Here is a 57671-nt window from a genome sequence, read left to right as displayed (position 1 = left end):
CAACCCGCCGACCCATGGCGCCAGCATCGTCGCCGCCGTGCTCAACAGCCCCGAGCTGCGCCAGATGTGGGAAACCGAGCTGGCCGAGATGCGCGAGCGCATCCACGGCATGCGCAAGCAGATGGTCGAGCTGCTGGCCGAATACGGCGCCAAGCGCGACTTCAGCTTCGTCGGTCGCCAGTGCGGCATGTTCTCCTACTCGGGCCTGACCGTGGAGCAAGTGGCGCGCCTGAAGAACGAGTTCGGCATCTATGCCCTGGACACCGGTCGCATCGCGGTCGCCGCGCTCAACCAGAGCAACATCCACGTGGTGACCAAGGCCATCGTCGAGGTGCTGTAACTGTTTGATTGTCTTGGGGGAAGCTTGACTTCCCCCAAGCAGGCGCTAAGATACGCGCAGATTCCGCGATAGCTCAGTCGGTAGAGCAAATGACTGTTAATCATTGGGTCCCTGGTTCGAGTCCAGGTCGCGGAGCCAGACACTGAAAACCTCCAGATGCGCAAGCACTGGAGGTTTTTTCTTGCCTGCGATTCAGGGTTGGGACAAGGGCTCGGTCACTGGCTTGCCCTCGTCCACCAGGCTCCAGACCAGCAGTTTGGCAGGCGCGCTCTTGCTGGCATTGCGCGACACGCTGTGCACGGTGCCCGGTGCTTCGTACCAGAACTCGCCGGCCTTGTAGGTCTTTTCCGGCTCGTCGTTGAGCTTGGAGGTCACCGCGCCTTCCAGCACATAGGCCATGACCGCACCGGGGTGCTGATGGGCGGGTGACGCCTGACCGGGGCCGTAGCTGACCGTGAGCATCACGGCTTTCTTGCCGGGGGCGTTGCTGGGGAGTTGTTCCTGGAGGACCTTGACCTGGTCGGGCTTCTCGCCGTGGGCCCAGGAGGGCGACAACGGGGCGAGCAGGCCTAACGTCAACAGGGCAATGGGCAGACGGATGGATCGCATGGGGCTTCTCCTGAGGGGTAATCTACCTGCAGGTTAAGCTCAGGGTTGTGGAGGGAAAACGGCCAATTTGCGGAAAAAACGGGAGGCCTATTGCCGAACTATCGCGTTTAGCCGTTGCCGTTGCCGTTGCCGTTGCCGTTGCCGTTGCCGTTGCCGTTGCCGTTGCCGTTGCCGTTGCCGATCAAGAGTCTAGCCCCATAGCCTGCTAGCGACAGCTGCGTCAGCCCAGGCGCCGCCCGTAACTTCGCGACTTCAGGAGGCCGAACGCAGGCCTTGCGGAGGGAGGTGACGGGCATGGATGCCCGTCAAGCGCTGGGGCCCAGGATGGGCCCTGCAGCGCGGTCCTCCCGGGAGCAAGGCCGGAGTGAGGGGACCCGGAGCGAAGCGTAGGGCCGGATGAATGGAGCGCAGCGTTTTTTGGTTACTTTTTGTCGCGTTTGACAAAAAGTGACCCGCCGTAGGGCGGAAAGGTGACTATGCGTCGCCATCGCAAATGAATGCGTTTACAACTGTAGAAACCCACGCCGATCGCATTTGACTTTGACTTTGACTTTTAAAGAGTCTGTATTGAAAGTTATATGCGCATTCATTTGCGATGGTGACGCATAGTCACCCTTCCGCCCTTACGGCGGGTCACTTTTTGTCAAACGCGACAAAAAGTAACCAAAAAACGCTGCGCTCCATCATCCGGCCCCTACGCTTCGCTCCGGGGTTCCCTCGCTCCGTTCTTGCTCCCGGGAGGACCGCGCTGAACGCCCCATCCTGGGGCGCAGCGCTTGACGGGCATCCATGCCCGTCACCTCCCTTCGCAAGAACTCCGCTCGGCCTCCTGAAGTCGCAATTGGCGGCGCCTGAACTATCGCGCACTTAGAAGCAAGATCAAGTTCAAGTTCAAGTTCAAGTTCAAGTTCAAGAGACATGAGTTTAATATCGGACGAGCATGTAAGTATTGATACGCAGGCTCAGAGAACAACTATCAAACACTACGCCCAATCGGATAAAACTCACCTCGACTCCAGACCCCAAGCCAAACATCCCCATCGATCTTGCGCGCCACCGCCAGCTCCACCAGTTGATAGAACACATTACGATGAATCAACGCCTCAAGATTGCCGCGCATAAGCACATAAGGGGAAGGCTCCTGGGTAACCGGATCAAGTTCGATCCGCAGCGGATGATCCACCCCAGCCTCGACCTGGTCGTCGACATTGCTGGTAAACCGCAGCACCTGCTGCTCCCCCTTGCCCTCTACGTCCAGCAACACGGCAACGAACGGCGCATCGTCGACCCGAATACCGACCTTCTCCACCGGCGTGACCAGGAAGTAGTCGTCTCCGTCACGCCGAATGATGGTGGAGAACAACCGCACCATCGGCTTGCGCCCGATCGGCGTCCCCAGGTAGTACCAGGTCCCGTCCCGGGCGATTCGCATGTCGATGTCGCCGCAGAAATCCGGATTCCACAAGTGCACCGGGGGCAGCCCCTTGTGCGCTGGAATCTGCGCCAGAAGATCGCTGGCCTTGCCCGAATCAGTCATCTCGCTCTCGCTCAGCGGCTCATGCCCAGAAGACTACGAGCGTACTCGCGCATCGGCGCTGCGAGCAAATCCTGTGGCGTGTTGTCGTGGAACGTCAACAAACCGCCACGGCTCTTGATGCGAGCGGTATCGATCAGGTAACGGGTGCTGGTCTCGATCAGCATCATCTGCACCACACCGCTGTCCCAGCCCAGGCGATCCACAGCCTGTTCGTCATACCACTCGTCACCGTTGCCGATGCGATCGTCGGTACGCGCGAAACGGGTGTACAGCACGTAATCGGCCCCTACCGAGCGCGCCTCGGCGATGGCATCCTCCAACCCCAGCGGGCCCTGGGCGCGACGCACCAGCGGGAAGTACTCGACGAAGCTCTTGAAAGCCTCCTCCGCCACCGCGTTCTGCCGCGGCACCGGCCCCTTGCCTGGCGGTACGAACGCCCCCTGGCCGATGAAGATGAACGAGTCCGGCTGCAGTCGGACCGACAGGGTACGGGTGGTGTCGCTGTGGTCCAGCAGGCCCGCATCACTCATGTGGTAACGGACGCCTTCGCCCATATCGCTGACATTCATGCAGCCGCCCAACGCCATCAGCGCCAGCAGCAAGACCAGGCTACGCATCTTTCCTCCAAAGACCGGTGACGAAAAACCGGCGAATAGCCGCCAGATGCAGCTTTTGCGCCAGAGTCAGCCGCCGATCACCTTCATCACCATCACATCGCCGGAGAACGCCAGGTCCTGCTTGTCGGCCAACGCCTTCACCAGCAACCGCTGCAAGGCGGGGAGCGCCTCGTGACGCGGCTTGTCCAGCAGCTCGCCGACAAAGTGCCGGTTGCTCGATGACAGACAGCCATGCAACCAGCCGGTGGACGACAATCGCAGCCGCGAGCAGGCACGACAGAACGGGACGCTTTCATTGGCGATCACCCCGAAGTAGCCCAGGCCGGGGATCCGATAACGCAAGGCGGTGGCATCCAGCGGACGGGGCGCCTGCTCATAGGCATGCGCCTGGCCAATCACTGCCAGCAATTGTTCGAGGCTCACGAACTGCTGCAGGAAGGCATTGCGGTCACGTGCCAGGTGGCCCATACGCATCAGCTCGATGAAGCGCAGCTCGTAGCCGTGCGCCAGGCAGTAATCGAGCAGTGGCAGCACCTGGTCCAGGTTCTGCCCACGCATGGGCACCATGTTGACCTTGATCGCCATGCCCGCCGCACTGGCCTGCGCCATCCCGGCGAGCACACTGGCCAGGTCCCCGCCCCGGGCGATCCGGCGAAATGCCAGAGGATCCAAGGTGTCGAGAGAGACATTGAGCCGGCGAATACCAGCATCACGCAGCTGCGGCAACTTGCGCGAGAGCAACTGACCATTGGTAGTGAGGCTGACCTCCTCCAACTTCAGTTCGGCTACCGCTCCGAGGAAGGCATCCAGGCGTGGACTGACCAGCGGCTCACCACCGGTGATGCGCAGCCGTTCGATGCCGGCCGCCTCGACCAGATACGCCACACCACGCGCCAATGCGTCAGCCGAAAGCTCATCCTGCGCCGCCACCAGGCGTTTGCCGTCCGGCACACAGTAGGTGCAGGCATAGTTGCAGGCAGCAGTCAGGCTGACGCGCAGGTTGCGAAAGCGCCTGCCTTGACGATCGACGATCATGGATGACTCCGGCATGGAAGATTCTGGCGGCAAAACCTGACTCATAAATCAGGTTTTTGCAAGCCTTCCCGTCGAAGCCTGAAGCAAGAGTGCCCGCCGATGATCCGGCAGGCACGCATTGAGCAGCTTTAGCTCGCGGCTTCCGGATCGCGCTTGCGCTTGTTGCCCATGCGCACGCCGATATCCATGAGGAACTGGAAGAAACCTTCCTGATCCTCGAGCACATTGCTCCAGAATGGCGAGTGATAGAGCGCGACCGCGCCATGCACCAAGGCCCACGCCGCGCAATAATGGAAATACGGCGGCACGTCCTCGAGCTTGCCTTCGCTGATCCGCCCCTTGATCAGTTGGGTCAGGCGGTCGAAGTTGGATGCACGGATGCTGTGCAGTTGCTCGACCATTTCCGGCACCTGGTTGCCCTTGACCACCTTTTCCTCAAGACGGTCGAACAACCGGTAGCGCTGCGGATCGCGCATGCGGAATTCGAAATAGGCACGTGACAAAGCCTCCTTGTCACGGTCGACGTCAGCCGAATGCAACAGTTCGTTCAAGTCGCGCTCGTAGTCGAGCATCAGGCGCAGATAAATCTCCGCCTTGGACTTGAAGTGCTTGTAGATCGTGCCTTTGCCGATGCCCACGGCGTCGGCGATCATCTCGACGGTGACACTGTCTTCACCCTGTTCGAGAAACAGCTTGAGCGCCGTGTCGAGGATTTCCTGCTCGCGACGACGAAACTCACGGACCTTACGAGGTTCTTTCTGCATAAGAAGGACTGGGATGACAATCGAAGCGGATTATTATGCCTAACTGGCGGCAAATTGCACGGATCTTCCAACCATGTCTATGTTTCATGATGAGTTCGAGCTGGCGCCGGGCCTGTGCTACCTCAACCACGCCGCTATCGCCCCTTGGCCCCGTCGGACCCACGACGCGGTGGCCCGCTTCGCCAGCGACAACATGCGCCTGGGTGCCAGCGAGTATCCGGCCTGGCTGGCTACTGAACGACGTCTGCGCGAGCGCCTGGCACGCCTGATCAATGCCCCGAGCAGCGGCGATGTCGCGCTGGTTGGCAGCACCTCCCAGGCCCTGTCTCTGGTGGCGTTCGGGCTCGACTGGCGGCCTGGGGACCAGATAGTCATCAGCGCCGAGGAGTTCCCTTCCAACCGCGTGGTATGGCAGGCCCTGGCCGACCAGGGCGTCGAAGTGCTCGAGGCGAGTCTCGCTGGCAGCGACCCGGAGGCTGCGCTGCTCGCCACCTGCGGCCCCCGCACGCGCTTGCTGTCGGTCAGCGCCGTGCAGTACGCCACTGGCCTGCGCCTTGACCTTGCGCGCCTGGGCCGGGCCTGCCGCGCGCATGGCGTGCTGTTTTGCGTGGACGCGATCCAGCAGATTGGCGCCCTGCCCTTCGACGTCCAGGCATACCCATGCGATTTCGCCATGGCCGACGGCCATAAATGGATGCTGGGCCCCGAGGGCCTGGGCCTGTTCTATTGCCGCAGCGACCTGCGCCGGCAACTGAAGCTGCACGCCTACGGCTGGCACATGCTGGACAACCTGGGCGACTTCGACCGCCGTCAGTGGCAGCCGGCGCGCAGCGCACGGCGCTTCGAATGCGGCAGCCCGAACATGCTCGGCGCCTGCGCGCTGGAGGCCAGCCTGTCGCTGCTGGAGGAAGTCGGCATGGTAACGGTCGCAGAGCGGCTGGCAGAGCGAGTCAGGCTGCTGCATGAGGGGCTGGCGAGCATTCCCGGCGTGCGCCTGCATAGTCCGGCCGACCCCGAGCGGCGTGCCGGCATCGTTAATTTCAGCCTCGACGGGCATGCCAATGCCGACATTTATCGATCACTCACCGAAAATGGCGTGATCTGTGCCCTGCGCGGCCCAGGAGTACGCTTTTCCCCGCACTTTCATACCGATGACCACCTGATTGCCGAAGCTCTGCGACAGGTCCGACAAATCGCCATGCATTGAATGCGCAATGGACTGCGGGCGTATTCCAAATTTGTTTAAAAAACGATCAACGATCACTGGCGACTCGTCAAACCTGACCAATACTTGAAGTGTTGGCGTGGCGCATCCCCCCCAAGTGACGCGCCGATAAAGGTGCCCACGGACCGTGTACCTTTGTTTTACTCCTAATGGTCTTAACCCGGATTCCTCCCCCAGAACCCGGGTTTTTTTTGGCCGGATCGGCGCCCGCCCACGCGACAACCTTTCCCGGGCGGCTCAGGCCACCCGTGCCAACGGGAACAGGCGCTTGAAGTTGCCGGTGGTCTGCTCGGCCAGTTGCTCGTAGCTGACACCGCGCAGCGAGGCCACGTACTCGGCGACCTCGCGCACATATTGCGGCAGGTTCGGCTTGCCACGATGCGGGATCGGCGCCAGGTACGGCGAGTCGGTCTCCACCAGCAGGCGATCGACCGGTACTTGGCGGGCTACCTCGCGCAAGGCGTCGGCGTTGCGGAAGGTGACGATGCCCGACAACGAGATGTAGTAGCCCAGGTCCAGCGCCGCCCTGGCCATCGGCCAGTCCTCGGTAAAGCAGTGCAAGACCCCGGCCTGGGGCAGGCTGGCCTCGCGCAGCAACGCCAGGGTGTCTTCACGCGCCGCACGGGTATGCACGATCACCGGCTTGCCGGTCTGGCGCGATGCTTCCAGGTGAAGACGGAACGATGCCTGCTGCAACTCGGCGGCCTCCGGCTCGTAGTGGTAATCCAGCCCGGTCTCGCCAATGGCCACCACATGCGGATGAGCCAGTTCGCGCAGCAGCCATTCCAATGCCGGCGTCTCGCCCGGCGCCAGGTCGAGCGGATGCACACCTACCGAACAGTCGACATCCGCGTAGCGCTCGCTGAGCGCCTTGACCGCGCCTGCGTTGTCCGCGCTCACGCCGATGCATAGGAAATGCCCGATCCCACGCTCACGCGCCGCCTGCAGGGCGGCATCGAGGGAGCCCTGGTGGGCGCTCAGGTCTAGACGATCGAGATGGCAATGGGAATCTACGAGCATGGGAACACGACACACATGAATGAACGATGGAAGTTAGCGCTGACCCGGCAGTTGCACCCAGTGGGCGAGCAAGGCTTCGAGCAGCAACACACGGTTGAGATTGGCCTTGCCCAGCACCTTTTGACGCTGCTCCAGAATCCACGCCTGGATCTCCAGCACCTTGGCCGGGCGGCTTTTCTGCGCCAGATACTGCAGCACCTTGCGCATGTCGGCCAAGCCTAGCCCTTCGTCGTCCTGGGTCAACTGATAGCGCAGGATCAGGTGCGACCAGTCGCAGAACCAATCGAACAGCAGCAGCAACGGCACCGTGTTCCAGGCTTCGGCCAGCTGGCTGGGCGACTGCTGCTGCTTGAGCAGTTTCTTCACCCCTTCGGTGACCAGCGCCCGCTGCTCACGCACCCCTTGGGCCTGCAGGCTGGCCGCCATCAAGGGCGATCCCGCGGCCAGGGTCAGCAGCTCTTCGCGCTCGTCCTCATCGCTGTCCGCCAGCGCTCCGGCCAGCCACTCCCGGCTCTGGGCCAGGCTGGGTTGCGGGCAGGCGATCTGCTGGCAGCGGCTCTTGATGGTCGGCAGCAGGCGACTGGGCTGATGGCTGACCAGCAGCAGCACGGTATCGCCTGAGGGCTCCTCGAGGCTTTTGAGCAAGGCGTTGGAGGCGTTGATGTTCATCGCTTCGACCGGCTCGATCAGCACCACCTTGCGCCCCCCTTGCTGGGCGGTCTGCACCACGAACGACACCAGATCGCGCACCTGGTCGATCTTGATCGGCTTGTCGGCTTCCTCCGGCTCCAGCACGAAGTTGTCCGGATGGCTCCCAGCCTTGAGCAGCAAGCAGGACTTGCACTGCCCACAGGCATCCAGGCCATGCGGCTGCTGGCACAACAGCCGCGCCATGAGGCGCTCGGCCAGGGCGCGCTTGCCGATGCCCTGCGGCCCATGCAGCAGATAAGCGTGCGCATGCTGGCCGCGACCGGCCAACTGCTGCCACAACGCCTGCTGCCAAGGGTAGGCTTCAGCCACGGCAACGCTCCAGGATGCCCGGCAGCAACGCGTCTATCGCACGCTGCACCGTCTCCAGCGGCTGCGCGGCGTCCAGCAGGCTGTAGCGCTGCGGCTGCTGTCCTGCGCGCCGCAGGTAAGCTTGGCGCACGGCCTCGAAGAAGTCCTGGCCTTCCTGCTCGAAACGGTCCAGGCGGCCTCGGGCGGCGGCACGGGCCAAGCCAACCTCCACCGGCAGGTCGAAGACCAGGGTCAGGTCCGGGCGCAGGTCGCCCTGGACGAACGCTTCGAGAATGGCGATGCGTTCCACCGACAACCCCCGGCCACCGCCCTGATAGGCATAAGTCGCGTCGGTAAAGCGGTCGCACAGCACCACGGCGCCACGCGCCAGTGCCGGGCGAATGACCTCGGCCAGATGCTGCGCGCGCGCGGCGAACATCAGCAGCAGCTCGGTATCGACGGCCATGGCCTCCTCGCTCGGCGCCAACAACAGCTCGCGGATGCGCTCGGCCAATGGCGTGCCACCGGGCTCGCGAGTCATGACCACATCGATGCCCTGTTCGCGCAAACGCGCCGCCAGGTACTCGCGATTGGTACTCTTGCCCGCGCCTTCGGGGCCTTCCAGGGTGATAAACAAACCGCTCACGAGTGGTCCTTGTTCTCTTCTGGCACCGGCACGTCGGCCGGTGCGGATTCATCGATGGGCGCCGGCCTGTCGTCTTCTGGCGCAAGCGGCTCGTCGGGCGCCGACTCTGCGGATGGCGCCGGCTGCGCCTGCGGAGCAGGGCTCGAGCGGTAGTCCGAGCGGCGCTTGAGCTGAAACTCGCGCACGGCGCTGTTGTGGTCGTCCAGATCGTCGGAGAACACGTGGCTGCCATCGCCACGGGCGACGAAATACAGGCTGGAACCATCGCTGGGGTTCAGCGCCGCATGGATCGCCTCGCGACCGACCATGGCGATCGGCGTCGGCGGCAGGCCAGTCATGGTGTAGGTGTTGTAGGGCGTGGGCTCGCGCAGGTCGGCGCGGGTGATCTTGCCGTTGTAGCGCTCGCCCATGCCATAGATAACGGTAGGGTCGGTCTGCAACATCATGCCCAGGCGCATGCGGCGCACGAACACACCGGCGATCTGCCTGCGCTCCTGGGGAATACCGGTTTCCTTTTCCACCAGCGAGGCCATGATCAGCGCCTGGTAAGGATCGCGGTACGGCAGATCGGTGCTGCGCTCGGCCCACTCCCTGGCCAGCACTTCATCCAGGCGCATGTACGCCTGTTGCAGCAACTCGACATCGCTCATGCCGCGCACGAAGCGGTAGGTATCGGGGAAGAAGCGGCCTTCGGGGAACACGCCGGTATGGCCGAGCTTGTCCATCACCTCGGAATCGGACAGACCATCGAGGGTGTGCTTGAGCTTTTCGTGCTTGGCCACCGCGGCACGCACCTGGCGGAAGGTCCAGCCCTCGACCAGGGTGAGGTTGTACTGCACCACGTCGCCGCGCTTCCAGGCGTCGAACAGCTGCCCCACGGTCATGCCGGGGGTAACGCGGTACTCGCCGGTGTGCAACGGCGTACCCGCCATGTTGAAGCGCCAGTAAAGACGCAACCACAGCGGATCGTCGAGCAAGCCTTCGCTCTGCATGCGATAGAACATGCGGTTGGGCGTCGTGCCATTGGGCACGTCGAGCAAGCGCTCCTGCGCCACTTGCAGGGGCTGCTCCAGGACCGAGTTGACCTTCCAGGCCGCCCAACCCAATGCCAGGCCGGCGATGATCAACCCCGTTTCCAGCAGCAGCAGGAATTTGCGTCTCACGAATCAAGTATCCAGTAACGTACGGGCAACGGCCTGCAGTTTACGGGTGAGCGGCCCCGCCGGCCAGTTCAGCGCGGCGAATTCACGCACAGGCCAGATACCGTAGACACTGTTGCAGACGAACACCTCGTCGGCCTGCTCCAGCGCCTCCAGCGGCAAGTCCCGCACTTGAGTGGGAATGCCCAGCAACGCCGCCTGCTCCAGCAGCGCCGCGCGCATCACCCCGGCCACGCCGCAACGGCTCAGCTCGGCGGTCAGCAGCACGCCACCGCGCACCAGGAACAGGTTGCTGTACACCCCTTCGATCACCCGCCCTTGGCCATCACGCATCAAGCCTTCGGCAAACGCGCTGTCCTGCCATTCGGCGCGGGCCAGCACCTGCTCGAGGCGGTTGAGGTGTTTGAGCCCGGCCAGTAGCGGTTGTTCCGCCAAGCGTGTCTGGCAGGCGTACAAGCGCACGCCCTGTTCGGCGTGTTCGGCGGGATAGGCGGGCAAGGGGCTGCCCTGGAGGATGCGCCGCGCCTGGGCGCCAGCCGCCGGGGCGTAACCGCGCTGGCTGTCGCCGCGGGTCAGGATCAGCTTGGCGACGCCTTCGCCCAGCAATTGGGCGAATTGCAACAATTCATTGCGAACAAGCGTCAGGTCGACTTCGATCGCCAGGCGCTGGCAACCCAGCGCCAGGCGGTCGAGGTGCAGGGCCAGCAGGCTGGGCCTGCCGCCGCGCACGGCAATGGTCTCGAACAGGCCATCGCCGTAGGCCAGGCCGCGGTTCTGCAGGTTGACCGCAGCCGCGTCCTGGCCATCGATCCAGCTGTGCATCAGTCGGCGAACCGACGGAATACCAGCGAGCCGTTGGTGCCACCGAAGCCGAACGAGTTGGACAGCACCACGTCGATCGGCATGCTGCGCGCCTGGTGCGGCACGAAGTCCAGGTCGCAGCCTTCGTCAGGCTCGTCCAGGTTGATGGTCGGCGGCGCCATCTGGCTGTTGATCGCCAGGACGCTGAAGATCGCCTCTACCGCACCGGCGGCGCCAAGCAAGTGGCCGGTCATCGACTTGGTCGAGCTCACCGCCAGCTTGTAGGCGTGCTCACCGAACACGCGTTTGATCGCGGCCACTTCGGCCACGTCGCCGGCCGGCGTCGAGGTGCCGTGGGCGTTGATATAGCTGACGTCCTCAGGCTGGATGCCGGCATCGCGCAGGGCGTTGGCCATGCAGCGGGCGGCGCCTTCGCCGGAATCGGGTGGCGAGGTCATGTGGTAGGCGTCGCCGCTCATGCCGAAACCGACCAGCTCGGCATAGATGGTGGCGCCACGGGCCTTGGCGTGCTCCAGCTCTTCGAGCACCAGGGCACCGGCACCGTCGGACAGCACGAAGCCATCACGACCCTTGTCCCACGGACGGCTGGCACGGGCCGGCTCGTCGTTGCGGGTCGACAGTGCGCGCGACGCGCCGAAGCCGCCCATGCCCAGGCCGCAGGCCGCCATTTCAGCGCCGCCGGCGATCATCACGTCGGCTTCGCCATAGGCGATGTTGCGCGCGGCCATGCCGATGCAATGGGTGCCGGTGGTGCAGGCGGTGGCGATCGCGTAGTTCGGCCCTTGCAGACCCAGGTGGATCGACAGGAAGCCGGAGATCATGTTGATGATCGAGCCCGGCACGAAGAACGGCGAGATCCGGCGCGGCCCCTGCTCGTGCAGGGTCTTGCTGGTCTCTTCGATGTTGGTCAGGCCACCGATGCCCGAGCCCATGGCCACGCCGATGCGCTCGCGGTTGGCGTCGGTGATTTCCAGACCGGCGTTGCGCACCGCCTGGAAGCCGGCCGCCAGGCCGTACTGGATGAACAGGTCGAGCTTGCGGGCCTCTTTGGCCGACAGGTACTGCTCGACTTCGAAGCCCTTTACCGAGCCGCCAAAACGGGTGGAGTAGGCAGACAGATCCGTATGCTCGATCGGACCAATGCCACTGCGGCCAGCCAGAATGCCCTGCCAGGTGCTCGGTACATCGGTACCCAGTGGCGACAGCATACCCATACCAGTGACCACGACGCGTCTACGCGACACAGTACTCTCCTCATTTCCAAATTACAGAGTCTCTTGCCAGTGCACTGATGCAGCCAATGGCCTGGCAACAGACTCCGCTGATTGCAGGGCTTGCAAAGAAAAAACCGCACGCCGGCGACGGCAGTGCGGTTTTTCCCGACAAGAAGCGTCGACTGAAACGTCTTAGGCCTGGTGGCTGTTGACGTAGTCGATGGCAGCTTGAACGGTAGTGATCTTCTCGGCTTCTTCGTCAGGGATTTCGGTCTCGAATTCCTCTTCCAGAGCCATCACCAGCTCAACGGTGTCAAGCGAGTCGGCACCCAGGTCATCGACGAAGGAAGATTCGTTCTTCACTTCCTCTTCCTTGACGCCCAGTTGCTCGGCGACGATTTTCTTGACGCGTTCTTCGATGGTGCTCATACCTAGTTTTCACTCCTAATGGACATATGTCAGGCAGCTGGCCGGTGACCAAGTTTATAGGAAGACGCCTGCTTTTCAAGCGTAACGCGCCTTCCACCAGGCCACCGGGCCCTCTGCCCGGAATCTGGTTGCAGCTTTATAACGGATTTTAGGTTCGCAGTATGACTCTTTTTTGAAGCAATCCGTCACATTGAGTTGCGGTTTTTACATGTACATCCCGCCGTTCACCGGCACGGTGGCGCCGGTGACATAGGCCGCGCCGTCGGACGCCAGGAAGGATACCACCTTCGCGATTTCCTCGGCCTGGCCCAGGCGGCCCAGCGGAATTTCCTTCTGCAGGGCCTCGCGCTGCGCTTCTGGCAGCTCGCGAGTCATGTCGGTATCGATGAAGCCTGGAGTCACCGAATTGACGGTGATGCCACGCGAGCCCACTTCACGGGCCAGGGCACGGCTGAAGCCTTCCAGGCCGGCCTTGGCGGCGGCGTAGTTGGCCTGGCCGGCGTTGCCCATGGCACCTACCACCGAGCCGATGCTGATGATACGACCCCAACGGGCCTTGGTCATGCCGCGCAGCACGCCCTTGGACAGACGGTAAAGGCTGTTGAGGTTGGTGTCGATCACGTCGAACCACTCGTCGTCCTTCATCCGCAGCATCAGGTTGTCGCGGGTGATGCCGGCGTTGTTGACCAGGATGGCCGGTGCGCCGAACTGCTCGCCGATGGCGCCCAGCACCGCGTCCACGGACTCGGCGCTGGTGACGTTCAGCTCAAGGCCGGTACCGTTGATGCCGTGCTCTTTCAGGGTGGCGGCAATGCGCTCGGCGCCGGAGGCGGTGGTGGCGGTACCGATCACGGTCGCGCCCTGGCGGCCCAGCTCGAGGGCGATAGCCTGGCCGATGCCACGGCTGGCGCCGGTGACCAGTGCAACTTTACCTTGCAGGCTCATGCAAGCTTCTCCGAATTCAGGCCAGCGCCGCGCGGGTGGCGGCGACGGCGTCTGGGGTGTTGAGGTTGTAGGTGGTCACGCCATCGGCGCAACGCTTGTTCAGGCCAGCCAGGACCTTGCCCGGGCCGCATTCGACCAGGTTCACCGCGCCGCGCTCGGCCAGGGCCTGCACGCACTCGACCCAGCGCACCGGCTGGTACAGCTGCGCCAGCAGGTCCTGCTTGAGGGCGTCGAGGTCGGCGGCGATGGCGGCGGTGACGTTCTGCACCACCGGGATCTGCGGGGACTTCCATTCGATGGCATTGACCGACTCGGCGAAACGCTCGGCGGCCGGTTTCATCAGGGCGCAGTGCGACGGCACGCTGACCGCCAGCGGCAGGGCGCGCTTGGCACCGGCCTCTTTGCACAGCTCGATGGCGCGATCCACCGCCGCCTTGTTGCCGGCGATCACCACCTGGCCCGGCGAGTTGAAGTTCACCGCGCTGACCACTTCGTCTTCGGCGGCCTTGGCGCAGATCTCGACCACGACCGCGTCGTCCAGGCCGAGGATCGCGGCCATGGCGCCATGACCGGCCGGCACGGCCTCCTGCATCAGCTGGCCACGGCGCTCGACCAGGCGCACGGCGTCTTTCAGCGAAAGGCTGCCAGCGGCGACCAGGGCGCTGTATTCACCCAGGCTGTGACCAGAGACGTACGCAGGCTGCGCGCCACCCTCTTCCAGCCACAGGCGCCACAGGGCGATCGAGGCGGTCAGGATGGCCGGCTGGGTCTTGTCGGTTTGATTGAGTTGCTCTTCCGGGCCTTCCTGGACCAGCTTCCACAGGTCATAGCCCAGGGCCTCGGACGCTTCCTTGAAGGTCTCGACGATTACCGGCTTCTCAGCGCCCAGCTCTTTGAGCATGCCCAGCGACTGGGAACCTTGACCAGGAAAGACGAATGCGAGGGATGCAGACATTGAACAAGCCCTTATGATCTTGTCGTCGGATAGGGTGCGCCGGGCCGTGGGCCGGGCGCGCAATCTGAAAGCTTGGATGGAGCGGCGGACCAAGCGGTCACATTTAAGCACTTCATGGGCGACATGCCCAAAGGCTTTGTATTTCCAGTCATGGGCTCATCGCGGGGCAAGCCCGCTCCCACGGCACTCAGGGCAACAGGTCTTCGAGGCGCCCGTGCAGGCGCTGTGGCAGGTTCTCCTGGATCTCGATCAGCGCACGCTGGATCGCGCTCTGCAAGCCCTGCACGCCTGCCGAGCCATGGCTCTTGATGACGATGCCCTGCAACCCTAGGAAGCTTGCGCCATTGTGTCGCGCCGGTGCCAGGTCGGCCTGCAGGCGCTTGAGCAACGGCATGGCCATCGCCCCCGCCGCCCGCGAGAGCAGCCCACCACGGAACAACGCCTCGATGCGCGCACCGATCATGGTCGCCAGGCCTTCGCTGGACTTGAGCAGGATATTGCCGACGAAACCGTCGCACACCACCACGTCCGCCTCGCCACGATACAGCCCGTCGCCCTCGACGAAGCCGATGTAGTTCAGGCCCCGGGCGCTCTGCAACAGGCTGGCGGCCAGCTTGACCTGCTGATTGCCCTTGATGTCCTCGGTGCCGATGTTGAGCAGCGCCACCCGCGGCCGATGCACGCCCAAGGCCTGGGCGGCCACCGAGCCCATCACGGCGAACTGGTAGAGGTTTTCCGCGCTGCAATCGACATTGGCCCCGAGGTCGAGCAACTGACAATAGCCGGCCTGGGTCGGAATCGCCGCCACCATCGCCGGGCGATCGATCCCGGGCAAGGTCTTGAGCACCAGGCGCGACAGAGCCATGAGCGCACCGGTATTGCCGGCGCTCACGCAGGCCTGGGCCTTGCCATCACGCACCAGTTCGAGGGCGACGCGCATCGACGAGTCCGGCTTGCCCCGCAACGCCTGCGATGGCCGCTCGTCCATGCCGATCACTTCGCTGGCCGCGACAATCTGCAGGCGCGCGCGATCCGCAGCCGCAAGGCCACTGACGAGATCTTCTAGGAGGGAGGGTTGACCGACGAGGGTCAGGTGCAGCGAGGGAGTAGCCGAAAGGCAGGCAATGCTAGCCTGAACAATGTTGCGGGGACCGAAGTCCCCGCCCATTGCGTCGATCGCGATGATCTGAGCGGACAAGGATTACTCGTCGGCGCCCTTGTCGATCACTTTGCGACCACGGTATACGCCTTCTGGCGAAACGTGGTGACGCAGGTGTACTTCGCCGGTGCTCTTCTCTACGGACAGGGCGTTTTCCGACAGGGCGTCGTGCGAACGGCGCATGTCACGGGCAGAGCGGGATTTTTTGTTCTGCTGAACAGCCATAATTGATTAACTCCTAAACGTTTGGGTCACGCTTTAACTGCGCCAATACACTGAACGGGTTGGACCGCGATACCTCGTCCTTGCTCGGCTCGGGCTCATCGAGTCCCGCCGGCTGCTGGCATTCTTCCGGATGATGAGCAGGCACGATCGGCAGGGCGAGCAACAGCTCTTCCTCGACCAACGCCTGCAGATCCAAAGGATCTTCGCCCAGTTCCAGCACGTCATAGCCTTTCGGCAACGACTGGGTATTCGCACCCTCCTTCACCACGGCGTATGTGCATTCGCTGTGGATCGGCAGGGTGACCAGCTCAAGACAACGCTGGCAAACCATCTTGACTTCGACGTCCAGCTCGCTGTGGATAACCACCACGTGCTGTTCATCTCGTTCAAAATCGAACTTCGCCTGCACCGTACCGACGTTGTCGGAAAGCGGGTCGCAGAGTCTTTCCAAATCAGCGAGTTGCAGCGAACCTTCGAGGGTTACGCCACGATCAGCCAATTTGCGCGGGTCAACGTGAGGTGGAATCGGGTCATTCAACATAGGCGCAGCATTCTAGGGATGCACCCCCTCCCTGTCAAAGGAAATTAGGTGTCATCTCGCATGTTAGAATTCGGGGCAATTGCCCAGGAGTCTACCATGCTTCCCTTGTTACTGGCTTCCAGCTCTGCGTACCGCCGCGAACTGCTCACCCGCCTGCGCCTGCCCTTCACCTGGGCGAGCCCCGACCTAGACGAACGACGCCTCGATGGCGAGCCTGCCGTCGAGCTGGTCCGCCGCCTGGCCCGACAGAAGGCCGAGGCCCTGGCCGCCAGCCACCCCAACCACCTGATCATCGGCTCCGACCAGGTGGCGGTGCTGGGCGAGCAGATTCTTGGCAAGCCCCACACCTTCGAACGCGCCTGCGAACAATTGCTGGAGGCCAGCGGACAGCAGGTCACCTTTCTCACCGGGCTGGCGCTGCTGAACAGCGCCACTGGCCACTGCCAGGTCGATTGCGTGCCGTTTACCGTGACGATGCGCGAGCTGGATCGCGAGCGCGTGGAGCGCTACGTGGCGACCGAACAGCCACTGGACTGCGCCGGCAGCTTCAAGGCGGAGGGATTGGGGGTCAGCCTGTTCCAGAGCATCCATGGCTGTGATGCCACGAGCCTGATCGGGCTGCCGCTGATTAGACTGGTGGACATGCTGCACAAGGAAGGCGTGCAGGTGCCTTGAGCATCAACCCTTTCAAGGTCTCTGGGCGCGGGAGCTATAGACTGGCGAGGGCCACCAAGTGTCCGACGCAACCCTTGCAGCGCCTATCAGATCGAGCGCCGCCCGCGCGGCGCATCGCGACGCAAGGCCGCTCCTACATTTGTTTCGGGCCAGTCAATCCTGTGCCATTACCTGGTCCGCCTTGTTTGCACGACGCGGTTTCAGCGTGAGCACCACTGCCGCCTCGCCTGCCTCAAGACAGGCACCAAGGCGGGCAACCATGGCCTGACAGGCTTGGTACGTTGCAACAAATGTAGGAGCGGCCTTGCGTCGCGATGCGCCGCGCGGGCGGCGCTCGATCTCACAGGCACTACAAATCCAACGCCAAGCACCTTGAGCAACAATGACTCAGCTCAACGCAGCGAAGGCCCCTGGAACCCCATGTACAGCGCCAGGCGCTCGGCCACGCTGGCACCGATGCGCTTGGAGAAGCGATCGAACGGCGACTCCTGCACAGTGAAGTCCACCAGCTCCTTCTCCCCCACGATGTCGCGGGCGACATAGCTGGCACTGCCCAGCCCATCCACCAGCCCCAGCGCCTTGGCCTGCTCGCCAGACCAGATCAGCCCGCTGAACAGCTCCGGATGCTCCTTGTCCTTCAACCGCTCGCCCCGCCCCTGCTTGACCATGGCGATGAACTGGCGATGCGTGGTGTCCAGCACGCCCTGCCAGAACGCGGTCTCCTCGGGCTTCTGCGGCGAGAACGGATCGAGGAACGCCTTGTGCTCACCGGCCGTGTAGGTGCGACGCTCCACCCCCAGCTTGTCCATGGTCCCGACGAAGCCGTAACCGGCCGCGGTGACACCGATGGAGCCGACCAGACTGGCCTTGTCGGCATAGATCTCGTCGGCGGCGCTGGCGATGTAGTAGGCCCCGGACGCGCCCAGGTCGGCGATCACCGCATACAGCTTGATGGCCGGGTACTCGGCGCGCAGGCGACGGATCTCGTCATACACGTAGCCCGCCTGCACCGGGCTGCCGCCCGGGCTGTTGATGCGCATGACCACGGCCTTGGTCTTCGGATCCTTGAACGCCTCGCGCAGGCTCTTGACGACATTGTCGGCACTGGCCGGCTCCTGGTCGGCGATCACCCCGCGCACCTCGACCAGCGCGGTATGGTTGCCGCCACGCGAGGCCGCCTTGTCCACATCCATCAACGGCGTGAACAGGAACAGGATGCCGAACAGGTAAACAAAGGTCAGCAGCTTGAAAAAGATCCCCCAGCGCCGCGCCCGGCGCTGCTCCTGGACACCGGCCAGCAAGGTCTTCTCCAGCAGTTTCCAGCTTTTGCGCTCTTCGTTGTCCTCGGACTCGGGGGCTTTCCACTCGTCAGCCATGCTTACCTACCTTGGAATTTGCACCACGCGAATTCAACCATTCGCGCAATTGAGAGAAATGATCGATGCACACCTGCGGCCCGAACTCCGCCAAGGCCTGGAGCGGCATGGCGCCATAGCCGACCGCCACCGAGTGCATGCCGGCGTTGCTGGCCATCTGCAAGTCGAACGCCGAATCTCCGACCATCAGCGCCCGCCCGGGTTCGATCCGGCAATGAGCGAGAATTTCTTCGAGCATCAGCGGATGCGGCTTGCCACGGGTTTCGTCGGCAGCCCGGGTGATGTCGAAATAGCTTTCCCAGCCATTGGCCTTGAGCACCCGATCCAGACCGCGCCGCGCCTTGCCGGTGGCCACCGCCAGACGATACCCCTCGGCACGGAACGCTTCCAGCGACTCGACCACGCCATCGAACAACGGCGACGGCTGCTGGTCCAGCGCCATGTAGACGTCGGCGTAGTGCTGACGGAAGGCCTCGACCTGCGCTGCATCGAGGTGCGGATACAGGGTGGCGATCGCCTCCCCCAGCGCCAGGCCGATGATGCCCTTGATCGCCTCGTCGCCACTGGCGGCCTCGCCGGCACGCCCGGCGGCCACGTTCATAGCCTCGACGATGCGCCCGATGGAATCGGCCAGGGTGCCGTCCCAGTCGAAGATCAGCAGGTCATAACTTTTATTCATGGCTCAGGACGCCAGTCGCTCGATGGTCTTGGCCCACATCTCGTCCACCGGCGCCTCGAGCTTGAGCTCGCCACCATCGGGCAGCGGCACGGTCAGCTGGTAGGCATGCAGGAACAGACGCTTGCCACCCAGCTCGCGAATCTCGCGAGTGAAGTCTTCATCGCCGTACTTGCTGTCGCCGGCGATCATGTGCCCGGCATGCAGGGTATGCACGCGGATCTGGTGGGTACGCCCGGTGATCGGCCGCGCCTCGACGATGGTGGCGAACTCGCCGAAGCGGCGCAGCACGCGAAACATCGTCAGCGCCTCCTTGCCCTCGTCGTTGACTTCGACCATACGCTCGCCGGAACGCAGGTTGCTCTTCTGCAACGGCGCGTTGACCTGCTTCTTCGCGGTCGGCCAGTGGCCGCGCACCAGCGCCATGTAGCGCTTGTCCACGCCATCGCCACGCAGCGCGGCATGCAGGTGGCGCAGCATGCTGCGCTTCTTGGCGATCATCAGCAGGCCCGAGGTGTCGCGATCCAGGCGATGCACCAGCTCCAGCTCCTTGGCGTCCGGGCGCAACTGGCGCAGCGCCTCGATCACGCCAAAGCTCAGGCCGCTGCCGCCATGCACGGCGATGCCGGCCGGCTTGTTCATCACGATCAGCGCCTTGTCCTCGTAGACAATGGCCGCTTCAAGGCGCTGCAGCAGCCCCTGGGCCACCGGCGCCGGCTCGTCGCGCTCGGGCAGGCGCACCGGCGGCACGCGCACGATATCGCCGGCCTGCAGCTTGTATTCGGGCTTGATCCGCCCCTTGTTGACCCGTACCTCACCCTTGCGCAGGATGCGGTAGACCAAGGTCTTGGGCACGCCCTTGAGGGCCGTGATGAGGAAATTGTCGATGCGCTGGCCGGCAAGCTCCGGCGGGACTTCGATCAGCTGAACGCCGGAAGTCGGGGGGGTATTGGTCGTCATGGCGGGATCATAACAATTTTTTATGGAATTGAAGCACTTAATCATTGCTGCTATAGTCGCGAACGCCGCCAAAAGCGGCAGGCCAGCGGCACCAGGCTCTACGCCGGCCCTGACCATCGCAATTCCCGAGGACGCGAGGCCGTCCTACGGAGCGTTCGCCAGTTTAACTAAATGCCTGGAATCGCCACCAGCGCTGTGTAGAGAAGACCGAAAAAAAACGACAAGTGCGGTGTTTCACCTGCTTACCCGCTTCTTTTCGCCGTACCTCTGCCCGCCACCGTCGTTTCCGCGCATTCGGGCGAATGCTTCGGAAATACCTGCCTTGGATATGTTATGGCGCCAGCCCGGTACTGGGCTGGCGAAAAATGCAACCCGTTGCGGATTCAGCGCGCGGCAGCACCGAATTTTCAAGGGATACGTGCAGGGTGGAGATGTACAGCCCTCGGACCGTGTGGCACCGAACCCGCCCCAGCGCCCCACTCAACGGGCGATGAGCGGACAAGGTCCTGAACAGACGCCCTCGTGGCGTCCACGGACGACCGGTTGATTCCTCCTCCTGACTGAGTGCACCAGGCCCGCTCGATTGATTCGGATAACCTTCGAAAAGCTCGACAGGTCTTTTGGCACCGCAAAACAGGACGCGTCGTCGCGACAACGGCAGGCTGGGCAACCGGCTGGTGCCGAACGTCGCCAGACACGGGGGTGGCCCGCCACCCTTTGCGCACCTTGGCACCGACCATGAGAAGTCGTGTGTGCCGCACGCCGTTTCCGGCAGCCCGGAAACCGACGGTACAACATGAAAAGAATGCTGATTAACGCAACTCAGCCCGAAGAGTTGCGTGTAGCCCTGGTGGACGGCCAACGTCTCTACGACCTGGACATCGAGTCCGGCGCCCGTGAGCAGAAAAAGGCCAACATCTACAAAGGCAAGATCACCCGGATCGAGCCCAGCCTCGAGGCCGCCTTCGTCGACTTCGGCTCTGAACGTCACGGCTTCCTGCCGCTGAAGGAAATCTCCCGCGAGTACTTCAAGAAAGCCCCTGAAGGCCGGGTCAACATCAAGGAAGTCCTGAGCGAAGGCCAGGAAGTCATCGTCCAGGTCGAGAAGGAAGAGCGCGGCAACAAAGGCGCCGCCCTGACCACCTTCATCAGCCTGGCCGGCCGCTACCTGGTGCTGATGCCCAACAACCCACGCGCCGGTGGCATCTCGCGCCGCATCGAAGGCGAAGAGCGCAACGAACTGCGCGAAGCGCTGAACGGCCTGACCGTTCCGGGCGACATGGGCCTGATCGTGCGCACCGCGGGCCTGGGCCGCAGCAGCGAAGAAATGCAGTGGGACCTCGACTACCTGCTGCAGCTGTGGACCGCCATCAAGGAAGCCTCGCAAGACCGCGCCGCGCCGTTCCTGATCTACCAGGAAAGCAACGTCATCATCCGCGCCATCCGCGATTACCTGCGCCAGGACATCGGCGAAGTGCTGATCGACAGCATCGACGCCCAGGAAGAAGCCCTGACCTTCATCCGCCAGGTGATGCCGCAGTACGCCAGCAAGGTCAAGCTGTACGAAGACAGCGTGCCGCTGTTCAACCGCTTCCAGATCGAAAGCCAGATCGAGACCGCCTTCCAGCGCGTGGTCGACCTGCCATCCGGCGGCTCGATCGTCATCGACCCGACTGAAGCCCTGGTGTCCATCGACATCAACTCGGCGCGCGCCACCAAAGGCAGCGACATCGAAGAGACCGCCCTGCAGACCAACCTGGAAGCGGCCGAAGAGATCGCCCGCCAGCTGCGCCTGCGTGATATCGGCGGCCTGATCGTCATCGACTTCATCGACATGACCCCGGCCAAGAACCAGCGCGCCGTCGAAGAACGCGTGCGTGAATGCCTCGAGGCCGACCGTGCCCGCGTGCAGGTGGGCCGCATCTCGCGCTTCGGCCTGCTGGAAATGTCCCGTCAGCGCCTGCGCCCCTCGCTGGGCGAAAGCAGCGGCATCGTCTGCCCGCGCTGCTCCGGCACCGGCATCATCCGTGACGTCGAGTCGCTGTCGCTGGCGATCCTGCGCCTGATCGAGGAAGAAGCACTGAAGGACCGCACCGCCGAAGTGCGCGCCCAGGTGCCAATCCCGGTGGCCGCCTTCCTGCTCAACGAGAAACGCAACTCGATCACCAAGATCGAACTGCGTACTCGCGCACGCATCATCATTCTGCCGAACGATCACCTGGAAACCCCGCACTTCGAAGTCCAGCGCCTGCGCGACGACAACCCGGACGTGCTGAACAACCAGTCCAGCTACGAGATCGCCTCGACCGAGACCGAAGAAGCGCCGCAGCCGACCGCCACCCGCACCCTGGTGCGCCAGGAAGCCGCGGTCAAGACCGCGCCGGCCCGCGCCAACGCCCCGGTACCGGCCACCGCTGAAGAGCAGCCGGCCCCTGTCGCGCCGGTCGCCGCCCCTGCCGCCGCCGAGCCAAGCCTGTTCAAGGGCCTGGTCAAATCGCTGGTCAGCCTGTTCGCCGGCAAGGAAGAGCCTGCCGCCGCACCGGCCGCAACCACCGAGAAGCCAGCCACCGAGCGCTCGCCACGCAACGAAGAGCGCCGTAACGGTCGCCAGCAGAGCCGCAACCGCAACGGTCGTCGCGAAGAAGACCGCAAGCCACGCGAAGAGCGCGGCGAGCGCGCCCCGCGCGAAGAGCGTCAGCCTCGCGAAGAGCGTGCCCCGCGTGAAGAGCGCGCGCCACGTGAAGAGCGTCAACCGCGCCAGCCGCGTGAAGATCGCCGCGGCAACCGCGAAGAGCGCGTGCGCGAACTGCGCGAGCCGCTGGACGCCGCACCGGCCGCCCGCGAAGAACGCGCCCCGCGTGAAGAGCGTGCGCCACGTGAAGAACGTGTAGCCCGCGAAGAGCGCGCCCCACGTGAAGAGCGTGCACCGCGTGAAGAACGTGCTCCGCGCGAAGAACGTGCTCCGCGCGAAGAACGTGCTCCGCGCGAAGAACGTGCTCCGCGCGAAGAACGCGCACCGCGTGAGGAACGAGCACCTCGCGAAGAGCGTGCACCACGTGAAGAGCGTGCCCCTCGCGAAGAACGTGCCCCGCGTGAAGAACGCGCCCCTCGCGAAGAGCGCCAGCTGCGCCCTGAAGTGCAGGCCGCCGAACAGGCCGTGGAGCTCGCCGAGGAGCAACTGCCGAACGAAGAGCTGCTGCAGGACGAGCAGGAAGGCGCCGATGGCGAGCGTCCACGCCGCCGCTCCCGTGGCCAGCGTCGTCGCAGCAACCGTCGTGAGCGCCAGCGCAACGCCAATGGCGAGCTGATCGAAGGCGGCGACGAAGACGCCGGTGAAGAGCAGCCACAACAGCACCAGGCCACCGAGCTGGGTGCCGAATTGGCCGCCGGCACTGCCGTCATCGCCGCCGTTGCCACCAGCAACATCAGCGTCAGCGCCGAAGTCGAAGCCAACCAGCAGGCCGAACGCGCCAGCGCGGCTGTCGCCGAGACCCAGGTGGAAATCACCGAAGTCGTGGCCGAGCAGGTCGCCATTGCCCCAGTGGTCGAGCAGCCTGTCAGCGAGCCTGTGGTCGCCGCCGAGCCGAGCATCGAGCCTGTCGTCGAAGTGGCGCCGCAGCCTGTGGTTGAAGAAGCCGCCACCCAGCAGCCGGCCGCCGTTGTCGAGGCAGCTGTCGAGCCTGTAGCTGTCGTGGAAGCCCCTGCGGTGGAAGCGGGCGAGATCGACAAGGCGCCGGTTGCCGAAGCGGTCGAAGTCGAGGCGCCAGTCGCCGAGCAGCCTGCTCCGGTGGTCGAAGCCGTCGAAGCCCAGCCTGAAGTGGTCGAAGCCCCGGTGGCCGAGCCTGCGCCAGCCGTGGTTGCCGAAGAAACGCCGGTCGAGCCGTCCACCATCATGCTGCCGAACGGCCGTGCGCCGAACGACCCGCGTGAAGTGCGTCGCCGCAAGCGTGAAGCCGAAGCAGCCGCCGCTGCCCTGGCCGCCGCCCAGGCTGCCCCGGCCGAAGCCCTGGAAACCGCTGACGAGCACAAGCCTCATCACGGTTGATAGCCTTGGCTGAATGAAAAAGCCCCGCCAGTGCGAACTGGCGGGGCTTTTTCTTTGCCGGTGTGGATGGCACCGGCTCTGCCGGTGATCGCGGGGCAAGCCCGCTCCCACGCAGTCCCTCTCAGCCGCGGGACGGTGGCGTGGGAGCGGGCTTGCCCCGCGATAGGGCCGGCCCAGGCCACCCCATCAGTACAGGTTCGGCTCCATCTCCAGCTCCACCCCGAAGCGCTCGAGGATATCCGCCCGGATCCGCCGAGCCAGTGCATGCAACTGCGCCCCGCTCGCCTGGCCGTAGTTCACCAGCACCAGCGACTGCAAGCGGTGCACCCCGGCATCGCCATCGCGATAGCCTTTCCACCCCGCCTGCTCGATCAGCCAGCCCGCCGCCAGTTTCACCCGGCCATCGGCCTGGGGATAGGCCACCACACCAGGATGCTCGGCACGGATACGCTCGGCCAATTCAGCGGACACCACAGGGTTCTTGAAGAAGCTCCCGGCGTTACCCAGCTCAGCCGGATCCGGCAGTTTCTCCCGACGGATACTGCAGATCGCGTCGCTGATCGCCTGCGCGGTCGGCTGCTCGACGCCCTGCTCCGCCAGGCGCTGACGCACCGGGCCGTAGTCCAGGTGTGCCTGCAAGGTGCGGCTCAAGGCAAAGCGCACGCGCAGGATCAGCCAGCGCCCGGGGTTGCGCTTGAACAGGCTGTCGCGATAGCCGAACGCGCACTCTTCCAGCGAGAAATCCCGCAGCTCGCCGGTCTCGCGGTCCAGCGCGGTCAAGCCGGCGAACACATCCTTGATCTCCACGCCGTAGGCACCGACGTTCTGCATCGGCGCGGCGCCCACGGTGCCGGGGATCAGGCTGAGGTTTTCCAACCCGCACAGTCCCTGCCCAAGGCTCCACTGCACGAACGGATGCCAGGGCTCGCCGGCCTCGGCCTCCACCACCACCCGCTCACCATCATCGCTGAGCAGGCGGCGGCCACGGCTGGCCATGTGCAGCACCAGGGCGTCGACATCGCGGGACAGCAGCAGGTTGCTGCCGCCGCCGATCACCAGCACCGGCACCTGCCGCTCGGCGGCCAGGGCCAGGGCCTGGCGGGCTTCGTCGTCGTCATGCACCTGGGTGAAGTAGCGGGCACTGACATCGATACCGAAGGTGTTGTAGGGCTTGAGCGACACGCGCTCCTGCCAATGCGCCGTCATAACCGCCCCTTGATTTCCACGACCAGCTCGCGACAGGCCGCCTCGATCAGGTCCAAAACCTGCTCGAAGCCCTCGGCACCGCCGTAGTAAGGGTCCGGCACTTCGTCCAGGGCCGCGCCATAGCGGCGCAGGAACAGGTCGAGCTCGCCCTTGGCGTTGTGCGGGCGCAAGGCCTGCAGGTTGCCCAGGTTGCTCTTGTCCATGGCCAGGACCAGGTCGTACTCGGCGAAGTGCGCCGCCTTGACCTGCTGGGCGCGCTGGCGCGACAGGTCGTAGCCACGGGCCAGGGCGGCCTTGCAGGTACGGCTGTCGGGCGCCTTGCCCACATGCCAGTCACCCGTGCCGGCGGAGGCCACCTGCACCACATCACCCAGGCCTGCGGCCTCCAGCTGGTGGCGCAGCACGCCTTCGGCGGTCGGCGAGCGGCAGATATTGCCGAGGCAGACGAACAGGACGCGCATCAGGCCTCCAGCAAGCGCCGTACGCGCTCCAGGTCTTCAGGGGTATCCACGCCCACCGCCGGGGCCTCGATGGCGTCGGCGACATGGATGCGCACGCCGTGCCACAGGGCACGCAGCTGCTCCAGCGATTCGGTCTGCTCCAGCCAGCACGGGCCCCAGGCGACGAAGTCCTGGAGGAAGCCCACGCGGTAGGCGTACATGCCGATATGGCGGCGATAAGGCACGCCCTCCGGCAACGGGTCGCGGCTCTTGGCGAAGGCGTCGCGGGCCCAGGGCAGCGGCGCGCGGCTGAAGGTCAGGGCCAGGCCGTGCTTGTCGCTGACCACCTTGACCGCGTTGGGGTTGAAGATGGTTTCCGGGGCGTGGATCGGCTCGGCCAGGGTGGCGATGCCGGCTTCCGGGTGCGCGGCCAGGTTGGCCGCCACCTGGTCGATGATCACCGGCGGAATCAGCGGCTCGTCGCCCTGCACGTTGACCACGATGGCATCGGCGGCCAGGCCCAGTTGGGCGGCCACCTCGGCCAGGCGATCGGTGCCCGACTCATGGTCGGCGCGGGTCAGCAGCACCTCGGCGCCAAACGCCCGGCAGGCCTCGACGATGCTGGCATCGTCGGTGGCGATGACTACGCGGCTGGCACCGCTCTTGCGCGCCTGCTCCCACACATGCTGGACCATCGGCTTGCCGGCGATCGGCAGCAATGGCTTGCCCGGCAGACGCGTGGAGCGCAGCCGGGCGGGAATCACCACGGTGAAATCCAGGCTCATTTGTCCAGGCGCTCTTCGTCGGTCAGGGTGCGCGCCTCGCTCTCCAGCATCACCGGGATGCCGTCGCGGATAGGATAGGCCAGGCCCGCGCCCTTGCTGATCAGCTCGGTCTTGTCGGCGCTGAGCTTGAGCGGGCCCTTGGTGATCGGGCAGGCCAGGATATCGAGCAGTTTGGTGTCCATGGAGGTGTCCTTGCGACGGAAAATGAAAAAGGCTCAGGGGCGGCCGGGCAGCAGGCGATCGAGCTGGGCGTCGAACCAGGCGCTGAACGCGGGCGTCGGCACGGCGTCGACCGCCAGGTACCACCAGTCATCGGCGGCGAAGGGCCGGCATTTCACCGCATCCTTCTCGGTCATCACCAGCGGCAGCGGCGGGCTGAACGACAGCACCTCGCGGCTGTAGGGCGCATGGTCGGCGAAGGGGTGCGGCACCGGCTGCCAGTGTAGCCCCAGCAGGGTGTTGAAGAAACGTTGCGGATTGCCGATGCCGGCCACGGCATGCAGGGCCTGGCCAGGCGGGAACAGGTCGAGATCGCGACGCTCGCCGCTGCGCAGGTTGATCAGCGCCGAGGGTTGCAGGCGGAAGGCGAAGCCATCGTCGCGGTCGGCCTCAGCGCCGTTGAACAGCACCGCGTCGGCCTCCTGCAGGCGCTCGGCCGGCTCGCGCAAAGGGCCGGCCGGCAGGCAGCGGCGGTTGCCCAGGCCCCGAGCGGCGTCGATCAGCACCAGCTCCAGGTCGCGGGCCAGGCGGTAGTGCTGCATGCCGTCGTCGCACAGGATCAGGTCCGGCGCGTCGCTGGCCAGCAGGGCCTGCACCGCGCGGGAACGGTCGGGGTCGATCACCAGCGGCACGCCGGTGCGCTGGACGATCAGCAAGGGTTCGTCGCCGGCCTGCTCGGCGCTCTGGTCGGCATTGACACGCCAGGGGTACCGCGGCGGCTTGGCGCCATAGCCACGGCTGACCACGCCGACGGAGAGCCCCTGCCGACGGCAGTGCTCGATCAGCCAGAGGATCATCGGCGTCTTGCCGGTGCCGCCGACGGTGATGTTGCCCACCACGATCACCGGTACCGGGGCGCGGTAGCTGGGGCTTTCGCCGCTGAGGAAGCGCGCGCGCTTGCGCGTCACCACGCGGCGGTACAGCGCCTCCAGCGGACGCAGCAGGGCCAGTGCCGGGTGCCCGGCGTACCAGGCGGCGAGCAGACGGTCGGCGAAGGCCATCAAGGTTTGCCCTGCGCGGCCTCGACGGTGGTCATGCGCAACTTGCTGAAGCCGAGCTTGCCGGCTGCGTCCATTGCGGTGATCACGGCCTGGTGCGGGGTCTTGCCGTCGGCGCTGATGGCCAGCGGCAGGGTGATGTCGCCAGCGGATTCCTTCTCGATCGCCTCGCTCAGGGTGGCCAGGTCGCTCTTGGGCAGCAGGTGATTGTTCACCGAGTACACGCCATCGGCGCTGATGGTGACCTCGATCAGCTTGCCGTCATCGGGCTGCGCCGGCGCGGCGCTGCTGGCCTCGGGCAGCTCGACGCGCAGCTGGGTCTCGCGGGTGAAGGTGGTAGTGACCACGAAGAACAGCAGCAGCACGAACACCACGTCGATCAGCGACGCCAGGTTGATGTCGACGCTCTCGCGCTGGCGGTTGCGCCGAAACTTCACGCCTTGCCTCCGGCCACTTCCACTTCGCGGTCGCCCTGCAGCACTTCCACCAGTTTGATCGCTTCCTGTTCCATGCCCACCACCAGTTCATCGATGCGGCGCAGCAGGAAGCGGTGGAAGAACACCGCCGGGATGCCGACCATCAGGCCGGCCGCGGTGGTGACCAGGGCCTTGGAGATGCCACCGGCCAGCACGGCAGCGTTGGCGGTCATCTGCGAGCCCATGAAGGCGCTGAAGATATCGATCATGCCCAGCACGGTGCCCAGCAGGCCCAGCAGCGGGGCCATGGCGGCGATGGTGCCGAGGGTGCTGATGTAGCGCTCCAGCTCATGAATGACCCGCGAGGCGGCTTCCTCGATGCACTCTTTCATGATTTCGCGGCCGTGGCGCGAATTGGCCAGGCCCGCGGCAAGGATCTCGCCCAACGGCGAATCGGCGCGCAGGGCCTTGAGCTTGTCACTGGTGAGTTGCTTGTCCTTGATCCACATCCACACCTGGCCCAGCAGGTGCGGCGGGGTGACACGGCTGGCGCGCAGGGTCCACAGACGCTCGACGACGATCGCCATGGCGGCGATGGAGCTCAGGATGATCGGCAGCATCATCCAGCCACCGGACTTGACCAATTCCCACACAGTAAGCACCCCTTGGAAAAAGGCCGCCACTCTACCATAGGCGCGCCTGTGGCTCATCTGCCGGAGGTCAGGGAATTGCTGTGTTGACCCAGGGGCTGCTTTGCAGCCCTTTCGCGACACAAGGCCGCTCCTACAGGGGGGGTTAGGAGCGGCCTTGTGCCGCGAAAGGGGCGCAAAGCGCCCCCCGGCTCAATCCCCTGTCTCCCGCCAGAACCGCCGCTCCCTGCGCGCACCCGCCACCCCACCCTGACTCCCCAGCATCAACCGCAACGCCCCCTCCACCGCCGTGTCATGCACCACCACCGCATGCCGCCGATAGCGCTCGATCACCTGAGCATGGGGATGCCCGAAGCCATTGTGCCGCCCCCGGGAAATCATCACCCCACGCGGCGCCATGGCCTGGATGAACGCCTCGCTTGAGGACGTACGGCTGCCATGGTGCGGCGCCTGCAGCCAATCCACCCGTGGATCGTCGGTGCTCGCCAGCCAGGCGCGCTCCGCGCCGGCCTCCATATCGCCCGCCAGCAACAGACGCTCCCCTTTGGCCTGTACCCGTAGCACGCAGGACCGCTCGTTGCTGGATGCGCCGGCAGGCCAGTGCCAGAGCTCGAAATCGACACCATCCCACTGCCACCGCTCGCCACTGGCGCACAGCGACGCGTCCGCCAACCCGGCGACCTCGCCGGCCAGAACCCGCGCCACCGGTACTCCGCGCCCCACCGCTGCCGCGCCACCGGCATGATCGGCGTGCCCATGGCTGATCAGCATCAGGTCCAAGTGCCTCACCCCGAGCTTGCGCAAGGTCGGCAACACCACGCTCTCGCCCAGGTCGCTCGCGCCTCGGGCGGGGCCAGCGTCGTACAACAGCGTGTGGTGACGCGTACGCAATAGCACTGCCAGGCCCTGGCCGACATCCAGCTGCCACACCTCGACCTCGCCCAACGGCACCTGTTCGCGGGGCACCCACAGCGCCAGCAACATCACTGCGCCCGGTGCGCGCAACGGCACGCCACGGGGCAACAGCACCAGCACAGCGCCCAGGCAGACCAGCATCCAGGCCCACACCGGCAGTGGTTCGGGAACCCAGGCTGGCTGAAACTCCGCGATCTGCGCCAGCGCGCCGAACAACCCGTCCAGCGACAGCCCGGCCAACCACAGCAACCCCTCCCCCAACCCAGGCACCGGCAACAAGGCAGTACCCAGCAACGCCAACGGCAGCACGCCCAGGCTGAGCCAGGGCACGGCCAACAGATTGGCCAGAGGGGCGCTGAGACTGATGGGTAATCCCAGCGCCAGCAACACCGGCAACAACCCCACCGCAATCACCCATTGGGCACGGCTCCAGGCCTGCCAAGGCCGCCACGCACCCAGCCGGGCGGAAAAACACAGCACCAGCACCGCCACGGCGCTGAACGACAACCAGAACCCCGGCAACAGGCTCGCCAGTGGTTCGACCAGCAGCACGCCGAGCGCGGCCAGCAACAGCGGCGTCCAGGCGCCCAGATGGCGAAAGCGCAGGCGCCATAGCAGTACCACCGCCAGCATCAGGCAGGCCCGCTGCACCGGCACGCCGAATCCGGCCAACGCGCCATAGCCAAGTGCCACCAGCATCGCCAGCCCGCTCGCCCATGGCAGCCAGGGCAGCCTGCGCGGCCACCCGCCCAGTCGCGCCAGTCCCGCCACCACCCCATAGACCAGCCCGGCCAGCAGGCCGATATGCTGCCCGGAGATCACCAACAGATGCACCGTGCCGGTGGCCTGCAGGGTCTGCCAGTCCTCACGCGCCAAACCGCTGCCATCGCCCAGCACCAGCGCCACCAGTGCCGCTGAGCGCCCTGCGCTATCGACCCGCATGAGACGTTGACGGATGGCATCACGCCAGCCGGCAGCCACCGTTTCCAGACGCTCCCCGGCCTTGACCGTGCCGGTGGCGCCGATGCGCCGCGCCAGCAAGGTCGCCTCCCGATCCGGGCCATGGGGGTTGAGCAAGCCATGGGGCCGCCGCAGGTTGACCGCCAGGCGCCAACGTTCGCCGGGCCGCAACTGTGGCCCGGCGAACCAGCTCAACTGCAGACGCTGCGGCAGCTGCCCACGCCGCGACTCGCCGTGCACCAGCTCGAAGCGCACGCCTTGCTCGGTGCGGGCCGGCAAGCCCGCCACCGTCCCTTCAAGCCATACCGTGCGGCCCTCCAGGGCCTGCGCCAGGCGATCATCCAGGGCCTGCTGCGCCGACCAGCAGGCCCAGCAGCCGCCCAGTACGAAGCAACCCACCGGCCAGGCCCGCGTACGCAGGCTGGCCAGGGCCAGCAACGATGAGGCAATCAACCATCCGACCGGTGGCAGAACGGGCAAAAAGCGCAGGCTCAACAGCCCGAGCACCAGCGCAAGCATCCCTGTGCGCATGAGATAGAGCTCCAGAAGCGAAAACGCCCCTGAGGCTTAGCCGATTGGCAGGGAAATTCTGCTAAACAATTGTCACAAACTCTGAACGAGCCTGCGCTTCAATCAAGGCATACTTACGCCCTTCGACCCTGCCGGGAGCCCACATGCCGCGCCGTCTGTTCAAACGCTACATGCCGGACCCGACCAGCATCCGCGAACACAAGTCGTTACGCTTTTTCGGCAAGCTGCTGCACGACCCCAATCTCTGGCACCTGAATCGCCATTCGGTGGCACGGGCCATGGGCGTCGGCCTGTTCGCGGCCTTGATCCCCATTCCCATGCAGATGCTGCTGGCCGCCGCCCTGGCGATTCCGGTGCGCGGCAACCTGCCGATCGCGGTGAGCCTGGTGTGGCTGACCAATCCGCTGACCATGCCGCCGGTGTTCTTCGTCACCTACATGACCGGCGCCTGGCTGATGCAGGTGCCGCCACGCACGCTGCCCGACGAAATCACCGTCGACTGGGTCACCGACCAGCTGGCGACGATCTGGCAGCCGTTCCTGCTGGGTTCGGTGGTGTGCGGGGTGGTGCTCGGCGTGCTCGCCTACTTCACCACCATGGGCTACTGGCGCTGGTGGGTGGGCCGGCAGTGGCGCCGGCGCCAATGCCGCTGCCTACGCACGCATGCCACGGCCGCTGACCAGCAGGCGAACGCACAGCAGGTAGAGCAGCGCGGTAGCCACCAGCATGAAGCTGATCGCCGTGCCAATACTGATGTCCGACACCCCTAGGATGCCGTAGCGGAACGAGTTGACCATGTGCAGCACCGGGTTGGCCAGCGACACGGTCTGCCAGAACGGCGGCAGCAGGTTGATCGAATAGAACACCCCGCCCAGGTAGGTCAGCGGCGTCAGCACGAAGGTCGGGATGATCGAGATATCGTCGAAGTTGCGCGCGAATACCGCGTTGACGAAGCCCAGCAGCGAGAAGATGGTCGCGGTCAGCAGCACCACGACGATGGTCACGCCCAGGTGGTGCACCTGCAGGTGGGTGAAAAACAGCGACAGGATGGTCACGATCACCCCCACCGCCAGCCCGCGCAGCACACCGCCCAGGACATAGCCGACGAGAATGGTGTGCGGTGATACCGGCGAGACCATCAGTTCCTCGATGGAGCGCTGGAACTTGCTGCCGAAGAAGCTCGACACCACGTTGCCGTAGGAGTTGGTGATCACCGACATCATGATCAGCCCCGGGACGATGTACTCCATGTAGGTGAAACCGCCCATGTCGCCGATCTGCCGGCCGATCAGGTTACCGAAGATCACGAAGTACAGGACCATGGTGATCGCCGGTGGCAGCAGGGTCTGCGGCCAAATGCGCAAAAAGCGCCGCACTTCGCGGTAGACGATGGTGTTCAGGGCGACCCAGTTGGTGCGCAACTCCACGCTCATACGGCCACCTTCGACAGGTTCTTTTCCACCAGGGACACGAACAGCTCCTCGAGTCGGTTGGTCTTGTTGCGCAGGCTCTGCACTTCGATGCTCTTCAGCGCCAGTTGGCTGAACAGCGCGGTGATGCCGATGTCCTTGTCCACCTGCACCTCCAGGGTGTGCGGGGTGATCAACCGGCACGGGTAGCCCTGCAGCTCAGGCGCGGCGGGCAGGTCCTGCTTGAGATCGAGCACGAAAGTCTCGACATGCAGCTTGCCCAGCAGCTGGCGCATGCTGGTGTTCTCGACGATGGTGCCGTGGTCGATGATGCCGATGTTGCGGCACAGCTGCTCGGCCTCTTCGAGGTAGTGGGTGGTGAGGATGATGGTGATGCCCTTCTGGTTGAGCTCGGTGAGGAAGCTCCACATCGAACGGCGCAGCTCGATGTCCACCCCGGCGGTCGGCTCGTCGAGGATCAGCAGGCGCGGCTCGTGGATCAGCGCCCGGGCGATCATCAGCCGGCGTTTCATGCCGCCAGACAGCGAGCGTGACTGCACATCGCGCTTGTCCCACAGCCCGAGCTGCGTCAGATACTGCTCGGCGCGCTCCTTGGCCAGCTTGGGCGGGATGCCGTAGTAGCCGGCCTGGGTGACGACGATGTCGAAGGTCTTCTCGAACTGGTTGAAGTTGAACTCCTGCGGCACCACGCCCAGGCAGCGCTTGAGCGCCGCAGGCTCGCGGTCCAGGTCGTGACCGAACACGTTGACCGTGCCGCTGGTCTTGTTCACCAGGGTCGAAAGAATGCCGATGGTGGTGGACTTGCCGGCGCCGTTGGGGCCGAGCAAGGCGAAGAAGTCGCCCTCGGCAACGTCCAGGTCGATGCCCTTGAGGGCCTGGAAACCGTTGCCGTAGGTCTTGGTCAGCTGTCGAATGGACAGGGCGGAACTCATAGCGGGCCAGGTACCGAGAAAAAGGTTCAGGACACGCCAGGTAAAATCACTGGCGCAGTGAGTGCGGCCATGGTGCAAGGCCCGGCCGCACAAGTACAGTCACATCTATTGATAATGACTATCGAAGTGGCGTCACGTCAGGGCGGTCATCACCGCCGCCTGGTAGGCCGGGCGCTGCTTGAGGCGCTCGTACCAGGCTTCGAGGTGATACATGGCCGGGCGTTCGATGGGCATTTCGAACCAGGCGTAGATGAAGCTGCCCAGGGGGATGTCGCCCATGCCGATCTGCTCGCCGGAGAGGTAGGGTTGCTTGGCCAGGGTGGCGTCGGCGATCGACAGCAGCTCGGCGCACTGCTTGTGCGCGGCGTTGATCGCCACCCAGTCGCGCTGGTCATCGGGGGTGCGCACCATGCCCCAGAACAGCGGGCGGAACGGGCCGGCCAGGGACGAGGTGTTCCAGTCCATCCACTTGTCGGCCAGGGCGCGCTGGCGCGGGTCTTCGAGGTACCAGCCCTGCTCGGCGCCGTACTCGGCGCACAGGTAGCGGACGATGGCGTTGGACTCCCACAGCACCAGGTCGCCGTCTTCGAGCATCGGCACCAGGCCGTTGGGGTTGAGGGCGCGGTAATGCGGCTCGTTGACCAGGCCGAAGGCGCCACCGGCGTCGATGGCTTCGAATTGCAGGCCCAGTTCGTGGGCGATCCATAGCGCCTTGCGCACATTGCTCGAGTTCTTGCGGCCCCAGATCTTCAGCATGGCAACGTCCTTATGAATGCGGGAGGGGGGTCAGTCTACTCCAAGTTCGACGATAGATTTGTAGCGTGTTCGAGATCGAGCGCCGCCCGCGCGGCGCATCGCGACGCAAGGCCGCTCCTACATTTGTTGCAACGTGCCGAACCTGTCAGGCCATGGTTGCCCGCCTTGGTGCATGTCTTGAGACAGGCGAGGCGGCAGTGGTGCTCACGCTGAAACCGCGTCGTGCAAACAAGGCGGACCCGGTAATGGCACAGGATTGACTGGCCCGAAACAAATGTAGGAGCGGCCTTGCGTCGCGATGCGCCGCGCGGGCGGCGCTCGATCTCCCAGGCGCAGAATCTCTCTCGGCGAACACTCCAGAGCCCCCAAAAAATCTATGTCAGATATTTCCGAACCTGAAACCAAATGCTTCAGCCGCCAAGGCTTGGGAACTATCCTACGCGCCTGCCGGAAGCTGCCGCGTTGTCGGGGAAATACCCTAGGGATAACTTCGCCGGGTCGCCACATTTGGTGACCGGGTGTGAGAACCCGACCTGCACTGCCATGGCGTTTGCTTTATGGCAGCCTTGCGCGGGCAGACTTCGGTCTGGCCGGCTTCAGTGCACCGGTTTCTCACCCCGCGTACGGCTGCCACCCTCATCCGTGAGAAAGATCGAGATGGCCGCTCCCGTCACGCACTGGAGTTACCCCATGAAGAAGATCGTTCCCGACCCACCTCGCCTCACCCACTTCATCATCATCCGCCCCACCCTCACCCGCGACGAAGCCATGGCCGCCGCCGTCGAAGTCGCCAGTGCCATCTCCGACGTACTCGACATCTACTTCAAGACCGAACCCGGCGAATGCCGCGAGCGCCTGTTCACCGCCAGCGACTACCTCGGCCAACTGGCCTGCGCCCTGCTTGAGCACAAGCCGCAGGTGCAGCCATGAGCCGCGGGCATACCGCGGGCCGCACCACCTGCCTGGACCTGTTCAAGGTCGAGCCGGGGGTTGCGTTCGAAGATGCCTTCAGCGAGTTGTCGGTGCTGCTCGGCTGCATCCGCCACCTGACCTGCGAGGCCGAGATGGAAGGCGACCTGCTGGCCGGCAGCTCGGCGCGGATCCTCAGCGCCATGGCCAAGGCGCTGATCGATGACATGGAGGTGGGGTTGAACCGGAAGACCGCATGAACCCCGGGGGCCGCTTTGCGGCCCTATCGCGACACAAGGCCGCTCCTACAGGAGTACGCATATCCCTGTAGGAGCGGCCTTGTGTCGCGATAGGGCTGCGCAGCAGCCCCAGGATCCATCGACAGTCACCGAACGAACTCCCAGCGCCCCACCCTGTCACTTCCTAGGCAGGCCATCCACCCCAACACGTCTAAGCTCTGTGGATCGCCCCCGCCCCCCGCTTCCAAGGAGGAAGAATCATGCTGCTGTTGTGGTTGCTGGTCCTGGTGCTAGGCGCCGCGTATCTCCTGCATCGGCGCCTGGCGCCGTTACAGATCCTCGCGGCGATCGCCGCCTATACCCTGCTCATGGGCCTGTTCAGCAGTGCGCCGGGCTGGCTGCTGACGCTGATCTGGCTGGTGATCGCCATCAAGGCCGCCTTCTTCGTCCTGCCCGAGATGCGCCGCAAGCTGTTCACCACGCCCATGTTCAGCTGGTTCCAACGCACCCTGCCGCCGATGTCGCAGACCGAGCGCGAAGCCATCGACGCCGGCACCGTGTGGTGGGATGGCCACCTGTTCAGCGGCCGCCCCGACTGGAACACCCTGCTCGACTACGATGCCCCCAGGCTCACCGAGGAAGAACAGGCCTTCATCGATGGCCCCACCGAGCAGCTGTGCGCCATGGTCAGCGACTGGCAGATCGGCCAGGACCTGGACCTGCCGCCGCAAGCCTGGGACTTCATCAAGCAGCACGGTTTCTTCGCCCTGATCATCCCCAAGCAATACGGCGGCAAGGGCTTCTCGGCCTACGCCCACTCCCAGGTGGCGATGAAACTGGCCACCCGCAGCGGCGACCTGGCCTCCACGGTGATGGTGCCCAACTCGCTGGGCCCGGCCGAACTGCTGCTGCACTACGGCACCGATGAACAGCGCGACCACTACCTGCCGCGCCTGGCCCGTGGCGACGACATCCCCTGCTTCGCCCTCACCGGGCCGCTGGCCGGCTCCGACGCCGGGGCCATGCCCGACACCGGCGTCATCTGCAAGGGCCAATGGAAAGGCGAGGAAGTCATCGGCCTGCGCCTGAACTGGGAAAAGCGCTACATCACCCTCGGCCCGGTGGCCACCCTGCTGGGCCTGGCGTTCAAGGCGTATGACCCGGACCACCTGCTGGGCGAACAGACCGAGCTGGGCATCAGCCTGGCGCTGATCCCCACCGACACCCCTGGCGTAGAGATCGGCAAGCGCCACCTGCCCCTGGGCGCAGCCTTCATGAACGGCCCCAACAGCGGCAAGGACGTGTTCGTGCCGCTGGACTTGCTGATCGGCGGCCAGGCCATGCTCGGCAAGGGCTGGATGATGCTGATGAACTGCCTGTCGGTGGGCCGCTCGATCTCCCTGCCGGCGGTCGGCACGGGCGCGGCCAAGTACACCAGCCTGGTCACCGGCCAGTACGCCCGCGTGCGCGAGCAGTTCAACGTGCCGCTGGCCGCGTTCGAGGGCATCCAGGAGTCATTGGCGCGTATCGGCGGCAACGCCTGGCTGATGGACAGCGCCCGCCTGCTCACGGCCAAGGCCGTGGACCTGGGCGAGAAGCCCTCGGTGCTGTCGGCGATCCTCAAGTACCACCTCACCGAACGTGGCCGCGAGTGCATCCAGCACGCCATGGACGTGCATGGCGGCAAGGGCATCATCATGGGCCCGAGCAACTACCTGGGCCGCAACTGGCAAGGCGCGCCGATCTTCATCACCGTCGAAGGGGCCAACATCCTCTCGCGCAACCTGATGATCTTCGGCCAGGGCGCAATTCGCTGCCATCCGTTCGTGCTCAGGGAAATGGCCCTGGCCGGGCGCGAAGACCACGACCAGGCGCTCAAGGAGTTCGACGACCTGCTGCTGCAGCACATCCTGTTCGCCGCCGGCAATGCCGCCAGCACCCTGGTGCTGGGCCTGGGCCTCGGGCACTTCGAGAAAGTCCCGGGCGATGCCCTGAGCCAGGGCTATTTCCGCGCCCTCAACCGCCAGGCCGCGGCGTTCGCCCTGCTGGCCGACCTGTCGATGATGTTGCTCGGCGGCGCGCTAAAACGCCGCGAACGCCTCAGTGCCCGGCTGGGCGATGTGCTCAGCTACCTGTACCTGTCCAGCGCCGCGCTCAAGCGCTATCACGACCTCGGCTCGCCCGAGCACATGCAGCCGTTGCTGCGTTGGGCCCTGGAAGAAAGCCTGGGCCAGGCGGAGAAAGCCCTGGACGCGCTGCTCGACAACTTCCCCAACCGTTTCCTCGGCTGTGCCCTGCGCATACTGGTGTTCCCATTCGGCCGCCGGCATACCGGGCCGAGCGATGAGCTGGATGCCGAGGTGGCGGCGCTGATCGGTCGGGGCAAGGGCGATCCGGCGCTGGAAGAGCTGCTGGCGGGGTGCTTCAGGCCCGAGGCCGATGGCGACCCGGTGGCCGCGTTGCAGACTGCCTGCGACCTGCTCGACGATGCCGCCCCGCTGCACAAGGCGCTGCACCAGGCAATCAAGGAAGGCAAGGTGCAGGTAGCACCAGGGCAGTCGGTGATCGACGCCGCCATCGAAACGGGCGTATTGCAGGCGGAAGAAGGCCAGCGCCTGCGCCAGGCCGAGCAGGCGCGGCGGGTGGTGATCGATGTGGATGCGTTCGACAAGGCAGTGCTGCTGCCCGAGACTGGCAAAGTGCGCTGAGCATTGGTCGGCCGCATCGCGGGGCAAGCCCGCTCCCACAATAGGTTGTGGGAGCGGGCTTGCCCCGCGATAGCGGCAGCTGCGCTGCCAGCCTATGTAAAACCGGCGTATACTCCGCCCCCCGTTTCAACCACCCCGAGGACCGCCGCCATGGCCAACCCCCACCTGGAATACCACCTGCAACTGCTCCACCACCTGCGCACCATTCTGGCCGCGCTGGGTGAAGCCGAACAGGTCCCGGAGGAAAGCCACGCCCTGTTCCTCGAGCGCTTCGACGAACTGCTCACCCTGCTGCCGCAGGAGCCACTGGAAAGCCAGTACCTGGGCCAGGACCTGATCTGCCAGGTGATCCAGCGCTACCCGCAGATCGCCCACCTGGTGCCACGTGACCTGCTGTGGTTCTTTGGCGGTGACTGCCTGCACTTCATGCCGGACGAGGAGCTGGCCCTGTACCAGGAGCTCGAGGAGCGCCGCTATGCGGCCGAACGCGACGGCGAGCCGTTCGACTGGCACCTGGAAAAACAGCTGCTGAGCGCGCCCGATCCGAACAGCGTGAACTAGGCACTAAACAACGCCGCCCGTGACCATACTGCTCTTCACTCAAGAAAGTCTGGCATGTCTTTGCAGCCCTTCGCGGGCAAGCCCGCTCTCACGTAGGCAGCGGGCCTCAAGGCCGCGCAACCCTTTGGGAGCGGGCATCGTTGGTGCCTGGTATGGATGGTTCAATAATCAATGGCCACACAGGACAGTTTCCCTTCCACCTGCCCGCCGTCTTTTTTATCATCCAGATAGACGCCGGTATCTATCCAGTCTCCCTTCTGTTTGTTTTTTAGCTCCTTGAGGCTGAGCCAATCCTTGCTCGTGACTTCGTACTTGGTGATGCGCACGGTGTACCACCATGTACCGTCGCAACCGGGCTGGTCGTAGAACGTGATCAACGCCCCCGAAGGCGCATTCTCGAATCTGTAGAAATACACCTCGTCATTCTCGCAATCCGTGTCCCCCATCTTTTTCGTGGTCCGACTATCTTTCCGCTCAAGCGAAAGTTCGCATTTGCGGGTGCCATCCGTTTTGTTCTCCCGCATCATCAGACGGCCTACATTGGCCTGTGGTTTCAAACCGACGGTGTCGGCACCTGCCTGCAGGGTGAACAACAAGCTCCCTACAACCATAACCAGCCCTGCCAGGGGCACAATCCTTATCCCCTGAGCACCCCTGCACCGACCTAACGACACTCGCTGTTGGCATTTCATTGGCCGCCTCCATTCACGGATGATTGTCCATCATGTTGCTCCGCGAGGATCTGCCCTGCGCCTCTGAAGAAGCTGCTGTACCCCTCACTAGACAGCACCCCTGCGATCTCGTCGTCACGAATGAAACGTTGCTCGCCGTTGGCTATCGTGAGGTAGCTCTGGGCATCGTATTCATAGGTCGTCACTTCATCTACATCGCCACCGGCGGGGTCCGTGACACGGAGTAGACGATTGAGGGCGTCGTATTCGAGCACTCGGCCCTGCTCATCCTGGGTCAGGTTGCCATTAGCGTCGTAAGCCAGTTGGATCCTGACATCCTCCTGAAAGTGATGGATGATCGACGTCAGTTGGACAGGGTCGTCCTTGTTTTCAAAGTTATAGGTAGACGAGTAGCTCTTGTCGTTCTCAAGCGTCGTCTTGACCGAGACGATGTTGTCCAATGCATCGAAGGTGAACTCCTGGCCCAGGATCATGCCCTGGCCATTCGGGTCATGCGGCCGCTCGCTACCAGTGCAGGAGTAGGTCCGCAACCGCTGACGCTCGTCATACCCATAGGTTTCTTCGAGCAACAACGGTGCCTGCTCGTTGGCACCGTCATACCGACGGCGCGAGATCATGGCGTCGACATCGTTGTAGTCCTGCAGCAGTACCTGGGTAATGTCGCCCATGATGAAAGTGCGCTGGATTTCGCGATCGAAGTCATCGTGCTTCAGCGAGGTGGTGAGGCTGGCGCTGCCATTCGCCGTCGAGAACGAGCATAGGCGCCCCAACGTGTCGTACTGGAAATGGGTCACCAGTTCGTTCAAATAGGTCTTGCACAGGCGACCTTGCGGATCGTATTCGTGATACTGCACGTTGCCTTGCACATCCTGGTACTCGAGCAGCAAGCCACGATGGCTGTATACAAACTCCACTACATACGAACCACCACCCTGCTGCCGTGTTTCCTTACGAAGATGCCCGGTACTGTAGTGTTCCCGGACGCAGCTCTGGTCCCCCGTGTCAAAGGTCTCCAGGCGCGCATTTTTACTGTTGTAGGTGAAGGTAGCCGTAAACTCCGTATGCACTCGAGCACTGCGCAAGGTACGCTCGATCGGGCTCGAAGTAAGCAAGGGCAGGTACTCGTAATCGATGAGCTCGCCACTGGCCGTCGTGACATCAGCCGGATACAGCAGGCTGCCCACATAGCGATTGACCTGCTTGCGCCCTCCGGTGGTGGACACCGTGATCCGATCAATGCCATCGAAAACCCGAGTGCCCAGCAACTGCTCCTGGCCAGCGGACTGCACCGCGATGCTTTCCGACAGATCGTCACGGCTGTGCCTGGCGTATTCGAGAACGACCGTGGAGCCGTCGGGCAAGGTATGGGCGACAATCCGTGAGAAGGCGTCGTAACGGTAGGCATTCACCCGTGGCGATGTGCTGAGGCCGACGTTTTCCGTGGCCACCCTGCCCAGGCCGTCATAGGTGTTTACCTGCAGACTGACGAGCTGATTGGCGGCATCGCGGCGCTCGCTGCGCTCGGCCTGGTCGAAACGGTTCTGCCAGACGATGGTCCTGCCGGTCTTGGCCCCCGCAGAGCCTTCGCGCCAGCTCTCGATGATCCGCCCGTCAAACTCCGAGCTGCCGACTGGGATGATCCGCTCGTACGCCGTCACGCCATCGGGGCCGGTGATAGCGCATTGCTGCCCCCAATCGTCGTACTTGAACTGGCTGGTCAATGACAGCTCGTCGGCTTCCTCGGCGCCCAGCCAGTCGGTCAGCGTCTGCGTTTGCAGGCGCCCCCAAGCATCGTAGGTGGCGCTATACAACGGTCGGTACTTATCTTGCCACGCCGAGAAATTATCAATATCCAGACGTAACTCTTCCACCGCGCGATTCAATCCATCGAATAGCGTGCGCGTGATGACCCCATTCACATCCTCTTTGTGCTGCTCATTCCGCAGCCCCGCGCTGGAGCTGAGTAAGTAGGAATAGTAGCAGGTCGCCTCCTCCACCTCGCCCGGTGCCACCGTCTCGCTGATCACCCGGCGCAGGGCATCGTACTGGTAACGGATCTTCACATCGTTGTCGTCATAACTGATCAGCGGCTCGCCGATCAGGATCGAGTGCTCGAGGGTCTGCACCTTCTTCGTGCCGTCATGGCCGGTGATCGTCTGTTCGGTCACCAGCACCGTCTCACCTTGGGCCAGAGGCTCGGCGCGCTTGCTATAGGCGAATTCGGTGGTGGTGGCTTCGCCGTTGCGGGTCACGGTCTGTTTTGACAGGCGACCGTGGGTGAACGGAGCGCTGGTGTCGATCAGGAGCTCATGCACGGTGACTTCCAACTCCGTCTCCGTCTCCTGCTGCAGGCCCTCTGGGTCCAGCCCGACCTGCACCAGGCGCTCCTCGCAGACCTCGTTCCAACCCCTGCTCTCGCTGTTGCGCAAGGGTTGGTAGTGGCGGTAACGGTAGCGCTGGCGCAGCACCGGCGCGTCGGGGTGGGCGCTGCTGGGGGCCGGGGTGGTGGTCAGGCTCTTGAGGTGGCGCACGAAACCTTCCGGGTCCGGCGGGCTGTCGCTGCCGTCGCCCGCGGCCGGGTACCACTCGCTGGTCTGGGTCACGCCTTTGACATCGGTCTCGGTATGCAGGTTACCGTCCTCATGGTAAGTGCGCTGGCTGGTCTGTTCGCTGCGAGTCCGTACGTGCTCTTCGGTGTCCGGTCCGGTCCAACTGCTGGTGACGGTGCCAGGCAACTGGCAGTAACGCGCCTGGTCCTTGAATGCCACGTTCGCCCTGAGATGGTAGCTCGTGCTTTGCTCCTGATCGGTGAGCACGCTGCGTTCGTCGGCGCCCAGGTGCCGGGTGCGCTCCTTGGTCATCAGATGGAACTGGTTGAATTGGCGCTGGATCTTGCGTACCACCTTGCCACCGACCAGCAGCTGCTCCACCGAGCCATACAGGTATACGCCGGTGTAGCGGAACAGGTTGTCCAGGCCGTCGTTATCCCAGCCCAGGTTCAGGTTGGCACCGAGAAAGTTGTTGCCGACCTGGTAGTCGCTTCCGGCATCCTCGAGCGTGTAGCTGTAGCGGGTGTCGATCGGCGGCTGCCCGCTCCCAGGGTCGACCAGGTGCTGGCTCACTCGTGGCAGGCGAGCCGGCGGCTGCAGGGTCAGGTCGGTGGGCGGGATGATGTGCGCGGGATTGTCGTCGGCGAACGTGCGCGGGAATTCGTGGGCATCGGTATAGGTGAGGGTTTCATGGCCACCGGTGGGGGTGAAGACTTCCTTGATGCAGTCGTAGCCCAGGTTCAGGGCGTCTTCGTAGCGCAAGCGCCAGGAGGCGTTCTCAGCGGTGGGCAGCACCAGTTCCTCGACGCGCTGGCTGTTGTCCAGCTTGAGGGTGAAGACCGCCTGCTGCTCGCCCTCGGGGTTGAAGCGGAAGATCACCTGCTGGTTCGTGCGCTCGACCAGCAGTACGGGGCGGGATTCGAAGTTGTCGTCGAGGTAGGTGATCGACGCCAGGCGCGTGTGCACGTTGAAGCCGGTGTAGCTGAAGCGCAGGCGGTGCCCCTGGGCCGAATAGACCTCTTCGGGCAAAGCCAGGGCATTGTCGCCGACGCCCTGGGTACCGAGCACCTCGACCAGGCCGGAGCGGTGCACGAGGCGATAGCGCTGGTTGCCTTGGTCATGCAGGTGGAAGCTGTCGAGTTTCTGCTCCTGCAGGGTGAAACGACCCTGGCCGGGCTCGGCCTTGAACACTTCGCCGTCCAGGGTGGAGACCACGCCGGTACTGGGCACGAACTGCGAGAGCAGCAGGTTCCAGCCCTTGCCGTAGCCCGAGTCGACGGTGTTGAGCGGGCTGAAGGTCAGGGCCAGTTGCAGGGGCGGGCCCTGCAGGTCGTTGGCCTTGACCTCGGGCAGGCGGATGCTGAGGGTGTACAGGCCGGTACGCGGGTCGACACCGCCTTGCAGGTAGCTCATGAAGTTGAAGGCGTTGGAGTGCACGGCTGTCGAGGCAGACATAGGGAAGTCTCCAGTTCAAGGATGGCCAGTGTGCGGATTCTTCAGGATCAATCCCGTCAAACTCGCGTGACGGTCAGACGGTCACGGTGCCCGTTGCTCGTACGCGGCGGGTAGGTAATCACCAACATGTGCAGGTTCCCCTCGCTGTCCCTGAGCTCGGCAGAGAGAGAGGTGTTCAGAGCTGCCTCCAGGGCGCCGTCGTATCGAACCCCCTTGTAGCGATGATTGGTAAAGGCAACTTCACCGACATGGATCTGGCTCACGTCCACGGATGTGGAGAGTGTCTGCCCGTTGCGCTGCATGAAGTTCGTCAGCGCGGTGTCGAATCGAATGCTGGCCGAGGCGTTCTCGCGAAAGATCACCCCCGAGCAACTGAACATGATCTCGTTCTGGTGATCGGACTCCCAGCGCGCCATCGAGCTGCGTAACACCGTAGAGTTGCTTGTGTCCCTCACCGTGCACGCCTTGAATTTGACCGACACGGGCGTCACCTTGACGACCCAGTAATCGATCGTCCAGGGGTACCTGTCGTAGTAATCGTCCTGCGCCGCGCTGGGCTGGCCGTTGGCGACCTGCCGCAGATCCAGTTGATAGGTGCCGGTGGGCCTGAAGATCACAGGGCTGACCTTGATCTGCTTGTAATTCTGCCCGGTGTTGTCCGTGCTGTAGTGCCACAGGCCATGTCGATCCCGCAGGCCAAGGTAGACGTCAATGTCCTCATTGGCCCCCGCCAGGCTTCGCAGGTAAAAGGTTTTCGTCTGGGTCCCCTGCGGCGCCACCGAAGAGTGCCCGGTCTCTCTCTGACTGGCATACCGGGAATTCGGGGCCGCAAGGTCATACTCGTTGCGATCGTTGTCCACGCCCCATAGCGCAGGCCCATCGCCGAGCTCTAGCCCTGCCATGAACGGCAGTTCCTGGTTGGTTTCGGCCTCGAAAAGACGCAGGGTAGCGATCTCGGCCGGCGTGAGATCCGCGTCCGCCAGCGTCATCGTGACGATCAGTTGCAGTTGTTGGTAGCCATTGGCATAGAGCCCGGCCTGTGCGTTCGGGAAATTGCTCGCCCTGACAGAATACTCGGCCAATGTCTGCCACTCGTCTTTGACCGTTTCGTAGAACAGGGTGCTGCTTGCGCGGCCGACGACGACGCCCTCCAGCTTGACTTCGCAAATCACGGTTGCAAAATCCCCGTCCCTAGCACTGCCTCTGCTAACGAACTCTACCTTTCCATCTGTCTGTAGGACTCTCTCGCCTGTGCCAACGAAGCTCCACGTACGTCCCCCTTCCGGACAGAATTGCGGATCGAGGGTGAACTGCACCCGATCACCGGGCTTGATCCGCAGGCCCGACGCCGGGGTCAGCTCGGGCTCGAAAGGTTCCAGGTACATGCCGCTCATGGCCGTTTCTCCTGCGTGTGGGAAGTGGTCATCGCGTTCGCCAACCGGCCGCTGGCCATCCTAGCGTCGCGCAGTGCCGGGAAGCTGGACAGGGGCAGTGGCAGGACCAGGTGCCCTTCGTAGGTGATGCCCGCGCGCTCGTAACTGGCGAAAACGATCACGAACGCGGCCTGCGCTTGCGGGTCGGCCTGGTACAGACCGTCCGCGTCGATTTGGCCTGGTCCCTCCAAGGACCATTGCGCAGCCAATCCAGTGTCGTTACCACGTTGCGTCGCCTTGAGCTTGAGCGTGCCTTCCGGAGACGGCTCGCCTTCCTGGTGGATCGTCAACATAGGGGTCTTGTGCACGACCAGGATCACCCCGTCACCGGCTTCGGCGGAGGCCGGCCCGGTGGCCTGGATCTTGTCGACCACATAGGTGCGGTCCTGCCTTGGCTCGCCGCTCGTGTAGGTGCAGCTCCTGTCCCCGGTCGATTCGAGCGTGCCGCCGAAATCGGTGGTGATCTTCCACTGGAGCGGGGCATCGGACAGCGCGCTTGCCGTCAGGAACGCCTCGCTCTCCTGTTGCCGATAGATCAGTTTGAGCACCGGGCTCATGGCCACCGTGCGCACCACCACCTCGACCAGTGCCGAGCTGGCCTGGCCAGTGTGCACATCCTCGGCCACCACCTTCACCTTGAGCGCCCGGCCTCCCAGGCTGGCAGCGGAGGGCGCGGTATACAGGCCGTCGGCATCGATGCTGCCCGGATCGCCGGCAGGGTCCGAGAGGGCCTCAACGCGCCAGCGCAACGTGTCGTGGCCCGACGCGACCGTGAACCGATGCTGCCCTTGCGCCGCGATCCGCAGCGTCTGTGGCTCGATGCGCAAGGCCGGTCGGACGAGCTCGAATTCGCCCAGCACCGCGAGGCTGTTGTGCAGGGCCCAGGCGTGGGGGCGCAACGCCGGGCCGTCGGGCAGGCGCAACAGCGGCAGGATCTGCTCGGGCAGGCGCGCGGTCAGGCGCCGGGACACCGTGTTGAGGTAGCCGCGCCTGACGATGTAGTACGCAGCGCGGGTGATGTCCTCCAACTGCTCGGCCAGGCTGTCAGGCAATCCGCTTACCGCCACCGTCTCGGCGGACAAGGCAGTCAATCGCCCCTCCGGAGGCAACGCAGGGTCTTCACTGGCGGTCAGCTCGAAACGGTAATCGAGGTGTGGCCTTACGGTTACGGTATGTTCGCTCCACTCGCCCTCCCCGATCGGGCGGTAACGCAACCTCAGCGCCAGCTCGGGCTGCCAACGCTGCTCGACATGGTCGCCATGGAACTCCAGCTGCAACGCCTGTGCGCCACCCGTGGTGGGAATGGCGAAGGCCGGGTACTCGAATTCCAGTCCCCCTGCGCTGTCCACGAAAGCGCCTCCGGGGATGGAAAGCCGCCCGCCTTGCGCGGCCATGCGGGACACCGGCTTGCCATCGTTGGAGGCATAGCTGAACGCCCCGTCCTCGACGGCGCCGAGCATCGCCTGGCCGAGGGCCGTGCGATGAAGCAGGTGCCGGGAAAGGATGACCGTGCAGGCATGCGTCTGCTGCGCGTCCTCGGCCAGAAGGAAAGGGAACCCGGCGCCCGACACCGGCTCGAAACCATCGCTGCCTTTGTCGAACGTCACGAACAGCAGCAGGGCCTGACTGCCGGTAGCGTCATCGACCTGGGCGCGAATCCTCACGCCACGGGTATCGCGAAACGGATTGCGTGCATTGGCCAGGACCTGCGCCAGGCCCAGCACCCGGGCGTGGCCGGGCAATTGCGCGAACAGATCTTCCAGCAGGCTCGCGCCGTACTGGTTTTCCATGCTGTCACCCAGCGTCAGCTCATGCCCGCTCCCTTCCTCCAGATCCAGTCGCAGATCAGCTCCAACCAGGTGCAAGGGCACCTGCACACGCGGGGTGAAACCGTTGATGGGCGTATGCGCGGTGAGGCTCACTACCTCGGTATCACCCCTGACGATGGCATGGATACCCTCGGCCATGGTCAGGTCCAGCTGGAGGTTCGACTTGCCATAGTCGGTCTCCTCGACAGTCAAGGTCGGCGTTGCAAGCTGATAACCGTCGAGCTGGTGGGAGATACCCGTGTTGCCGATCTGCACCTCCCCTTTCAGACGGACGCCGCCATCCTGCACCCAGTGGCGCAGGAACGACTGGTTTGCCACCTGATTGACCAGCCCCATCGGCAACGCGACGATCATGTCCCATCCATGGACATCGGGGTCCTCTTCGAGCCACTTGACGATCGCTTGCGGGACTCTGCTACTCATGAGCATCACCTCGACGGGGCACGCGTGTTAAAGGGCGCTGGCACAACAGCGCGTAGGTATCGGCATAGCGGTGCAAGGGCAACGGCAACACGATGTAGCCAGCAGTCGGCGCCCAGCCATCGGTGGGCTCGATCCGCACCTCGACCACCACGAAAGGTGGGGCGCCGTCGCTGGTGGGCGAGAAGCGTATAAAGGTTTGGTGGAGGTCTGCGTCGTGGCCGGCATCCTCGAACGTGCCAGGCCCGGCCCAGTGGACGAGATCTTCGGCCGCCAGCCCTTCCACGACCAGCGTCACCCTGTTGCCAACAATCTCCCTGACGATGACTGGATGCGGCTCATCCGTGTTGATCATGAGGATCTGCCCGCTCGTGCCATTCTCTGGATCGGAAACCTCGACGTAATCGAATGCATAGGAGGCGCAGGGCGCTCCCGCGAGATAGGTCACGCTGGCACCGGTGGTCGGGCCTTCCAGGCGACCACTCGGCTCGGGGCTGACGATGCGCCACTGCAGCCGGCCTGGGTCCTGCGTGCTGTTGGCACTCAACGGATATTCCCTGCCCACGACACACACCTGAACCAGCGGCGTCATGGCCAGGGCATCCCGCGCCACCGTGACCAGCACCCCCGAGGTGGCACCCGAGACCGTGGTGGCCGTGACCCGCTCACGCAGGAACTCCCCCTCGAACGCACTGGCCGATGGCGCCGTGTAGCGCCCCTGCGCATCGATGCGCCCGCGTGCCGCGGCGTCGCCCAGCGGCTCTACCGCCCAGGTTTCGATCGGCGATGGGGATTCGGCACTGAAGACCAGCGTCGCGTCTGCGGCGAGGGTCGGGCCCTGCGGGATAAGCCGCGGCGCATCGCGGTGCGAGGCGATCTGGCCGAAACAGGCGATGTCGAACGGACCACGGACCTTGATGGGCACGAACGTCTCGCCCAGGTTGAGCTTGATCAGCTGGTTGATCCACACGTCCATCTGTGGGCTGACGGTGAAGCGTGCTAGCAGCACCTGCTGTATCAACACCTTCATCACGTTGATGATGGCAACGCTCATCAGCCTCATGAACTGTTGGATCACGACATAGGAAAAACCGAAAAAGAGCATCAAGAGGAGCTCCACCACTTTCCCCCACCATTGCTCATTGGTGCCTTGGTGGCGCGCATGGAGCTGCGCGGCAGCAACTGCGTCGAGGCCAAGGTATTGCACGATGGCGTCTTCGCTGAGCTCGACGAATTTCATCGCGCCGCCATTGTCGAGGTCGGAAAGCTCCATACGCGTTGCGCGCAGCGAAACCGTGCCGGGCACCTCCTCGTCGATGACATAGGCCATCTCGCAGTGCTTGTCGAACAAGCCGATGAAACCCGTACCAGGCCCCGCGGCTCCCTCCTGCTTCAGGCCTGTGACCAGGAAGGCCCCTGTGAACGACCAGCCGAATTCGGCACCCTCGGCGGTCAGGCGGATGTCCATACCCTCGTCGATGCCCTGAAGAATGACCTGCTCCAGATTCGCCGTGTAGAACGTGCCGTCCATTTCAAACCTGACCTGCGCTTCGGGCAGCTCGATCCTTTTACTGTTCACCCTCACCCCGGCAAGCAACTGCTGGTCGTAGTCGAGATGGAGCTGGCTGGGCAACTCGCCAGTGAGGTTCTTCAACATCAGCGCGACCAAATGCCGCCGGTAGCCAAAGAGCACGGTGGCGGAATACGCTTCCTGCTCGCCATCGGGTATCAGGTACCTGAAGTCGGCCCCCTCGCTCGGCACGCCCCCGCTGTGCTCGTCCTTCATGCTGATGAAGGCGAGCACCGCCCCCTCGCCCGCCGGACGCCCAGGCAGCGGTGGATGGGCCTGGGTCGCCATGCGCATGGACCTGGGCTTGAGGAACTCATCGATGTCCCGGGACACATGGCCCAGTGTCAGTACGCGCTGCTCGGCCGGCAGCCTGTTGAACAGGTCCTTGAACACCGAACCGCCAGCCCGTTGCTTATCAGGGTCTGGATCGAGGGTCAGGTTGAAATCGTCACTGTAACTCAGGTCCAGGAGCAGGCGCCCCTCCTGCTCGACCGTCACCGGCGCGTCGGGCAACTGCAAATCCAGCGTCAGCACCGGCCCCTGCAACGGGGTGATGCGCTCCAACCGCACCACCCCATATCCGCCGGCGTTCACCTCCAGCTGCACCTCGCTGCCACTGATGATCACCAGGCTCAGGCGGGCGACCGAATCATTGAGCTTGGCGTTCTCGAAGGACAGTCTCGGGCGATCGAGAAGGAAGTCGTGCAGGTAGAACTCGACATAGGCGCCCACCTTGACCGCGGCCGAGAAGCTGGGCAGGTAGCTGTCCTCGGCAAAACGTCGGACATAGTCCTGCTCCAGCAAGTGGTTGGTCCTGGCGCGGTCCATCGCCACGACGAGGTCCCAGGAGAAGGTCCGACCCTTCTCCTGCAGCCATTTGAACAGCGTGTATTCGTTGTCGGCCATGGTCGGCTCCCTGCGCTCGGCGATTGTCGTCACGCGACCAGCAGGATGTGGACAGGGCGCAGCGGATAGGCGCGCAGGCCGTTGAAGCACACCTCGACCTGCAGGGTGAACTTCTCGCTCAACTTCAACTGTTCGAGCTCGCTGCGGGGAAACACGCCTTGCAGGCATTGAGCAGTGAGTTCAGCTTCGTCCACGGGGGTATCACGCAGGACGAACTCCTTGTCCTGTCCGGACTGATCGCCCCCCAGGACCTTGATGATGACGGTCTGCCCCACCCCCATCAGTGGCCAACCCTCCAGGTGCCAGGGGGCGCCTTCGCTCGGCACCGAGGCCAGGGAAAGACTGGGCCGGCCACTTGCCAGATCGCACTGGATATAGGGGAAATGCTTGACGTCGAAGGGCTCCCCTTCGAGCCATACGAAGTCCGAGCGCTGTGGCGTGCCGGCGCGGGTCGTGAACCGGTAGAACACCTGCACATGGTTCTGGAGCAGACCGCCGACCTTTTCCGGGGCGAACCAGAAGGAAGGCGTCTCACCCGGCCGCCCGTCATACCCGGAAGAGTCCACTCCGAGCTCGTGCAGGTGCATGGTCACGGTACCATCGCTGGTGTCCGTGTCCGCGGGTACAGCGATCGTAAGGCCTTTGCGCAGGTCCATCGCTTTGATTACGAAACGGTCATTATTCCGAACTGCGTCCTTTACGACAGGCGCCGAAAGCGTGCGCGCGGCCACCAACTCGACACTTCGCGAAGCACTCATGCTCGATTCTGACGGGTTGATGAGCTGCCAGGTCATCGAGAGCTGTTTGCCAACGTGACTACTCAGCCAACCATGTGCGAATGCCACTGACAGATTCGCCTGGCCTGCCTGTGCTTGCTCCACTCGCAACCATCGCTGCTCGAGCAGGGTGTTGGTACCTCCGGTGCCAACCTGATCGATATACAACAGGATTTCGTCACCCGGCTGCCTGCCCGTGGCGGGCAACAGCAGCGTGACGCCCTGCTCGTGTTCGACGGGGTAGATCCTTGGACCTTCCAGGCCATCGAACGCTGGCTGGGGCAATAGCCTCGGCAGCGGGTCGTTGTCGATGATGCGGATCGTCACGGGCTGCGACTTGCGCAGCGGCTCCTGGTCATCGAGCGCTGAAACGATGTAGTGGAACCGCGCCGAAAAACCGATGAGGCCTTCGATCCGTTCACGCTCGAGTTCGAACGTGAGGGGCGAATCCAGGTGCTCGACCTCGGCTGTCAGCTCCAGCGACGCCAGCAAAGGCTCGCCATCGTTGGTAATCCCCTGAAAGCAGACCTTGACCGTATCGCCGAGGATCATCCCCTCGTAGGGCAGGACACTCAGGAGTACGTCCATGCTGAACAATTTCAGGTCGAGGTGGTGTGCATGCAGGTGCCGGACATGGACGACGCTCCGCTCGACCGGAGCCCGGAAACCGGCAGCGCCGGATGAAGCATCCGCGGACGGCATCGGTGACATGTCGTGGCTGCGTCGACTCATGGTGTGCCCCGGCTTTTCGAGAAAAGGAAGCCTCTGTTCGAGGCGCTGGTCGAGTTATAGACCGAGCGGCTGGCGCGAGAAACTGACAAAAATGCTAGCTGCCGGCGCTCGCGACCTTTGCTAGCTTCGCGATCGAACGCCTGTTCAGGTGCTTGCAACACAGCGACGCACCGACCTCTCGCGACCCTCGGGGAACCGCCATGGCTGCCAACTCCAGCGTGCACTCCAACGCCTTCAACTTCATGAGCTACCTGCAAGGCGGCGTCGACCCGCGTACCGGCCTGTACACCCTCAGCATCCGCCTGCCCGAGGTCAAGGCCAACGACCTGCAGGGCCCCCCCCTGCAACTGGCCCTGACCTTCAGCCCGCTCAACACCGTCGACTCGGGCTACGGCAAGGGCTGGAACCTGCTGCTCTCGCAGTTCGTGCCCAGTACCGGCGTGGTCTCCACCCTGGACGGCGAAGTGTTCAAGGCCGAGCCCGGCCAGGGTCGTTTCACCCTGCAGGAGCAGAAACTCGACAGCTTCCACCTGCATGACCAAGGCAACCAGCGCTATCGCCTCGTGCACCGCTCCGGCCTGGTCGAGGTGCTCGGTACCCAGGGCGTCGGCGACAATGCCCTGGCTTTGCCCGAAGAGGTCTATTCGGCCCAGGGGCACCGCCTGCGCTTCAGCTACACCGGCTTCAACGTGCACACGCGCCTGGCGTCGATCACCTACCTCGACGACAACTTCGAATCCCGCCCCGTACTGCTGGTCGAGCGCACGAACCAGCAGGTGATCTTCCGCTTCAACCCCGAGGGCGAGCAGCAGGCGGTCTTCACCCTCAAGCTGGACAACAGCCAGCGCGTCGAGGAACTGGTGCTGCCCACCGCTGAGAACGCCTCCTGGCGCTTGCGCTACGAAGACGCCCTGAACCTGGGCTACGACTGCATCAAGGAAGTCTTCACCCCCACCGGTGGCCATGAAACCCTCACCTATACCGATGCCCACGAATTCCCGCGCACGTTCGCCGACGACAATCCCGCGCACATCATCCCGCCCACCGACCTGACCCTGCAGCCGCCGGCTCGCCTGCCACGAGTGAGCCAGCACCTGGTCGACCCTGGGAGCGGGCAGCCGCCGATCGACACCCGCTACAGCTACACGCTCGAGGATGCCGGAAGCGACTACCAGGTCGGCAACAACTTTCTCGGTGCCAACCTGAACCTGGGCTGGGATAACGACGGCCTGGACAACCTGTTCCGCTACACCGGCGTATACCTGTATGGCTCGGTGGAGCAGCTGCTGGTCGGTGGCAAGGTGGTACGCAAGATCCAGCGCCAATTCAACCAGTTCCATCTGATGACCAAGGAGCGCACCCGGCACCTGGGCGCCGACGAACGCAGCGTGCTCACCGATCAGGAGCAAAGCACGAGCTACCATCTCAGGGCGAACGTGGCATTCAAGGACCAGGCGCGTTACTGCCAGTTGCCTGGCACCGTCACCAGCAGTTGGACCGGACCGGACACCGAAGAGCACGTACGGACTCGCAGCGAACAGACCAGCCAGCGCACTTACCATGAGGACGGTAACCTGCATACCGAGACCGATGTCAAAGGCGTGACCCAGACCAGCGAGTGGTACCCGGCCGCGGGCGACGGCAGCGACAGCCCGCCGGACCCGGAAGGTTTCGTGCGCCACCTCAAGAGCCTGACCACCACCCCGGCCCCCAGCAGCGCCCACCCCGACGCGCCGGTGCTGCGCCAACGCTACCGTTACCGCCACTACCAACCCTTGCGCAACAGCGAGAGCAGGGGGTGGAACGAGGTCTGCGAGGAGCGCCTGGTGCAGGTCGGGCTGGACTCAGAGGGCCTGCAGCAGGAGACGGAGTTGGAAGTCACCGTGCATGAGCTCCTGATCGACACCAGCGCTCCGTTCACCCACGGTCGCCTGTCAAAACAGACCGTGACCCGCAACGGCGAAGCCACCACCACCGAATTCGCCTATAGCAAGCGCGCCGAGCCTCTGGCCCAAGGTGAGACGGTGCTGGTGACCGAGCAGACGATCACCGGCCATGACGGCACGAAGAAGGTGCAGACCCTCGAGCACTCGATCCTGATCGGCGAGCCGCTGATCAGTTATGACGACAACGATGTGAAGATCCGTTACCAGTACGATGCCCTGCGCCGGGTGATCAGCGAGACGGTGGCACCGGGCGAGGTGGAGGAGGCGACCCGCAGCTATACCTACACCCAAAGCTCCAGCGCTGGGCAACGCGCTGAACAGAGCCTGACTAACGCCGTGGGCGTCTGCATCACCACGGTGGTGGACGGGTTGTCACGCACAGTGACAGAGAAACGCAACCGCATCGACCAAAACAATCCAACCAAAGAGTTCGACACGCTGACGATCGAGTATGACGCCTTCGGACGCCGGCTGGTTGAAACCCAGACCGATTACCTACCCTACTACGCCTGCGATGGCACTTACTCGCTTGATTCCCGTCGTCTTGTACGCCGCTTCACTTACGACAATTGGGGCAACCTCAGCTGCACGACAGAATCTGACGGTGTTCAGGTGCATGAACAGCGCAATCCTCTCGGCCATGCTCGGCATGACGGCCCCGTCCAACGCACCTGGCGACAGACCGGCGATGCCAAGCCGCTGATCAGCAGCCTGCGCGAAACTTGGCTCAACCCCTTCGATGAACCCGATCACATCCTGCGCTTCAGTGCCGATGGACAGGAGCTGGCCAGGCAGACCTTTACCTACGACGGGCTCGGCAACCTGCGCAGCCAGGTCAATGAGCAGGGGAACACCACACAGCTCCAGTATGACGCCTGGAGTCGTGTCACCTGTACCGAACGGCCTGACCAAACAAAGGTGTACATGTGCTATGCGCGCCATAGCAGCAGCGAATTGGCAACGCGCATTTCAGTGATACCCGCAACCTCGACATCCCCGATCATTCTGGGTGAACAGAAATTCGACGGACTGGACCGTCCCTTCGAGCTCAAGATCGGTCGCCAAATAGAGACCCTCACCTACAGTGACGACAGCGCGCTTCCCGAAAGTCGCCGTACTGCGGCTGGCGACAAGATCAGCTACCGCTACAAGCACAACCTGACCCAGGCACCGATACACACCGAAGTCGACGGCGACGTGAGTGTTTTCGACTTTCACCCCACGAGCGCCCTCCTCATCCACGCCAGCAACCGTGAGGGAAATCAATACTTTGAGTACGACATGAACAACCGCCTGAGTGCCAGGTGCTGGGTCAATGAGGACGGCACCACCTACAGCATTGCTCGGACCACGTCTTGGCAGGGCCGGCAAACCTCGGAAACCCTCCCTGATGGGCTGAAGAAACATACCGAGTACGACGAGTTCGGACGCCCGTCCCTGACCCGACAAGGCAACCTGCAGGCAGCATTCACCTATGACCTGCTCGGCAGACTGCGGCGCACGGCCACCCTGGACCAGACCAACCAGATAACCCTGACCACGACAATCGACTACGACGACCAGGGCCGAGAGGTCATGCGTACTTTCGAGCAACACGGTCAGCTGGCGCAGGAACTGGAGCAACGCTGGGGTCTGGATGGCCTGCTGGCGTGCCGGCACCTGCGCCAGGGCTCGACGAGCCTGCTGAAAGAGACCTTCACCTACAATGAGCTGGGCCAGTTGACCCGGTACAATTGTGACGGCGCGCAACTGCCCGAGGACAGGCATGGCCGCAAGATCCTCGATCAGCACTTCAAGTATGGTGCCTTCTACAACATCGAGTGCTGCGAAAGCCACTTCAGCGGCGCCCCTACCGAAACGCTGTACTTCAACTACGCAGGCGATGATCCCTGCCAACTCACGGCAGTCGGCTACACCCCATCCGACGCCAGCCCGAAGATTGCCCTTGCCCACGATGACAATGGCAATCTGCTCAATGATCACCTCGGATACCAGATGAGCTACGACAAGCGCAGCCGTCTACTTTCGGTGAGGGCCCCCGATGGAAAACAGATCTGCGAGTATCGCTACGACGCCCATGATCAGTTGCACGCCCTCAGGCATGCCGACGGCACGCAAACCCGCCTCTTCTTCCAGGACAACCGACTGAGTGTGGCCATTCGCGACGCGCTGCAGACCTCGATCCTGTACGACCAGGACCGCCCTCTGGGCCAGCAGCAAAGCGGGGCTGCCGACGCGCCGCTGCTATTGCGCAGCAACGCCAACTACAGCGTGATCGCCGAGAGCCAAGGCCAGAACCTGCGTCAGGCGTCCTATGGGGCCTACGGCGAGGGCGCGGACATGCATCCACTGAAATGCTTGCTTGGCTTCAACGGTGAATTCGTCGACCCATACACCGGCTGGTACCCGCTCGGCCAGAGGGGTCGGGCCTACAACCCGGAGTTGAGGCGCTTCCAGAGCCCAGACTCGCTCAGCCCATTCGAGGCCGGGGACCTGAACCGCTATGCTTATGTCGCGGGCAATCCGATCGGGCTGCGGGACCCGACCGGTCATGCCTACCAGTTGTTCCAGACGCCGGAAAACTATGCGGCAATGGGTGCGAGACCGTCGCTGCTCGGCGCTATCTTCGGTTTCATCCTCGGGGCCGTCATGACCGTAGTCGCGACCGTGGCCACGGTCCTTACCGCAGGCGCAGCGGCCCCAACGATCGCTCGCGCGGTTGGCTTCACTGCAACCGTAGCCGCCGCCTCCGGAACCGCAGTAAGCGTCGCTGGCGCCGCCGCTGGCCTGATATCGACCGTATCTCAAGGGATTGGAATGTTCGCCAACAACCCCCTAGCCTTGAAGATCGCCGAATACTCCGGATATACGTCGATGCTCAGCATCCTTGGCCCAAACCTTGTCACCAATAGCGTGACTCGGTTGCTGGGTTTACGCTCCGTGTCTTCCGGGCTGCAGGCCACGGTGCCGGGTGTGATCAACAGCACGCTGGGTGCGGTAGGCATGTCTCCCACCATCGCCACACCGACCGCCGCGGTCTCGGCAACGACAACGGCAACGGCAACGGCAAGGATCGCGAACAAGGTGCCACGCAGGATAGGCGCAGGGGGCGCCATCGCCTCCGTCGGCCTACGTGCCGTAGGCCAGCTCAACACCAGCAACAAGGATCCCGCCACCTCGTCCGTGGAGGTGCGGCAATGATGCATTGCACGTGCCCTTGGGCACATCAATCGGACATTATCGCAAGCAAAAAAAACGCCACTTCAAACGAAGTGGCGTTTTCAATTTGGAGCGGGAAACGAGACTCGAACTCGCGACCCCGACCTTGGCAAGGTCGTGCTCTACCAACTGAGCTATTCCCGCAGGGTGAAGCTTTACCGCATGTGGCGTGAAGCGCCTTGAAGACCTTCACCACCTGCACCGCCAGAAGCGATGCCTTTCAAACTGGAGCGGGAAACGAGACTCGAACTCGCGACCCCGACCTTGGCAAGGTCGTGCTCTACCAACTGAGCTATTCCCGCAATATGGCGTCCCCTAGGGGACTCGAACCCCTGTTACCGCCGTGAAAGGGCGGTGTCCTAGGCCACTAGACGAAGGGGACATACCCAACGCTTTTCAGCGCACCAGAACATGAACCTCGCGATTCAGCCTGGATTTTCTTTTCCTGCCCTGCCGAAGCAGTGCCGGAGAAACTGGAGCGGGAAACGAGACTCGAACTCGCGACCCCGACCTTGGCAAGGTCGTGCTCTACCAACTGAGCTATTCCCGCATTGGCGTCCCCTAGGGGACTCGAACCCCTGTTACCGCCGTGAAAGGGCGGTGTCCTAGGCCACTAGACGAAGGGGACACGCTACAACATTTCACTGCCTGCCGCGCTTCGCTGTGTGCTTTACGCTGCAAGTGGCGCGCATTCTATGGATGCCATGGAAAGTCGTCAACCCCTTTGTAGAAATTTATTTAAATCAATGACTTCCCGACGTCATACCCACTGATGCAGGATGCGTCCGGGGATTGGCGTTGATTTTCTGACGGCGGCTCGGCAAGCTCATGGCCAGGCGCCATCACCCTGTAGGAATCGGGGCTTTGGCCGATACAGATACCTGTAGCGACCGTGTCGGCTGCTTCGCGGGTGAACCCGCACCCACAGGGTGCGGTTGTTCCGCCCGGCTGCACTGTTCGCCTCCGGGCGGACTCACTACACTCTCGATAGATGCAAAACTTCTTCATGAGGCGTTAACGGTGACACCACTTCTGATCACCCTGCTCATCGTGGCGGGTATCGCGTTACTGATCGTGATCGGCTACCTCAACAATGTGGTCGAAAACGGCAAGCTCGAACGCGCACGGCTCAAGGTCGAACTGGCCGACCGCCTGCGTCGCTGTGGCGAAATCACCGAAACCTTCCCCGGCCAGTTCATGACGCCCGCGCTCAAGCTGCTGCTGACCCGGCTGGAGCTGAACCTCAACCAGCGCCAGCTGGCCCTGGACAAGCACAGCGGCGATCTCAAGGCACGCATCGCCGAGCTCGAAGGGCTGATCGCCCAGGGTGAGCGGATTGCGGTGAACAACCCGCCCGCGCCGATCCAGACCGAGGTCAAGGCCAAGGACGTGCGCTTCCTGCTGGAGCTGCTGCACAACCAGATCGTGCGCGCCACCCAGGAAGGCTTCCTGGCCACCAACGAAGGCAAGTACTGGGTCAAGGAGATCCGCCACATCCTGGTGCTGCTGCATATC

At 63.9% G+C, this 57671-nt stretch carries 49 protein-coding genes and 6 tRNA genes (2 of these 55 only partly in view); 12 read left to right on the top strand and 43 right to left on the bottom strand.

The features are described 5' to 3' along the window. Window positions 1–340 carry the 3' portion of an amino acid aminotransferase gene (locus ACYUME_RS07935; protein ID WP_279888946.1) on the top strand. Its footprint begins 857 nt before the window's first position, so the window shows 340 of its 1197 coding nt (coding positions 858–1197); its start codon lies beyond the left edge, outside the window; its stop codon occupies window positions 338–340. Window positions 341–402: 62 nt separating this feature from the next. Beyond that, window positions 403–478 (top strand) — tRNA-Asn (locus ACYUME_RS07930). A gap of 54 nt (window positions 479–532) precedes the next feature. Here ACYUME_RS07930 and ACYUME_RS07925 read toward each other — a convergent pair. The 6 genes from ACYUME_RS07925 to ACYUME_RS07900 form a co-directional block, all read right to left on the bottom strand. Continuing rightward, complete coding sequence (locus ACYUME_RS07925; RefSeq protein ID WP_460418507.1) at window positions 533–949, bottom strand: cupin domain-containing protein; 417 nt, start codon at window positions 947–949, stop codon at window positions 533–535. A 107-nt stretch (window positions 950–1056) separates the two neighbouring features. Further along, window positions 1057–1245 carry a hypothetical protein gene (locus ACYUME_RS07920; protein WP_460418506.1) on the bottom strand — a complete coding sequence of 63 codons (189 nt, stop codon included), beginning with the start codon at window positions 1243–1245 and terminating at the stop codon, window positions 1057–1059. A 680-nt stretch (window positions 1246–1925) separates the two neighbouring features. Then, on the bottom strand, window positions 1926–2486 hold the full coding sequence (locus ACYUME_RS07915; protein WP_460418505.1) for a DUF1285 domain-containing protein: 561 nt from the start codon (window positions 2484–2486) through the stop codon (window positions 1926–1928). An 11-nt stretch (window positions 2487–2497) separates the two neighbouring features. Further along, a complete protein-coding gene (locus ACYUME_RS07910) occupies window positions 2498–3103 on the bottom strand; it encodes a DUF4823 domain-containing protein (protein ID WP_279885101.1) in 606 nt (201 codons plus the stop codon). Window positions 3104–3169: 66 nt separating this feature from the next. Continuing rightward, entirely contained in the window at window positions 3170–4138 is a 969-nt protein-coding gene (locus tag ACYUME_RS07905; protein WP_279885099.1) for a GTP 3',8-cyclase MoaA, read from the bottom strand. 128 nt (window positions 4139–4266) lie between these two features. Further along, window positions 4267–4902 carry a TetR/AcrR family transcriptional regulator gene (locus ACYUME_RS07900; protein WP_279885096.1) on the bottom strand — a complete coding sequence of 212 codons (636 nt, stop codon included), beginning with the start codon at window positions 4900–4902 and terminating at the stop codon, window positions 4267–4269. Between the two features lie 73 nt (window positions 4903–4975). Here ACYUME_RS07900 and ACYUME_RS07895 point away from each other — a divergent pair, with 73 nt between their 5' ends. Next, a complete protein-coding gene (locus ACYUME_RS07895; RefSeq protein WP_460418504.1) occupies window positions 4976–6109 on the top strand; it encodes an aminotransferase class V-fold PLP-dependent enzyme in 1134 nt (377 codons plus the stop codon). Between the two features lie 255 nt (window positions 6110–6364). On the opposite strand, the gene ACYUME_RS07890 is transcribed toward ACYUME_RS07895, so the two are convergent. The 12 genes from ACYUME_RS07890 to ACYUME_RS07835 form a co-directional block, all read right to left on the bottom strand. Further along, complete coding sequence (locus ACYUME_RS07890) at window positions 6365–7147, bottom strand: TatD family hydrolase (protein WP_460418503.1); 783 nt, start codon at window positions 7145–7147, stop codon at window positions 6365–6367. A 33-nt stretch (window positions 7148–7180) separates the two neighbouring features. Continuing rightward, window positions 7181–8167 (bottom strand): DNA polymerase III subunit delta', encoded by a 987-nt coding sequence (locus ACYUME_RS07885; protein ID WP_460418502.1) that lies wholly within the window; start codon window positions 8165–8167, stop codon window positions 7181–7183. Continuing rightward, entirely contained in the window at window positions 8160–8792 is a 633-nt protein-coding gene (gene tmk, locus ACYUME_RS07880; RefSeq protein ID WP_460418501.1) for a dTMP kinase, read from the bottom strand. The genes ACYUME_RS07885 and tmk overlap by 8 nt, the downstream gene beginning before the upstream one ends. Next, window positions 8789–9955, bottom strand: a complete 1167-nt coding sequence (gene mltG / locus ACYUME_RS07875; RefSeq protein WP_460418500.1) for an endolytic transglycosylase MltG — start codon at window positions 9953–9955, stop codon at window positions 8789–8791. Before mltG ends, tmk begins: the two co-directional genes overlap by 4 nt. Before the next feature lie 3 nt (window positions 9956–9958). Continuing rightward, window positions 9959–10774, bottom strand: coding sequence for an aminodeoxychorismate lyase (pabC, locus tag ACYUME_RS07870; protein WP_460418499.1), 816 nt, complete (start codon window positions 10772–10774; stop codon window positions 9959–9961). Beyond that, window positions 10774–12018, bottom strand: coding sequence for a beta-ketoacyl-ACP synthase II (gene fabF, locus ACYUME_RS07865; protein ID WP_028690991.1), 1245 nt, complete (start codon window positions 12016–12018; stop codon window positions 10774–10776). Before fabF ends, pabC begins: the two co-directional genes overlap by 1 nt. Before the next feature lie 162 nt (window positions 12019–12180). Next, entirely contained in the window at window positions 12181–12417 is a 237-nt protein-coding gene (acpP, locus tag ACYUME_RS07860; protein WP_186662351.1) for an acyl carrier protein, read from the bottom strand. 204 nt (window positions 12418–12621) lie between these two features. Further along, window positions 12622–13362, bottom strand: coding sequence for a 3-oxoacyl-ACP reductase FabG (gene fabG, locus ACYUME_RS07855; protein WP_023630496.1), 741 nt, complete (start codon window positions 13360–13362; stop codon window positions 12622–12624). A gap of 16 nt (window positions 13363–13378) precedes the next feature. Beyond that, window positions 13379–14317: an ACP S-malonyltransferase gene (gene fabD / locus ACYUME_RS07850; RefSeq protein WP_279885077.1), complete on the bottom strand. Its 939-nt coding sequence runs from the start codon at window positions 14315–14317 to the stop codon at window positions 13379–13381. Between the two features lie 187 nt (window positions 14318–14504). Next, entirely contained in the window at window positions 14505–15515 is a 1011-nt protein-coding gene (gene plsX, locus ACYUME_RS07845; protein WP_460418498.1) for a phosphate acyltransferase PlsX, read from the bottom strand. A 3-nt stretch (window positions 15516–15518) separates the two neighbouring features. Continuing rightward, entirely contained in the window at window positions 15519–15701 is a 183-nt protein-coding gene (rpmF, locus tag ACYUME_RS07840) for a 50S ribosomal protein L32 (RefSeq protein ID WP_008096416.1), read from the bottom strand. A 13-nt stretch (window positions 15702–15714) separates the two neighbouring features. Continuing rightward, entirely contained in the window at window positions 15715–16242 is a 528-nt protein-coding gene (locus tag ACYUME_RS07835) for a YceD family protein (protein WP_194787757.1), read from the bottom strand. Window positions 16243–16338: 96 nt separating this feature from the next. On the opposite strand from ACYUME_RS07835, the gene ACYUME_RS07830 reads away from it, so the two are divergent. Then, a complete protein-coding gene (locus ACYUME_RS07830; RefSeq protein WP_460418497.1) occupies window positions 16339–16917 on the top strand; it encodes a Maf family protein in 579 nt (192 codons plus the stop codon). Between the two features lie 392 nt (window positions 16918–17309). Here ACYUME_RS07830 and ACYUME_RS07825 read toward each other — a convergent pair whose 3' ends face one another. The 3 genes from ACYUME_RS07825 to rluC are packed head-to-tail and all read right to left on the bottom strand — an operon-like array spanning window position 17310 to window position 19929. Beyond that, entirely contained in the window at window positions 17310–18293 is a 984-nt protein-coding gene (locus ACYUME_RS07825; protein WP_460418496.1) for a S49 family peptidase, read from the bottom strand. Then, window positions 18286–18972: an HAD family hydrolase gene (locus tag ACYUME_RS07820; RefSeq protein ID WP_460418495.1), complete on the bottom strand. Its 687-nt coding sequence runs from the start codon at window positions 18970–18972 to the stop codon at window positions 18286–18288. The genes ACYUME_RS07825 and ACYUME_RS07820 overlap by 8 nt, the downstream gene beginning before the upstream one ends. 3 nt (window positions 18973–18975) lie before the next feature. Further along, the gene (gene rluC / locus ACYUME_RS07815; protein WP_279887148.1) at window positions 18976–19929 is read right to left on the bottom strand and encodes a 23S rRNA pseudouridine(955/2504/2580) synthase RluC; all 954 of its coding nucleotides are present in this window, start codon (window positions 19927–19929) and stop codon (window positions 18976–18978) included. Between the two features lie 796 nt (window positions 19930–20725). Between rluC and rne the strand changes: the two genes are divergently transcribed. Continuing rightward, entirely contained in the window at window positions 20726–23974 is a 3249-nt protein-coding gene (rne, locus tag ACYUME_RS07810; protein ID WP_460418494.1) for a ribonuclease E, read from the top strand. 186 nt (window positions 23975–24160) lie between these two features. Here rne and murB read toward each other — a convergent pair whose 3' ends face one another. From murB to ACYUME_RS07770, 8 genes are all read right to left on the bottom strand, one after another. Beyond that, on the bottom strand, window positions 24161–25180 hold the full coding sequence (gene murB, locus ACYUME_RS07805; RefSeq protein WP_460418493.1) for a UDP-N-acetylmuramate dehydrogenase: 1020 nt from the start codon (window positions 25178–25180) through the stop codon (window positions 24161–24163). Further along, window positions 25177–25641, bottom strand: a complete 465-nt coding sequence (locus ACYUME_RS07800; RefSeq protein ID WP_110739310.1) for a low molecular weight protein-tyrosine-phosphatase — start codon at window positions 25639–25641, stop codon at window positions 25177–25179. Before ACYUME_RS07800 ends, murB begins: the two co-directional genes overlap by 4 nt. After that, complete coding sequence (kdsB, locus tag ACYUME_RS07795) at window positions 25641–26405, bottom strand: 3-deoxy-manno-octulosonate cytidylyltransferase (protein ID WP_279887145.1); 765 nt, start codon at window positions 26403–26405, stop codon at window positions 25641–25643. The genes ACYUME_RS07800 and kdsB overlap by 1 nt, the downstream gene beginning before the upstream one ends. Beyond that, a complete protein-coding gene (locus tag ACYUME_RS07790; RefSeq protein WP_011532874.1) occupies window positions 26402–26587 on the bottom strand; it encodes a Trm112 family protein in 186 nt (61 codons plus the stop codon). Before ACYUME_RS07790 ends, kdsB begins: the two co-directional genes overlap by 4 nt. A 33-nt stretch (window positions 26588–26620) precedes the next feature. Beyond that, window positions 26621–27625 (bottom strand): tetraacyldisaccharide 4'-kinase, encoded by a 1005-nt coding sequence (lpxK, locus tag ACYUME_RS07785; protein WP_460418492.1) that lies wholly within the window; start codon window positions 27623–27625, stop codon window positions 26621–26623. Continuing rightward, window positions 27625–28059: an ExbD/TolR family protein gene (locus tag ACYUME_RS07780; RefSeq protein ID WP_279887143.1), complete on the bottom strand. Its 435-nt coding sequence runs from the start codon at window positions 28057–28059 to the stop codon at window positions 27625–27627. The genes lpxK and ACYUME_RS07780 overlap by 1 nt, the downstream gene beginning before the upstream one ends. After that, on the bottom strand, window positions 28056–28691 hold the full coding sequence (locus ACYUME_RS07775) for a MotA/TolQ/ExbB proton channel family protein (protein ID WP_028690976.1): 636 nt from the start codon (window positions 28689–28691) through the stop codon (window positions 28056–28058). The genes ACYUME_RS07780 and ACYUME_RS07775 overlap by 4 nt, the downstream gene beginning before the upstream one ends. A gap of 189 nt (window positions 28692–28880) precedes the next feature. After that, window positions 28881–31094, bottom strand: coding sequence for a DNA internalization-related competence protein ComEC/Rec2 (locus ACYUME_RS07770; protein ID WP_460418491.1), 2214 nt, complete (start codon window positions 31092–31094; stop codon window positions 28881–28883). 143 nt (window positions 31095–31237) lie between these two features. Here ACYUME_RS07770 and ACYUME_RS07765 point away from each other — a divergent pair, with 143 nt between their 5' ends. Continuing rightward, window positions 31238–31864 (top strand): DUF2062 domain-containing protein, encoded by a 627-nt coding sequence (locus tag ACYUME_RS07765; protein WP_279887141.1) that lies wholly within the window; start codon window positions 31238–31240, stop codon window positions 31862–31864. On the opposite strand, the gene ACYUME_RS07760 is transcribed toward ACYUME_RS07765, so the two are convergent. From ACYUME_RS07760 to ACYUME_RS07750, 3 genes are all read right to left on the bottom strand, one after another. Continuing rightward, window positions 31748–32527 carry an ABC transporter permease gene (locus ACYUME_RS07760; RefSeq protein WP_028690974.1) on the bottom strand — a complete coding sequence of 260 codons (780 nt, stop codon included), beginning with the start codon at window positions 32525–32527 and terminating at the stop codon, window positions 31748–31750. The two genes, ACYUME_RS07765 and ACYUME_RS07760, sit on opposite strands and share 117 nt — an antisense overlap. Next, a complete protein-coding gene (locus tag ACYUME_RS07755; protein ID WP_279887140.1) occupies window positions 32524–33456 on the bottom strand; it encodes an ABC transporter ATP-binding protein in 933 nt (310 codons plus the stop codon). Before ACYUME_RS07755 ends, ACYUME_RS07760 begins: the two co-directional genes overlap by 4 nt. Before the next feature lie 132 nt (window positions 33457–33588). Further along, entirely contained in the window at window positions 33589–34212 is a 624-nt protein-coding gene (locus ACYUME_RS07750) for a glutathione S-transferase (RefSeq protein ID WP_460418490.1), read from the bottom strand. A gap of 690 nt (window positions 34213–34902) precedes the next feature. Between ACYUME_RS07750 and ACYUME_RS07745 the strand changes: the two genes are divergently transcribed. From ACYUME_RS07745 to ACYUME_RS07730, 4 genes are all read left to right on the top strand, one after another. Further along, a complete protein-coding gene (locus ACYUME_RS07745) occupies window positions 34903–35142 on the top strand; it encodes a hypothetical protein (protein WP_460418489.1) in 240 nt (79 codons plus the stop codon). Next, window positions 35139–35381, top strand: coding sequence for a DUF3077 domain-containing protein (locus tag ACYUME_RS07740; RefSeq protein WP_186716208.1), 243 nt, complete (start codon window positions 35139–35141; stop codon window positions 35379–35381). Before ACYUME_RS07745 ends, ACYUME_RS07740 begins: the two co-directional genes overlap by 4 nt. 239 nt (window positions 35382–35620) lie before the next feature. Next, complete coding sequence (locus tag ACYUME_RS07735; RefSeq protein ID WP_460418488.1) at window positions 35621–38068, top strand: acyl-CoA dehydrogenase; 2448 nt, start codon at window positions 35621–35623, stop codon at window positions 38066–38068. Between the two features lie 150 nt (window positions 38069–38218). After that, window positions 38219–38629, top strand: coding sequence for a PA2817 family protein (locus tag ACYUME_RS07730; RefSeq protein ID WP_460418487.1), 411 nt, complete (start codon window positions 38219–38221; stop codon window positions 38627–38629). A 161-nt stretch (window positions 38630–38790) separates the two neighbouring features. Here the strand turns inward: ACYUME_RS07730 and ACYUME_RS07725 are convergent, their stop codons facing one another. The 6 genes from ACYUME_RS07725 to ACYUME_RS07700 all read right to left on the bottom strand — a co-directional run bounded on the left by ACYUME_RS07725 (window position 38791) and on the right by ACYUME_RS07700 (window position 50991). Then, on the bottom strand, window positions 38791–39222 hold the full coding sequence (locus ACYUME_RS07725; protein WP_460418486.1) for a hypothetical protein: 432 nt from the start codon (window positions 39220–39222) through the stop codon (window positions 38791–38793). Between the two features lie 95 nt (window positions 39223–39317). Further along, entirely contained in the window at window positions 39318–43325 is a 4008-nt protein-coding gene (locus ACYUME_RS07720; protein ID WP_460418485.1) for an RHS repeat domain-containing protein, read from the bottom strand. A 56-nt stretch (window positions 43326–43381) separates the two neighbouring features. After that, window positions 43382–44719 carry a hypothetical protein gene (locus tag ACYUME_RS07715; RefSeq protein WP_460418484.1) on the bottom strand — a complete coding sequence of 446 codons (1338 nt, stop codon included), beginning with the start codon at window positions 44717–44719 and terminating at the stop codon, window positions 43382–43384. Continuing rightward, on the bottom strand, window positions 44716–47010 hold the full coding sequence (locus tag ACYUME_RS07710) for a hypothetical protein (protein ID WP_460418483.1): 2295 nt from the start codon (window positions 47008–47010) through the stop codon (window positions 44716–44718). Before ACYUME_RS07710 ends, ACYUME_RS07715 begins: the two co-directional genes overlap by 4 nt. Beyond that, window positions 47003–49483 carry a hypothetical protein gene (locus ACYUME_RS07705; RefSeq protein WP_460418482.1) on the bottom strand — a complete coding sequence of 827 codons (2481 nt, stop codon included), beginning with the start codon at window positions 49481–49483 and terminating at the stop codon, window positions 47003–47005. The genes ACYUME_RS07710 and ACYUME_RS07705 overlap by 8 nt, the downstream gene beginning before the upstream one ends. Window positions 49484–49512: 29 nt before the next feature. Next, window positions 49513–50991: a hypothetical protein gene (locus tag ACYUME_RS07700; protein ID WP_460418481.1), complete on the bottom strand. Its 1479-nt coding sequence runs from the start codon at window positions 50989–50991 to the stop codon at window positions 49513–49515. Between the two features lie 200 nt (window positions 50992–51191). On the opposite strand from ACYUME_RS07700, the gene ACYUME_RS07695 reads away from it, so the two are divergent. Further along, window positions 51192–56138 (top strand): RHS repeat domain-containing protein, encoded by a 4947-nt coding sequence (locus ACYUME_RS07695; RefSeq protein WP_460418480.1) that lies wholly within the window; start codon window positions 51192–51194, stop codon window positions 56136–56138. Between the two features lie 86 nt (window positions 56139–56224). On the opposite strand, the gene ACYUME_RS07690 is transcribed toward ACYUME_RS07695, so the two are convergent. The 5 genes from ACYUME_RS07690 to ACYUME_RS07670 form a co-directional block, all read right to left on the bottom strand. Next, a tRNA-Gly gene (locus tag ACYUME_RS07690) sits at window positions 56225–56300 on the bottom strand. Between the two features lie 82 nt (window positions 56301–56382). Next, window positions 56383–56458 (bottom strand) — tRNA-Gly (locus ACYUME_RS07685). Window positions 56459–56462: 4 nt separating this feature from the next. Beyond that, window positions 56463–56538: transfer RNA gene (locus ACYUME_RS07680), tRNA-Glu, on the bottom strand. A 92-nt stretch (window positions 56539–56630) separates the two neighbouring features. Next, window positions 56631–56706, bottom strand: a tRNA-Gly gene (locus ACYUME_RS07675). A gap of 2 nt (window positions 56707–56708) precedes the next feature. Then, window positions 56709–56784 (bottom strand) — tRNA-Glu (locus tag ACYUME_RS07670). Window positions 56785–57176: 392 nt separating this feature from the next. On the opposite strand from ACYUME_RS07670, the gene ACYUME_RS07665 reads away from it, so the two are divergent. Further along, a protein-coding gene (locus ACYUME_RS07665; protein WP_279887206.1) for a hypothetical protein crosses the window boundary here: on the top strand, window positions 57177–57671 show its 5' portion. Its footprint extends 273 nt past the window's final position; the window shows 495 of its 768 coding nt (coding positions 1–495); its start codon is at window positions 57177–57179; its stop codon lies beyond the right edge, outside the window.

This window comes from Pseudomonas sp. microsymbiont 2, from assembly GCF_054788395.1.
This window is presented reverse-complemented; position numbering and strand designations above follow the sequence as displayed.

Excerpts from the sequence above, each read along its gene's own strand:
- ACYUME_RS07760 (WP_028690974.1), bottom strand. The coding sequence starts at position 32,527 with ATGAGCGTGGAGTTGCGCACCAACTGGGTCGCCCTGAACACCATCGTC.
- ACYUME_RS07925 (WP_460418507.1), bottom strand. The coding sequence starts at position 949 with ATGCGATCCATCCGTCTGCCCATTGCCCTGTTGACGTTAGGCCTGCTC.
- ACYUME_RS07820 (WP_460418495.1), bottom strand. The coding sequence starts at position 18,972 with ATGAATAAAAGTTATGACCTGCTGATCTTCGACTGGGACGGCACCCTG.
- ACYUME_RS07730 (WP_460418487.1), top strand. The coding sequence starts at position 38,219 with ATGGCCAACCCCCACCTGGAATACCACCTGCAACTGCTCCACCACCTG.
- fabG (WP_023630496.1), bottom strand. The coding sequence starts at position 13,362 with ATGAGCCTGCAAGGTAAAGTTGCACTGGTCACCGGCGCCAGCCGTGGC.
- ACYUME_RS07765 (WP_279887141.1), top strand. The coding sequence starts at position 31,238 with ATGCCGCGCCGTCTGTTCAAACGCTACATGCCGGACCCGACCAGCATC.
- ACYUME_RS07825 (WP_460418496.1), bottom strand. The coding sequence starts at position 18,293 with ATGGCTGACGAGTGGAAAGCCCCCGAGTCCGAGGACAACGAAGAGCGC.
- lpxK (WP_460418492.1), bottom strand. The coding sequence starts at position 27,625 with ATGGCCTTCGCCGACCGTCTGCTCGCCGCCTGGTACGCCGGGCACCCG.
- ACYUME_RS07890 (WP_460418503.1), bottom strand. The coding sequence starts at position 7,147 with ATGCTCGTAGATTCCCATTGCCATCTCGATCGTCTAGACCTGAGCGCC.
- ACYUME_RS07740 (WP_186716208.1), top strand. The coding sequence starts at position 35,139 with ATGAGCCGCGGGCATACCGCGGGCCGCACCACCTGCCTGGACCTGTTC.
- ACYUME_RS07905 (WP_279885099.1), bottom strand. The coding sequence starts at position 4,138 with ATGATCGTCGATCGTCAAGGCAGGCGCTTTCGCAACCTGCGCGTCAGC.
- kdsB (WP_279887145.1), bottom strand. The coding sequence starts at position 26,405 with ATGAGCCTGGATTTCACCGTGGTGATTCCCGCCCGGCTGCGCTCCACG.
- ACYUME_RS07705 (WP_460418482.1), bottom strand. The coding sequence starts at position 49,483 with ATGGCCGACAACGAATACACGCTGTTCAAATGGCTGCAGGAGAAGGGT.
- ACYUME_RS07710 (WP_460418483.1), bottom strand. The coding sequence starts at position 47,010 with ATGAGTAGCAGAGTCCCGCAAGCGATCGTCAAGTGGCTCGAAGAGGAC.
- ACYUME_RS07900 (WP_279885096.1), bottom strand. The coding sequence starts at position 4,902 with ATGCAGAAAGAACCTCGTAAGGTCCGTGAGTTTCGTCGTCGCGAGCAG.
- acpP (WP_186662351.1), bottom strand. The coding sequence starts at position 12,417 with ATGAGCACCATCGAAGAACGCGTCAAGAAAATCGTCGCCGAGCAACTG.
- ACYUME_RS07750 (WP_460418490.1), bottom strand. The coding sequence starts at position 34,212 with ATGCTGAAGATCTGGGGCCGCAAGAACTCGAGCAATGTGCGCAAGGCG.
- fabD (WP_279885077.1), bottom strand. The coding sequence starts at position 14,317 with ATGTCTGCATCCCTCGCATTCGTCTTTCCTGGTCAAGGTTCCCAGTCG.
- ACYUME_RS07700 (WP_460418481.1), bottom strand. The coding sequence starts at position 50,991 with ATGAGTCGACGCAGCCACGACATGTCACCGATGCCGTCCGCGGATGCT.
- ACYUME_RS07755 (WP_279887140.1), bottom strand. The coding sequence starts at position 33,456 with ATGAGTTCCGCCCTGTCCATTCGACAGCTGACCAAGACCTACGGCAAC.
- rne (WP_460418494.1), top strand. The coding sequence starts at position 20,726 with ATGAAAAGAATGCTGATTAACGCAACTCAGCCCGAAGAGTTGCGTGTA.
- pabC (WP_460418499.1), bottom strand. The coding sequence starts at position 10,774 with ATGCACAGCTGGATCGATGGCCAGGACGCGGCTGCGGTCAACCTGCAG.
- ACYUME_RS07745 (WP_460418489.1), top strand. The coding sequence starts at position 34,903 with ATGAAGAAGATCGTTCCCGACCCACCTCGCCTCACCCACTTCATCATC.
- ACYUME_RS07830 (WP_460418497.1), top strand. The coding sequence starts at position 16,339 with ATGCTTCCCTTGTTACTGGCTTCCAGCTCTGCGTACCGCCGCGAACTG.
- ACYUME_RS07695 (WP_460418480.1), top strand. The coding sequence starts at position 51,192 with ATGGCTGCCAACTCCAGCGTGCACTCCAACGCCTTCAACTTCATGAGC.
- ACYUME_RS07735 (WP_460418488.1), top strand. The coding sequence starts at position 35,621 with ATGCTGCTGTTGTGGTTGCTGGTCCTGGTGCTAGGCGCCGCGTATCTC.
- rpmF (WP_008096416.1), bottom strand. The coding sequence starts at position 15,701 with ATGGCTGTTCAGCAGAACAAAAAATCCCGCTCTGCCCGTGACATGCGC.
- ACYUME_RS07895 (WP_460418504.1), top strand. The coding sequence starts at position 4,976 with ATGTCTATGTTTCATGATGAGTTCGAGCTGGCGCCGGGCCTGTGCTAC.
- ACYUME_RS07920 (WP_460418506.1), bottom strand. The coding sequence starts at position 1,245 with ATGCCCGTCACCTCCCTCCGCAAGGCCTGCGTTCGGCCTCCTGAAGTC.
- ACYUME_RS07910 (WP_279885101.1), bottom strand. The coding sequence starts at position 3,103 with ATGCGTAGCCTGGTCTTGCTGCTGGCGCTGATGGCGTTGGGCGGCTGC.
- ACYUME_RS07770 (WP_460418491.1), bottom strand. The coding sequence starts at position 31,094 with ATGCGCACAGGGATGCTTGCGCTGGTGCTCGGGCTGTTGAGCCTGCGC.
- ACYUME_RS07915 (WP_460418505.1), bottom strand. The coding sequence starts at position 2,486 with ATGACTGATTCGGGCAAGGCCAGCGATCTTCTGGCGCAGATTCCAGCG.
- ACYUME_RS07800 (WP_110739310.1), bottom strand. The coding sequence starts at position 25,641 with ATGCGCGTCCTGTTCGTCTGCCTCGGCAATATCTGCCGCTCGCCGACC.
- rluC (WP_279887148.1), bottom strand. The coding sequence starts at position 19,929 with ATGACGACCAATACCCCCCCGACTTCCGGCGTTCAGCTGATCGAAGTC.
- ACYUME_RS07835 (WP_194787757.1), bottom strand. The coding sequence starts at position 16,242 with ATGTTGAATGACCCGATTCCACCTCACGTTGACCCGCGCAAATTGGCT.
- ACYUME_RS07715 (WP_460418484.1), bottom strand. The coding sequence starts at position 44,719 with ATGAGCGGCATGTACCTGGAACCTTTCGAGCCCGAGCTGACCCCGGCG.
- ACYUME_RS07790 (WP_011532874.1), bottom strand. The coding sequence starts at position 26,587 with ATGGACACCAAACTGCTCGATATCCTGGCCTGCCCGATCACCAAGGGC.
- ACYUME_RS07720 (WP_460418485.1), bottom strand. The coding sequence starts at position 43,325 with ATGTCTGCCTCGACAGCCGTGCACTCCAACGCCTTCAACTTCATGAGC.
- murB (WP_460418493.1), bottom strand. The coding sequence starts at position 25,180 with ATGACGGCGCATTGGCAGGAGCGCGTGTCGCTCAAGCCCTACAACACC.